The 57,671-nt window shown below is 57.7% G+C and carries 47 protein-coding genes and 1 tRNA gene (2 of these 48 cut by a window edge); 36 read left to right on the forward strand and 12 right to left on the reverse strand.

The genetic code is table 11. The features are described 5' to 3' along the window. Window positions 1-543: the beginning of an ABC transporter ATP-binding protein gene (locus tag QP995_RS00525; protein WP_284852801.1), read on the reverse strand. Its footprint begins 3,294 nt before the window's first position; 543 of the gene's 3,837 nt are visible here — the first part of the coding sequence; its start codon is at window positions 541-543; its stop codon lies beyond the left edge, outside the window. Between the two features lie 105 nt (window positions 544-648). Further along, window positions 649-1,515 (reverse strand): hypothetical protein, encoded by an 867-nt coding sequence (locus tag QP995_RS00530; protein ID WP_049171995.1) that lies wholly within the window; start codon window positions 1,513-1,515, stop codon window positions 649-651. Between the two features lie 129 nt (window positions 1,516-1,644). Here QP995_RS00530 and QP995_RS00535 point away from each other — a divergent pair, with 129 nt between their 5' ends. Both QP995_RS00535 and QP995_RS00540 read left to right on the forward strand, forming a co-directional pair. Continuing rightward, window positions 1,645-2,466, forward strand: a complete 822-nt coding sequence (locus QP995_RS00535) for a (2Fe-2S)-binding protein (RefSeq protein WP_284852802.1) — start codon at window positions 1,645-1,647, stop codon at window positions 2,464-2,466. A gap of 198 nt (window positions 2,467-2,664) precedes the next feature. Beyond that, on the forward strand, window positions 2,665-3,507 hold the full coding sequence (locus tag QP995_RS00540) for a hypothetical protein (protein WP_284852803.1): 843 nt from the start codon (window positions 2,665-2,667) through the stop codon (window positions 3,505-3,507). A 28-nt stretch (window positions 3,508-3,535) separates the two neighbouring features. Here the strand turns inward: QP995_RS00540 and QP995_RS00545 are convergent, their stop codons facing one another. After that, window positions 3,536-4,090 (reverse strand): hypothetical protein, encoded by a 555-nt coding sequence (locus QP995_RS00545; RefSeq protein WP_284852804.1) that lies wholly within the window; start codon window positions 4,088-4,090, stop codon window positions 3,536-3,538. 277 nt (window positions 4,091-4,367) lie between these two features. On the opposite strand from QP995_RS00545, the gene QP995_RS00550 reads away from it, so the two are divergent. From QP995_RS00550 to QP995_RS00570, 5 genes are all read left to right on the forward strand, one after another. Further along, entirely contained in the window at window positions 4,368-5,450 is a 1,083-nt protein-coding gene (locus QP995_RS00550) for a chymotrypsin family serine protease (RefSeq protein ID WP_284852805.1), read from the forward strand. A 255-nt stretch (window positions 5,451-5,705) separates the two neighbouring features. Further along, on the forward strand, window positions 5,706-6,845 hold the full coding sequence (locus tag QP995_RS00555; protein WP_224433197.1) for a trypsin-like serine protease: 1,140 nt from the start codon (window positions 5,706-5,708) through the stop codon (window positions 6,843-6,845). Window positions 6,846-7,029: 184 nt separating this feature from the next. Further along, window positions 7,030-8,382 (forward strand): Sau3AI family type II restriction endonuclease, encoded by a 1,353-nt coding sequence (locus QP995_RS00560; RefSeq protein WP_256881429.1) that lies wholly within the window; start codon window positions 7,030-7,032, stop codon window positions 8,380-8,382. 123 nt (window positions 8,383-8,505) lie between these two features. Further along, window positions 8,506-9,789 carry a DNA (cytosine-5-)-methyltransferase gene (gene dcm, locus QP995_RS00565; RefSeq protein WP_284852806.1) on the forward strand — a complete coding sequence of 428 codons (1,284 nt, stop codon included), beginning with the start codon at window positions 8,506-8,508 and terminating at the stop codon, window positions 9,787-9,789. Window positions 9,790-9,812: 23 nt separating this feature from the next. Beyond that, entirely contained in the window at window positions 9,813-11,195 is a 1,383-nt protein-coding gene (locus QP995_RS00570; RefSeq protein WP_284852807.1) for an MFS transporter, read from the forward strand. On the opposite strand, the gene QP995_RS00575 is transcribed toward QP995_RS00570, so the two are convergent. Then, entirely contained in the window at window positions 11,192-12,124 is a 933-nt protein-coding gene (locus tag QP995_RS00575) for a bile acid:sodium symporter family protein (protein ID WP_070601564.1), read from the reverse strand. The genes QP995_RS00570 and QP995_RS00575 overlap by 4 nt on opposite strands. Window positions 12,125-12,836: 712 nt before the next feature. Between QP995_RS00575 and QP995_RS00580 the strand changes: the two genes are divergently transcribed. Continuing rightward, entirely contained in the window at window positions 12,837-15,005 is a 2,169-nt protein-coding gene (locus QP995_RS00580; RefSeq protein ID WP_049190075.1) for a DEAD/DEAH box helicase, read from the forward strand. A 175-nt stretch (window positions 15,006-15,180) separates the two neighbouring features. Here the strand turns inward: QP995_RS00580 and QP995_RS00585 are convergent, their stop codons facing one another. The 3 genes from QP995_RS00585 to putP all read right to left on the reverse strand — a co-directional run bounded on the left by QP995_RS00585 (window position 15,181) and on the right by putP (window position 18,052). Continuing rightward, window positions 15,181-15,681: a hypothetical protein gene (locus QP995_RS00585; protein WP_049172012.1), complete on the reverse strand. Its 501-nt coding sequence runs from the start codon at window positions 15,679-15,681 to the stop codon at window positions 15,181-15,183. Window positions 15,682-15,789: 108 nt separating this feature from the next. Next, window positions 15,790-16,431, reverse strand: a complete 642-nt coding sequence (locus QP995_RS00590; protein ID WP_049172013.1) for an HNH endonuclease family protein — start codon at window positions 16,429-16,431, stop codon at window positions 15,790-15,792. A 97-nt stretch (window positions 16,432-16,528) separates the two neighbouring features. Continuing rightward, window positions 16,529-18,052: a sodium/proline symporter PutP gene (gene putP, locus QP995_RS00595; protein WP_070546799.1), complete on the reverse strand. Its 1,524-nt coding sequence runs from the start codon at window positions 18,050-18,052 to the stop codon at window positions 16,529-16,531. 578 nt (window positions 18,053-18,630) lie between these two features. On the opposite strand from putP, the gene QP995_RS00600 reads away from it, so the two are divergent. The 10 genes from QP995_RS00600 (at window position 18,631) to QP995_RS00645 (ending at window position 31,332) form a co-directional block, all read left to right on the forward strand. After that, complete coding sequence (locus tag QP995_RS00600; RefSeq protein WP_070862732.1) at window positions 18,631-21,870, forward strand: DEAD/DEAH box helicase; 3,240 nt, start codon at window positions 18,631-18,633, stop codon at window positions 21,868-21,870. Beyond that, window positions 21,870-22,928 carry a hypothetical protein gene (locus QP995_RS00605; RefSeq protein WP_070429342.1) on the forward strand — a complete coding sequence of 353 codons (1,059 nt, stop codon included), beginning with the start codon at window positions 21,870-21,872 and terminating at the stop codon, window positions 22,926-22,928. Before QP995_RS00600 ends, QP995_RS00605 begins: the two co-directional genes overlap by 1 nt. Before the next feature lie 2 nt (window positions 22,929-22,930). Further along, window positions 22,931-24,106, forward strand: a complete 1,176-nt coding sequence (locus QP995_RS00610; protein WP_284852808.1) for a metallophosphoesterase family protein — start codon at window positions 22,931-22,933, stop codon at window positions 24,104-24,106. 3 nt (window positions 24,107-24,109) lie between these two features. Further along, window positions 24,110-26,767 (forward strand): ATP-binding protein, encoded by a 2,658-nt coding sequence (locus tag QP995_RS00615; protein ID WP_150963235.1) that lies wholly within the window; start codon window positions 24,110-24,112, stop codon window positions 26,765-26,767. 14 nt (window positions 26,768-26,781) lie between these two features. Beyond that, window positions 26,782-27,273: a MarR family winged helix-turn-helix transcriptional regulator gene (locus QP995_RS00620; protein WP_049194116.1), complete on the forward strand. Its 492-nt coding sequence runs from the start codon at window positions 26,782-26,784 to the stop codon at window positions 27,271-27,273. A gap of 71 nt (window positions 27,274-27,344) precedes the next feature. After that, window positions 27,345-27,797, forward strand: coding sequence for a MarR family winged helix-turn-helix transcriptional regulator (locus QP995_RS00625; RefSeq protein ID WP_070437896.1), 453 nt, complete (start codon window positions 27,345-27,347; stop codon window positions 27,795-27,797). A 169-nt stretch (window positions 27,798-27,966) separates the two neighbouring features. Then, window positions 27,967-29,169: an ABC transporter substrate-binding protein gene (locus tag QP995_RS00630; RefSeq protein ID WP_070429338.1), complete on the forward strand. Its 1,203-nt coding sequence runs from the start codon at window positions 27,967-27,969 to the stop codon at window positions 29,167-29,169. Between the two features lie 30 nt (window positions 29,170-29,199). Further along, window positions 29,200-30,375 carry a FecCD family ABC transporter permease gene (locus QP995_RS00635; RefSeq protein WP_070546782.1) on the forward strand — a complete coding sequence of 392 codons (1,176 nt, stop codon included), beginning with the start codon at window positions 29,200-29,202 and terminating at the stop codon, window positions 30,373-30,375. Further along, window positions 30,375-31,166, forward strand: coding sequence for an ABC transporter ATP-binding protein (locus tag QP995_RS00640; protein ID WP_070546779.1), 792 nt, complete (start codon window positions 30,375-30,377; stop codon window positions 31,164-31,166). Before QP995_RS00635 ends, QP995_RS00640 begins: the two co-directional genes overlap by 1 nt. A 93-nt stretch (window positions 31,167-31,259) precedes the next feature. After that, a tRNA-Arg gene (locus tag QP995_RS00645) sits at window positions 31,260-31,332 on the forward strand. A gap of 195 nt (window positions 31,333-31,527) precedes the next feature. Here the strand turns inward: QP995_RS00645 and QP995_RS00650 are convergent. From QP995_RS00650 to QP995_RS00665, 4 genes are all read right to left on the reverse strand, one after another. Beyond that, window positions 31,528-32,550 carry a pirin family protein gene (locus tag QP995_RS00650; protein ID WP_049190085.1) on the reverse strand — a complete coding sequence of 341 codons (1,023 nt, stop codon included), beginning with the start codon at window positions 32,548-32,550 and terminating at the stop codon, window positions 31,528-31,530. Between the two features lie 91 nt (window positions 32,551-32,641). Beyond that, window positions 32,642-33,370, reverse strand: coding sequence for a LutC/YkgG family protein (locus QP995_RS00655; RefSeq protein ID WP_076771929.1), 729 nt, complete (start codon window positions 33,368-33,370; stop codon window positions 32,642-32,644). Between the two features lie 2 nt (window positions 33,371-33,372). Further along, complete coding sequence (locus QP995_RS00660; protein WP_070866731.1) at window positions 33,373-34,971, reverse strand: LutB/LldF family L-lactate oxidation iron-sulfur protein; 1,599 nt, start codon at window positions 34,969-34,971, stop codon at window positions 33,373-33,375. Next, complete coding sequence (locus tag QP995_RS00665) at window positions 34,971-35,759, reverse strand: (Fe-S)-binding protein (protein WP_070595721.1); 789 nt, start codon at window positions 35,757-35,759, stop codon at window positions 34,971-34,973. Before QP995_RS00665 ends, QP995_RS00660 begins: the two co-directional genes overlap by 1 nt. A 213-nt stretch (window positions 35,760-35,972) precedes the next feature. Between QP995_RS00665 and argS the strand changes: the two genes are divergently transcribed. The 4 genes from argS (at window position 35,973) to thrB (ending at window position 41,367) form a co-directional block, all read left to right on the forward strand. Further along, complete coding sequence (argS, locus tag QP995_RS00670; RefSeq protein WP_284852809.1) at window positions 35,973-37,625, forward strand: arginine--tRNA ligase; 1,653 nt, start codon at window positions 35,973-35,975, stop codon at window positions 37,623-37,625. Between the two features lie 65 nt (window positions 37,626-37,690). Then, a complete protein-coding gene (lysA, locus tag QP995_RS00675; RefSeq protein WP_049194100.1) occupies window positions 37,691-39,109 on the forward strand; it encodes a diaminopimelate decarboxylase in 1,419 nt (472 codons plus the stop codon). Continuing rightward, on the forward strand, window positions 39,106-40,440 hold the full coding sequence (locus QP995_RS00680; RefSeq protein ID WP_016422448.1) for a homoserine dehydrogenase: 1,335 nt from the start codon (window positions 39,106-39,108) through the stop codon (window positions 40,438-40,440). Before lysA ends, QP995_RS00680 begins: the two co-directional genes overlap by 4 nt. Next, window positions 40,441-41,367 (forward strand): homoserine kinase, encoded by a 927-nt coding sequence (gene thrB / locus QP995_RS00685; protein ID WP_005509404.1) that lies wholly within the window; start codon window positions 40,441-40,443, stop codon window positions 41,365-41,367. 45 nt (window positions 41,368-41,412) lie between these two features. Here thrB and QP995_RS00690 read toward each other — a convergent pair whose 3' ends face one another. Further along, window positions 41,413-43,131, reverse strand: a complete 1,719-nt coding sequence (locus QP995_RS00690; RefSeq protein ID WP_049172045.1) for a long-chain fatty-acid--CoA ligase — start codon at window positions 43,129-43,131, stop codon at window positions 41,413-41,415. A 515-nt stretch (window positions 43,132-43,646) separates the two neighbouring features. Between QP995_RS00690 and rho the strand changes: the two genes are divergently transcribed. The 14 genes from rho to QP995_RS00760 form a co-directional block, all read left to right on the forward strand. Beyond that, window positions 43,647-45,599: a transcription termination factor Rho gene (rho, locus tag QP995_RS00695; protein WP_069358826.1), complete on the forward strand. Its 1,953-nt coding sequence runs from the start codon at window positions 43,647-43,649 to the stop codon at window positions 45,597-45,599. 66 nt (window positions 45,600-45,665) lie between these two features. Continuing rightward, window positions 45,666-46,739 carry a peptide chain release factor 1 gene (prfA, locus tag QP995_RS00700; protein ID WP_005509382.1) on the forward strand — a complete coding sequence of 358 codons (1,074 nt, stop codon included), beginning with the start codon at window positions 45,666-45,668 and terminating at the stop codon, window positions 46,737-46,739. Then, complete coding sequence (prmC, locus tag QP995_RS00705) at window positions 46,726-47,670, forward strand: peptide chain release factor N(5)-glutamine methyltransferase (protein ID WP_070652908.1); 945 nt, start codon at window positions 46,726-46,728, stop codon at window positions 47,668-47,670. The genes prfA and prmC overlap by 14 nt, the downstream gene beginning before the upstream one ends. A 37-nt stretch (window positions 47,671-47,707) precedes the next feature. Beyond that, window positions 47,708-48,364, forward strand: coding sequence for an L-threonylcarbamoyladenylate synthase (locus QP995_RS00710; RefSeq protein ID WP_005509411.1), 657 nt, complete (start codon window positions 47,708-47,710; stop codon window positions 48,362-48,364). A gap of 82 nt (window positions 48,365-48,446) precedes the next feature. Next, on the forward strand, window positions 48,447-49,679 hold the full coding sequence (locus tag QP995_RS00715) for an MraY family glycosyltransferase (protein ID WP_224784249.1): 1,233 nt from the start codon (window positions 48,447-48,449) through the stop codon (window positions 49,677-49,679). Further along, window positions 49,676-50,125, forward strand: coding sequence for a Cg1360 family ATP-synthase-associated protein (locus tag QP995_RS00720; protein ID WP_005509564.1), 450 nt, complete (start codon window positions 49,676-49,678; stop codon window positions 50,123-50,125). The genes QP995_RS00715 and QP995_RS00720 overlap by 4 nt, the downstream gene beginning before the upstream one ends. Before the next feature lie 390 nt (window positions 50,126-50,515). Further along, window positions 50,516-51,310, forward strand: coding sequence for a F0F1 ATP synthase subunit A (gene atpB, locus QP995_RS00725; RefSeq protein WP_016422455.1), 795 nt, complete (start codon window positions 50,516-50,518; stop codon window positions 51,308-51,310). A gap of 141 nt (window positions 51,311-51,451) precedes the next feature. Beyond that, on the forward strand, window positions 51,452-51,703 hold the full coding sequence (locus QP995_RS00730) for an ATP synthase F0 subunit C (RefSeq protein ID WP_016422456.1): 252 nt from the start codon (window positions 51,452-51,454) through the stop codon (window positions 51,701-51,703). 32 nt (window positions 51,704-51,735) lie between these two features. After that, window positions 51,736-52,299 carry a F0F1 ATP synthase subunit B gene (locus QP995_RS00735; protein WP_005509352.1) on the forward strand — a complete coding sequence of 188 codons (564 nt, stop codon included), beginning with the start codon at window positions 51,736-51,738 and terminating at the stop codon, window positions 52,297-52,299. A 5-nt stretch (window positions 52,300-52,304) separates the two neighbouring features. Next, window positions 52,305-53,123 carry a F0F1 ATP synthase subunit delta gene (locus tag QP995_RS00740; RefSeq protein ID WP_070429330.1) on the forward strand — a complete coding sequence of 273 codons (819 nt, stop codon included), beginning with the start codon at window positions 52,305-52,307 and terminating at the stop codon, window positions 53,121-53,123. 54 nt (window positions 53,124-53,177) lie between these two features. Next, window positions 53,178-54,821 (forward strand): F0F1 ATP synthase subunit alpha, encoded by a 1,644-nt coding sequence (gene atpA, locus QP995_RS00745; protein WP_005509387.1) that lies wholly within the window; start codon window positions 53,178-53,180, stop codon window positions 54,819-54,821. Between the two features lie 53 nt (window positions 54,822-54,874). After that, window positions 54,875-55,855, forward strand: coding sequence for a F0F1 ATP synthase subunit gamma (locus QP995_RS00750; RefSeq protein WP_005509705.1), 981 nt, complete (start codon window positions 54,875-54,877; stop codon window positions 55,853-55,855). Between the two features lie 2 nt (window positions 55,856-55,857). After that, a complete protein-coding gene (gene atpD / locus QP995_RS00755; RefSeq protein ID WP_005509621.1) occupies window positions 55,858-57,297 on the forward strand; it encodes a F0F1 ATP synthase subunit beta in 1,440 nt (479 codons plus the stop codon). 11 nt (window positions 57,298-57,308) lie between these two features. Further along, on the forward strand, window positions 57,309-57,671 hold the 5' portion of the coding sequence (locus tag QP995_RS00760; protein WP_049172054.1) for a F0F1 ATP synthase subunit epsilon. The gene runs 9 nt beyond the window's last position; only the first 363 of its 372 coding nucleotides appear in the window; it begins with the start codon at window positions 57,309-57,311; its stop codon lies beyond the right edge, outside the window.

The raw sequence follows: 57,671 nt of genomic DNA on the forward strand, positions 1-57,671 counted from the left end.
ATTCACTGCAATGTAGACAATCGCTGGCACCACGGCGAGGCCGACCAGTGTCAGGGGCAGCGAGAGGGCGAGCATGATGCCGATTGTGATGAACAGCTTGACGACGGATCCCAGCGTCAACGGCAACATCGCCAGTAGTCCGGACACTGCCTGGAGGTCAGAAATTGACCGTGACACAACCTGGCCGGTGTTGACTCGGTCTTGTGCTGGACCATCGAGGTTTTGTAGGGAGCGAAGGATCTTTAGTCGCAGGTCGTGCTGAACATCAATGGAGAGTTTGCCGGAGAAGAATCTGCGCCCCATCTGGGCGACGAAGCGTACTAACGCGATGGTCAGAAATACAGAAATGACTGCCTGCAGGGGAGTTAGGGAAGGCAGTAGGCGTGCGGGGACACCGCCATCGGAAGTGCCCGTTGCCACATCAATGGCATCTCTAGTGAGAAGTGGAAGTACGGACTCCAGCCCGACAACGATTAGCGCTGCGACAACGACACCATAGAGCGGTAGTGGCCTGTGAAGAGACTGTTTCCACAAGAACTTCATGGGAGAGGTTCTGAGGGGTTTGCTCTGGGCCATGGTGGGTACCGCTCTTCCATTGAAAAACGTCGCTGAAGGGTAAGTCGCTGAAGGGTAATCGGGTAAGAGGAACTACTTATTCTTCTTTTTCTTCGGCCACTTCAGCGCCGAGGGAATAGAGAACCTCGATGACCTTGAGCCCTTCTTCGAGTCCTCAGAGGTGTTGGATTTAGCCGGTAGCTTTCGTTCAAAGTCCGACCAATCCTGGGGAAGCGGGCCCAGAGATGCGCGAGTGGAGCTGATAAGAATGCCACCGAGCTTGCGATTGGCGGAGGCCCCAACCACGGCGCCAATTCCAAATGGCAAAATCTTACCGATGATGGCCAGACGAGCGTTCTTCATCAAGCGCTTGCGTGCCTCGCGAATCAGCAGGCGGTTTGCTGCACCCAGCTGCGGAACGCCAAGCCGTGGCAGTAGAGAATTCACGGAAGTTTTGGTCTGCTTCCGCAGCGATTCCTCGCCAAGAAGAGAGGCCATAATAGCTGTCCCCTCAGAACCACTCATGGCCGCAAGAATCAGCGTGCGACGGCGTTGCGGATCGGTGATGTCAATATTGCGCAGGGTCGCTGAGGCCAGTGTGTACCAGGCTGATGCTTCCAGAAACAGCAGAGATTCACCGGTAACCGCAGCCAAGCCCGTAATCATGCCGACGCCGGGGAGAACCGCGCTGCCGCCGGCGGCACCACCGGTGCCGGTGACCAGGTTGAGGTAGTGGGAATCAATACGTTCCTGTACCTGCGCCGGAGTTTCATCTTTTTTGCGCTTGTGTAGGGAACTGACGTACCCGGTGATGGCAGACGACTGCCAGCTCATGGTCTTATCCAGGGTTTGGATAAGAAGGGTTCCCAGTTTTCCGGCATCACGTTCGATCGCTTCGGGGGTTGAGTTCACCGCATCAGTTACTGTGCGAGTTGAATCCTTCTTCGTCTTTTGGAACAAAGTAGTAGACCTCCTAAACGGGTCCGTTGAGAGCCATATGCCCATATAAACACTACTGAGCTGTGGGGAAATTCCGTAGTCGGTGGAAAAATAGACAGGTGTACGGCGATTAACACAGTCGATAGAAGGATGAGACTGGTGAACGATGTCACGCGGGGTGCCGCATTGCCTCCCGAGTACTCCCAGCTTTTGGCGGACTTTCCTCGGTTTTCCGCAGATGTTATGCCTCACGACGGCGCTGCCGAGTGGCACCTTTCTACCGAAGCTGTAGCCGCCGGAATTGAGGCTGGGAGAAAGCTGTTTCCCATGCCCGAGGTTGCGGGGGATACCCGTTTCCAGGCTCAATTGTGGTGGTGGTCCATGTGCGGAGTATTGGTGGGGCCATCGCTGGCATGCGTGTTGGTTTCCGATCGAGTTCCGGTGTGGCAGTGGTCTTCTTGGTTCGCCTTTCTCCGAGATGACTATTGGGTTGGGTTCCAAGCTCAACAGTTTGAAAGCATTTCCGCTGAGGATGCGGATGAGCTGAAGGATTCCGGCGAAGCACTGGCTCATTTCTTGGATCCGTTGGCTCAGGTTGTTGGAGAAGTCGGGGAAATCAAGCCTGCCCCTCTTTGGGCCGTGGCTGCCGATGCCGTAGCTAACGCCGCAATATCCGCCGGTAATGAGCTGATGGAGCCCTGGCGCGGAGCGCTTATTGGCAAACATGTCGTTGAGGGAATACAGCGAGTACATCGGGTCCCTCATCCTCGTTTCATGGATTCCTGCGGAGGCGAGGTGCGCCCCTGGGATGAAGCCGCTGCTGAATCGGGAGAAGAACCGGACTTCGATGTAGTTACTCACCTGGAGAGAGCTACTTGCTGCATGATTTATCACAGCCCAGATGCCGATCTGTGTGTCTCCTGTCCAAAACGTTCGCGTGAGGAACGCCATCAACTCTGGGCACGCTACTGAGCGCTCTGTTTTCGAGAATCGACAGCTGGCGGCCTGCCCCTCAACCGACCGCGTTGACGGCTTTGCAGCAGCACGCACGCTGCCGGCGCGATCTTTCGCAGCAATTGCCGGGGGCATGAGCCACCCCATGATTGCGCGTTTGTCGCTACGATTGGCTGCGGGTAGAGGCCAATTATCTTTCAAGGGAGGATTCCACCCATGAGCTTTTTCGAGCAGATTGCTGCGGCACTGGACCGCGAGGGCATTGAAAGCCGTGTCAACGATGACACCCTCTTCGTTCCCATTACCTCTGACCTGGAGGTTCAGTTCGTCACCATTGATGAGGACATCCCGGCTGCCGAAGTTTACGTAGCCGCTGCCGATGTGGATGATGAGGACGACGAGTTCGAAGCTGTTCTGGTCTCCGCTGTATTCTCCGTCGAAGACGCCGTCGCGGCAGTCGCCCACCATGTAGCTACTGACCAGGTTGTTGGCCTGCTGCGCACTCTGCTCGATGGCGATGATGACCGCATTGCTGACCTGGAGTTTGAACAGGACCCCGAAGAGGCAACCTTGGTCACCTCCGAAGTTGGTACCTCCTCGTTGGTTCAGGTTTTGGTAACTGCCCACAACAACGAGCCCAGCGCACACGTCCGCTTCATCTCTCAGGACGCGAACTTGGACGACATTGTCGACCAGGCCATCGCAGAGTTCTGGGACTCGGACACCGAAACGGTTCTCACCGATGATGACCGTCGCAAGATGTTTGCCGACCTCTACTCTGACATCCAGACCTTGCGCAATGAGGTTCTGACACTGGGCACATTCAAGGACTTTGACAAGCTGATGGATGTCCTTGCGCTCGTGGTAGACCGCGCAGAGGAATGGGAAGAACAGCTGGCGCCCGTCGATGACGGGTATGCGGAGTACATCTACTCTGATCACGTTGCCTCCTTGGACGAGGATGATGACGATGACGACGACGATGATGACCTCTACGACGATGGCGACTATGACGATGAGGACGACGAGGACGACGAAGAAGGCGACGACAGCGAGTAGCCGTACTGTGGCAGCACTGTGACCAGTGCTAAGCCGCTGATGGGCGAGAAGAAAAGAGCTCGTTAGGACACGGCAGTGGCCGCGCGTCCCTGGTGGCAATCCAGCTATAACGGCGCCCGGGGAGCGCGAGGTCAGTGCCGTTTTCGTGTATCTTGCTGCAGTCTTGCGCACGATGGAGTGCCTCAGCCACAGCCCGAGTACGTCGGCGGTTTTCTTCCCGCGTCCGATTCGAACCGCCAATTCCGCGGAGGACTACCTCCGATGAGGATTCCACCTTGACGGAAACGGAGTACATGAACATGGGCTCATCCTTCAGGATGAAGTATTCCGCGTGTACGTCGGCAAGCTGAGAGACCAGTGCGCGAGGAAGCGCTATCCGCGACGCGCGGACGGTGACCACAGGCCCGTCGGGAAGCGAGAAGGTGTGATCTAGCGCGCCGGGCGAATGCCTACGGGCGATGGTGGGGTGGCAGAGGATTGTGCGGATGAGGTCGAGGTCTTCGAAACATTCTGCACGGTAGGTAGCGGATAGTGGGGGAAGAGTTAGGCGGCGATGAATGGGAAACTCGTCTGCTGTGTTCATGGCTCACAAGTTATCGAACACCCCGGACTCACATTTTCGAACATATAGAACTATTGTTCGAGATATGTTTAGCATCAATTGGCTACCCAAGTGGGGGTAGTCAATTGGCTAGGTGCCTGGCGTTATTGCAGGGACATGTGGGGTTGTGGAAACGATTCGATAACGACTTTTGTAAAAGTCCAAGAGTCTGAGAAAACGCTATTTCTGGGGGTGGGGTGGTGGATTAGTGTGGGGGATGGTCCTAAAGGAAAACTAAAAATTTGAAAGATTCGTCTCAATGAAGCACGCAAGAAGTCGAATAGCGGTATCGGCTTTCGCAGCACTTTTGTCCTTGGCAGCCCCGGTCGCGGCACATGCTGTCGTGGTTGGTCCGGGTGACCCGATTCGAACTCCCATGGAGGGAAGCCCGTGGGATGGGCACCGAAATGTCAACTCGCCGATGTGTTCGGCGGGTGTTCCTGGGACGGTGACGGACCGCAATGGGGAAAAGCATCGGGTCATGTTGACCGCAGGGCACTGTGTGAATGATGCTCCGGATGTGGGTCTGCCAATCGTTACCGGTGAGGTGTATGTGCCAACCACCGAAGGCGATAAGCGCATTGGTACGACAGGTGCTCACCGTTGGGAAGTGCCGCAGGAAGATGTCGGACTGGAGTCGTTGCCGGCGGCCTTTAATGGTGCAGACTATGGAGTAATCAACCTTGATCCGGACGTAGAAACTACCGGCGCAAGTTACTCCATCGATGAAAATGGTCAGAGCTACGGGGAGCCTGTAGCGATGACTGGCATTCAAGACAATGAAGATCTGCCGCGTGGCGAGGTCTCCTTCGATAATTTTGGCAAACCTATCTGTAAGGACGGCATGCGTACTGGACGTGCCTGTGGCTATCAGGTATTTCGGGCTCGAAACGGCATTTGGACGGTTGGTATTGGCGTTGACCATGGTGACTCCGGCGGAAATGCCTATGATCCGACCACTAACGAAGTTATTGGCGTAAATTCGATGACCTTCGGTCCGGTCTCGCGTGTGATGCCCGCGGATATTGCCATTCAGGAGGCCTACGGCATTCCCGATGGTCAGGTAAATGACCACTTCGAGGTATCGGATTCCACGGCTCAGCGCGACTCCTCCTACCGCACCCTCAATGAGGATATGGCGGCGGATCAGGAGTATGCCCGGGCGCAGGATTCGCAGGCTTCGCAGGAAGCTTCTGTACCGCAGTTAGCTGATCTTGTGGACCAGCTGCCGCAGTCACCGCAGCTCCCTGAACTGCCACAATCGCCCCAATTGCCACAATCGTCACAGCCGTTTGAGCTGCCTCAATTGGCAGAAATTCAGCTTCCAAGCTTTGAGGGCTAGCACCAGTCTGAGAATCTGACAAAAATCACCCCCGAACCGTTAAGAGAGCCAGAATCATCCAAGGCGGATGGTTCTGGCTCTTGCATTGCTGTTGAACAAACCTTTTGATGTGTAATGCGCGTGCCGTGAAGGCGAATGAACGGTTCCTCGACTGAGAATTTCACCCTAGGTTCCATTTTTGGAGAGCTTTGTAAAGGTGTCCCTAATACACTGAGTGGGACAAGTTTTCTGTACAGAAATGGAGTATCGCACACTATGGCCAGTTCAAAGAAGGTCGCCACACTCACGGCTGCACTGTCGGTAGCTGCGGGTGGCTTTGTGCCCGGAATCGCGGTAGCTGAGGCTGCACCGGCAAACTCGGATGTTGTCATCGGCCCGGGCTCGCCGTTGCGAATGCCGTTCCCGAGCAGTAAGAACATCGACGGACGGCATGTTCAGTCCCCGATGTGCTCTCTGGGAGTTCCCGGCACCGTTGTGGATCAGAATGGCGTTTCGCATCGTGTCATCATGACTGCCGGTCACTGTGTTGTGGCGAAGGATACTGAAACCGGCGAAGAGGTCACCGGCCAGTTCTTCATCCCAACCAAGGACGGCGACAAGCTGGTCAACAAGGACTACATGGGCACCGATATCATGCCGGAAGAGGGTGACTTCGACGAAAACACCACTATGCCGGAGTTCTTCAACGACCTCTTCAATAGCGGTGACTACGGCATCATTGAGGTTCAGGACGACATCAAGACCACCTCTATGTCCCACTCTGTTGATGAGTTCGGCAACGTCCACGGCGAGCCGGTTCAGATCGTCGGTATCGAGGACAAGCGCACTCTCGAGCCGATGGAGATTTCTGTCGACAACTTCGGTGAGCCTGTGTGCACCGACGGTTCCCGTACCGGCCGTGGCTGCGGCTTCCAGGTCTTCCGAGTCCGCAATGGTGTCTGGGCTATCGCTCCGATTGACCACGGCGATTCGGGCGGAAACGCTTTCAACCCGGAGACTCGCGAGGCCATTGGCGTTAACTCCATGGGCATCGGCCCGCTGAGTCGCTTCCAGCCGATTGACGTTGCTCTTGAAGAGCAGTACGACATCCCGGACGGCCAGGTCAACGAGCGCTTCAAGGTAGAGACCTCCACTGAACCGCAGTCCGAGTTCCGCACGATTGACGAGGACTCCCAGTACACCAAGCAGCACGTCCCACAGGAAGAGCCGGAGCTGGGCCCGATTGGCGAGCTGCTCCCAGAGGGCGTCGAGGTCCCGCCGGAGATTGCCGACATCATCTCGGAGAGCCCGTCTCTCCCGGAGCTGCCGATTCCGGAGCTGTCGGGTGCGACCGCTCAGGCAACGCAGGCAGCCAGCAACATTTCCTCGCAGGCGAACCTGCCGAGCCTGTTCTAATCAGGTCACCGCAGTCTCGTAGATAGGGCGTTCGCTTTACGACGCTCCGTCCAACCCCCTATTCCGCCACAGTGGCGGGGTAGGGGGTTTTGCTTTAGTATTTTGGCCGCAAAATTATATAAGCTAAACGCACCAGCATACGAAAAGAGATATGCAGGAATAGAGTGATAGGAAATTTTTTGCTATGAAGAGCTTTTCGCCTGAGTTAGGCTATGACGATTCTGATGTGGAGTCAGTTGTAAACTACGCCGAAAAGATAGTCGGAAAATCTCTTCGAGAGGCACTTGGCGTCGAGGATTTGGATGATCCGAGGGTAAAGCGAGGGGCATTCGGTTCCGCGCTAGAGACGCTCTATTTCAAGATTCCGGCTAACAGTAATGCAGAAGCAGACTTTACAAAAATAGGCGTCGAATTAAAAAGTACGCCGATGAAATTGACTAAAAAAGGTGACTATTCCGCAAAGGAACGTCTTGTGCTTTCGATGATTGACTACTTTTCACTCCCTGAGGAACAGTGGGCTGAGTCGCATCTGCTGGCCAAGATCCGCCGCATGCTATTAGTGGCATACCTTTTTGAAAAGGATAAGAATCCTGTCGATTATCAGGTTCTTCTCGCGAAACTTTGGGAACTGTCGCAGGGTGATATTGTCCAGCTTCGCAGTGACTGGGAATTGATTCAGGAGAAGGTCCGACGAGGACAAGCGCACACCATTTCATCTGGTGACACTATGTATCTGGAAGCCTGTACTAAGGCGGCGAATAGCGCGATTACGCGAAAGCAGCCATTCTCGGATGAGCCGGCGAAGCCACGGGCATGGGCCTTTAAGCGGAGTTATATTGATGTCATTCTCAACGGCATGCTTAATGCTCAAGAGATTGAACGAAAGCAATCAGAAGCAGATATGGATTTGCTTGGGCTGGTAAAGAAGCGATTCGCGCCGTATATGAATCGTACCCTTACTAGCTTGGCTGAAGGCTTGGGGTACAGTAACACCCGCCTTCCTAAGCACATTGGCAGTCTTATTGTTAAGAGTATTCTCGGTGTGGACAAGGAATCTGAAATTGCTGAGTTTGTGAAAGCTGGGATCGTTCCTAAGGTTATCCGTTTGAAGAGAAATGGAAAGCCCAAGGAGTCCCTATCTTTTCCAAGGTTTTCCTACCATGATTTGGTGGAGCAGGATTTCGAGCAAAGCGAATTCAGTGAGCAATTGGCGCAGAAATACCTTTTTGTTGTCTTCTGTGAAGATGAGTCGAATCTTGGAGAGTTTCGACTAGCTGACGTACTGTTTTGGCAGATGCCTGACTCTGACTTGGTGGAAGCACGTGCATGTTACGACCTGATGCGGGAGCGTGTAATCGACGGGCGCGCTAGCGAGTCAGTTAAGAGTACGGAGAACCGTTGCTGTCACGTTCGACCGAAGGCGCGAAACGCGGCAGATACAGCTGTTACTCCGCGGGGTGAAACTGTGGTCAAAAAGTCCTTTTGGTTGAACGCGGGGTACGTAGGTGACGAGATTAGCCGGGTTTTGAATTCCTAGATATTTAGAAATAATGTTAGAAAAGGAAGCGGTTTTGGTTGATTATCGGCCAGTTTGATCCGGCCTCTGTGTCATGGTTAGAATCACTCTGACGTATCAGAACACAGTAGCGATTGGAGAAACGTGTCTGATCAAACCATCCGCGTAGCCGAATTGTTCGCTGGAGTAGGTGGCTTTCGCCTCGGCTTAGACGGCTATCAGAATCAGAGCGACGGTATAGCACCGCTTCCGGCGGCAGGACCATTTGAGACTGTGTGGGCTAACCAGTGGGAACCACCAGGGACTCCAGCTCGCCAGTTTGCATGGCGCTGTTATGTAAACAGGTTCGGGGAAAACAGCTGTGTGAATGAAGACATCAACGTTGTTCTCGACAATGCGGAAGCTGGGCTGTTCGAAATTCCTGATGTAGACATGGTCGTGGGAGGGTTCCCGTGTCAGGACTACTCAGTTGCAAAACCGCTGTCGCAAGCAGGTGGGATAGAAGGAAAGAAAGGTGTCCTCTGGTGGGATATCTACAGGTTCCTTAAGCTGAAGAGCCCCAAGTATGTCTTGTTGGAAAACGTAGATCGATTGCTGAAGAGCCCTGCTACTCAGCGAGGTCGCGACTTTGCAATTATGTTGTCGTGCTTCGGTGACCTCGGCTACTCCGTCGAGTGGAGAGTGATTAATAGTGCTGAGTATGGTTTTCCGCAGCGACGTAAGCGGGTCTACATCTATGCAGTTAAGAATCCCGGCACCTGGGATTTAGAGCAGCGCGCTAAGGATGGCATCATGGCCGCGGCTTTACCAATTGAGGAACCTCTGCATTTCGCAGAAGTTGTGATTCCAGAGGATCCATATGAAGCGACAAAGACGTTTTCACTAGATGCCAAGAAGTCTCCATTCGAAACTGGAGGCATAATGCAGAACTTCAAGGCGCTGACATTTTCTGTGGTTGAGTCCTATGATGGGCCTCGACAAGTTCTTGGGGATGTCCTTGTTGAGGAATCTGCTGTTCCAGATTCTTTCGTCATTCACCCGGATGAAGTTCATAAGTGGGAGTATCTGAAGGGGTCAAAGCGCGAAGAACGAGTCAATAAAAAGACTGGTTTTACGTATTTGTACAGCGAGGGGAGCATGTCCTTCCCAGACTCGTCGGAAAAGCCCTCTCGAACGATTTTGACTGGTGAAGGCGGAAAATCAGCCTCACGTTTCAAGCATGTGGTTAAGGTGGATGGAAGACTGCGCCGTCTAGTTCCAGATGAATTGGATGCTCTGCAAGGATTCCCTAAAGGATGGACGGACACAGGAATGACCGACGGCCACCGTGCCTTCTGCATGGGTAATGCGCTAGTAGTCGGAATTCCTCATTTGATTGGCAAAGAGTTGGCTCGGCGAATTGAAAGTGAATCGGGCGACTCTGACTAGAGGTTTTAGAAAGGACCGTTACCTTGTCAGCTTCCCGTTCGCGCGACCTGCTTCGTCGTAAAGCAAAGTGCGAATCTCAGCCAGCTATTGCATCGGAGGTGGGAAGCGAGTCACAAGGTCTGGGTCCTCAGTCGAGTGAATTAGACCGAACTAAACAGCCGATTCCGCGAGAGATTTGGATTCTGGTCAGCGCTGCGTTCATCATCGCGCTGGGCTTCGGTCTGATTGCACCGATCTTGCCGCAGTACGCGCGCAGCTTCGATGTGGGGGTGTTCGCGGCCAGCTTCGTGGTCAGTTCGTTCTCCATTTTCCGGCTTATCTTCGCACCGGCATCGGGCTCACTGGTAGAGAAGCTCGGATATCGGCGCACGTACCTAACCGGCATCAGCATCGTCGCGCTCTCGACTTTGCTTGTCGGTGTTGCGCAGACATATTGGCAACTGCTGGCGTTTCGTGCGCTCGGAGGCATCGGTTCGACGATGTTTACGGTCTCGGCAATGGGGCTGATTGTGCGGATTTCACCGCCGGAGATCCGCGGTAAGAGCTCGGCCGCCTACGGCACAGCCTTCCTGTTGGGCAATGTCTTTGGCCCAATTATTGGTGCTGCGATGGGCGCATGGGGCATGCGGGTGCCGTTTTTCATCTACGGTGGCGCGCTGATTGTGGCAACGATTGTGGTCGGCATGTCACTGAGCGCGGAGCATCTTCGCCACGTAGTGCCAAAGCGCACGACTCCAGTGCTGAAGTTCTCCGAGGCAATCCGGGACTCGGCATACCGAAGCGCACTAGTCGGAGCCTTCGCCAACGGTTGGTCGAACTTCGGCGTGCGCGTCGCGATTGTCCCGCTGTTCGCTGCGGCAACGTTTTCCCATGTCGGCGCCCCAGAACCGGGCAGCGATGGGGCAGTAGCTGCCACTGCCACAGCTGGTTTCGCGCTGACGGCCTTCGCACTCGGCAATGTTACCGCGCTGCAGTTTTCCGGTCGTTTGTCCGACCGCATCGGCCGTCGCCCTCTGCTCATCACGGGGTTATTTATCAACGGCGTGTTCACGGGCGCTATCGGATTTAGCAGCGGCGCCATTCCGCTACTGATTCTCTCCGTCCTTGCGGGCTTTGGCGCTGGCATGATTAATCCATCGCAGCAGGCCGTGCTTGCCGACGTCATCGGCGCCAACCGCCAAGGTGGAAAGGTGCTCGCCAATTTCCAAATGGCTCAGGACTTCGGAGCAATCTCCGGCCCGCTGATTGTCGGCGCAATCGTGGATGCCGCAGGATTCAAGGCCGGTTTCTTTGTTTGCGGTGTCATTTCTCTGGTCGCAATGGTGGGCTGGGTCTTCGGGCGCGAGACTCTACCAGCCCACTCATCGAACAGCGGAGCCAAAGAAGCCGAAGCGAAAACAGCTTAAGCAGAAGCGGATTTGCTAGCTTCCTTTTCTTCATCCAACTTTCGGCAAATAGCCACATAGATAGCGCCAGTAATGTTGTGCACCACCGCGGCCACCGCACCCGGAAGCGCGGCCTCTGGGGTAAAGAACTTCGCCGCCATACCGGAGGACAGACCCGCGGATTGCGTGCCGACCTCCACGGCCACCGTGCGCTTGCCCGAAGTCGGCATCCCCACCAGCTGGCCTGCAAAGAAGCCGAGTACGTAACCCAAGACGTTGTGGATAATCACAGCCACAAACACAATCAGGCCAATGTTCGCCAGGCTCTCTGCGTTCTTGGCCACGGCACCGAAGACCACGCCGCCGATACCGAGGATGGAAATCCATGGCAGAATCGGCAGGATTTTATTGATAAACGAGTCGGCCACAAAGCGAATGATCAGGCCACCAACCACAGGCAGGAGGACTGTCTGGCAGAGGCTCCACGCCATCCCGAGGCCGTCGACCTCCGTGTGCGCGTCGGCAAGCACGAGCATGAGAAACGGCGTCATAATCGGCGAGACCAGCGTCGACACGCTGGTCATAGCGACGGACAGCGCGACATCACCGCGTGCCAGGTAAGCGATAACGTTCGATGAGGTGCCGCCTGGGACGGAGCCCAGCATCAGCAGGCCGACGGCGAGTGCCGGATTGAGTCCGAGAGCTTTAGCCACGGCAATTGCTAGCAGCGGCATGATGACAAACTGCGCAATGACGCCGAAGAGAATCGCCAACGGGCGCTTAGCGACCTGCTTAAAGTCCGGAATGGTCAGGGTGAGGCCCATCGCGAACATGATGATCATCAGGAAATATGTGATGTAGTCCGTCAGCGGAGTAAACGGGGCGGGGAAGAAGAATGCCAGCGCCGAACCCGCCAAAATAAAGCCCGGAAATCCGAGAACCTCAATCATCGCCGAGAGCTTCGACGGTGCCTTATTTTCCTGCTCGCCATTCCCAGAAATCTCCTTGGGAGAATGTGGTTTTAGTGGGGACTGCCGGGGCGAAGACGGCTGCGTTTCTGGTGCGTTGTTATTGCTGGACATTCTCTAGCGACCTTGGGTTTATACGTTGCGAAATTGCAAAAATCCGCCGAACGGTGGGTGTTCCACGGCGGAAAATAGCTGATATGTGTACAAACGTGTAGGGAAAATGTTAACTACCTCACCCCATGCAATTGCAAAATAGGTACCCCGAAGTGGGTGCAATGTGCTCGCTTGACGACGGCCCCAGCGCCGGGCCTCATCCAAGAAATCGACCACCTTGTGTTGTGACCTTGCTGACGGGAAATGGTTTTTTGACCGACGGTGGCGTAGTCTGGGCAGTCGGTGTGAAATCCTGACGACAATGTCGCAGAGAATCTGGCAGCGGTATAAATTCGCTGGTGAAACGCTTGAGAGTGCATAGTGCATGATGGGCGCCCCCTCCTCGGAAGTAAAAGCTGAATTGGGTTTGGGCGCAATTTTTCGAAGTATGTGCAAGAGAAGCGATGTCATCGCAATTCCGACGTGAGAGCACTGAAAACAAGAACGTAAATTGGGCGGGTCATGTATGTGCGACCCAACTGTGAGTAATCAACTGTTGAATATTGAGTGTGCGGGCGAAAAGGCCCAGGAAGAGCCCCAAATGGCTAATAATGAAATGAATGGCAGCGTCGAGGAAAACCGCGAGGATCAGCGCGAAAACCGCGAGGACGCAATTGTGAAGGCCGAGGATGTAGTGGCCGAGGAAGCACCGGTGGTCGAAGAGAAGGCCGCTGAGGAAAAGACCGAAAAGGCTGAGGTCAAGGAAAAGGCCGAGAAGAAGGCCGAAAAGAACAAAGACGACAACGGCGACGACACCGTCGGCTTCGATGAGCTTGAGCTGCCGGATGACATTGTCAATGCAGTTCGCAAGGTTGGGTTTGAGACTCCGTCCCCAATTCAGGCTGCAACTATCCCGACTCTGATGAGCGGCCGCGACGTCGTCGGCCTGGCTCAGACTGGTACCGGTAAGACCGCGGCGTTTGCGCTGCCGATTCTGGCTCGCATTGATCGCTCCGTCCGTGCACCACAGGCTCTGGTGCTTGCTCCGACCCGTGAGCTGGCGCTGCAGGTTGCGGACTCCTTCCAGTCGTTTGCTGATCACCTGGGCAAGATTCAGGTCCTGCCAATCTACGGTGGTCAGTCCTATGGAGTGCAGCTGTCGGGTCTGCGCCGAGGTGCGCAGATTATCGTCGGCACGCCTGGTCGTGTCATCGACCACCTGGAGAAGGGCTCGCTGGACATTTCCGACCTGCGTTTCCTGGTGCTGGACGAGGCCGATGAGATGCTGCAGATGGGCTTCCAGGAGGATGTCGAGCGCATTCTTGCCGACACCCCGGATGACAAGCAGGTCGCGCTGTTCTCGGCTACCATGCCGGCTGCGATTCGTCGCCTGTCCAAGCAGTACCTGACGGAGCCGGAAGAGATTACCGTCAAGTCCCAGACTCGCACTGCGGACAACATTCGCCAGCGCTTCCTGATGGTCAGCCACCGCAACAAGCTGGACGCGCTGACCCGCATCCTCGAAGTCGAGGAATTCGAAGCGATGATCATGTTCGTGCGCACCAAGCACGAGACCGAGGAGCTCGCCGAGAAGCTGCGTGCCCGCGGATTCTCCGCTGCTGCCATCAACGGCGACATCCCGCAGACTCTCCGTGAGCGCACGATTGATCAGCTCAAGGACGGCCGCCTGGACATCCTGGTGGCAACCGATGTGGCTGCTCGTGGCCTGGACGTTGACCGCATTTCCCACGTGGTCAACTACGACATTCCGCACGACACCGAGTCCTACGTCCACCGCATCGGTCGTACCGGCCGCGCTGGCCGCTCCGGCGAGGCGCTGCTCTTTGTCACCCCGCGTGAGGGACGCCTGCTGCGCTCGATTGAGCGTGCAACCAAGTCGCAGCTGCACGAGATGAAGCTGCCGACCGTCGATGAGGTCAACGACTCTCGCAAGCAGAAGTTCGCTGATGACTTGACCGAGGCGCTTGCTGATTCGCAGGTTCCGGTCTTCCGTGAGCTCATCGAGGAGTACGCAGAAGAGCACGACACCCCACTGGTTGATATCGCCGCCGCTATCGCTGCGCAGGCACAGTCGGGCGACTTCCTAATGAAGGAACCGCCGCGTGGCCGTCGTAACGACCGTGACCGTGATCGTTTCGACCGCGACCGCAACCGTGGCCGCGATGGTCGCTCCCGCGGTGAGCGCGGTCAGGGCAAGCGCGCTGACCTGGTCGAATTCGACCGCGAGGGCACCGCAACCTACCGCATCAGCGTCGGTCGTCGCCAGCACGTCCGCCCGGGTGCCATCGTCGGCGCCATCGCCAACGAGGGTGGCCTGTCCTCCAAGGACTTCGGACACATCGACATCCGTGGCGACCACACACTGGTCGAACTGCCGGCCAACCTGCCGCAAGAAGTCATCAACAACCTCTCCGATACTCGCATCTCCGGCCAGCTCATTGGGCTGAAGCTTGACGACGGCACCTCGGTCGACGACAGCGATGACTACCGCGGTGGCCGTGGTGGCTACCGTGGCGATCGTCGTGATGGCGGCCGCGGTCGCGGAGGATACCGTGGTGGTCGCGGTCGCGATGACCGTCGTGGTGGTGGCCGTGGCCGTGGTGGCTACCGTGGAAACTTCGATGACGGTGACGATTTCGGTGGCCGTGGTCGCGGTCGCGATGACCGTCGTGGTGGCGGTCGCGGTCGCGGTGGCTACCGTGGTGGCCGTGATGACCGTCGCGGTGGTTACCGAGGCGGACGCCGCTAAACCTGCTAGGTGAGGTGAGCTGGGGGGGGAGCGTCGTCAGGCGACAACCGACGACCGCCCTTGGCGCTGACCTAGAAAATAAAAAAACTGCCGGTGCGCATGTACTTCCAAGCCCTAAAAGTCGGGCCGAAACGTACAGGCGCACCGGCAGTTTTATTGTGTCTGAGCGTGAGCTCTAGATGAAGAACATCAGGATGCCGGCGACAACCCACAGCAGGGAGAAGATGCCGGAGAACATAGCCAGCTGGCCCTTCTGCTTGTCCCAGTCGAGCTCTTCAGCCTTCTTGCGACGCTCGATGAACTCCGGATCGTCAGCATCCTCGTCTTCGTCAGCGATGCCGAGGCCGGCCATCATCAGACGCTGACGCGGAATGACCAGGAAGAACAACAGTGCCCAGGCGATGATAGCCAGCAGAATTGCGGCGTGCATTGCCCCGGACTTCATGTAGGTCGACACATCGGTGAACATGACACCGAAGCCGAGCAGCGGCACGAGCAGCGACCACATGCCGTAGGTGCGCGAAATGGCGTGCATGGTGCGCGCGGCGCCGACCGTTCCAGCCTCTCCGCCGCGGGCTGCAAGCGCGAGCTTCGGGAACATCGAAATTGCGACAGTCACCGGTCCAAGCAGCAGAATTGCCGCCAGGACGTGAACCATAAGAACTACGTTTTGCACGTATTACCTTTCCACGACTGAATGTAGGCCTCGCGTTCAAGCGAGGAGTGGCCTGGATATTTCTTTATTAAGACCAGTCCTTAACTTAACGTGCTCGCACTATTTTCTCTATTTCGTGCCTTTCCTCGCGCGGATTCCACACGCAGTGGCCATCGCCTTCCAGTCTGCCGACGATACGGGCAGGTCCCATTTAATGGCCACCGCTAAGTAACGATGCGAGTAGTCACACGCCTTCGCATCCTCGGGAAGCCATTCCGCCGGGCTGGCATCTCCTTTATCCCGGTTGACCGCGCTTCGCGTGGGCACGAGGTTGGTCTCGATATCGTTGGCAAATTGCCGACGCCTCTCGGGATCCCAGGCGTAGGCTCCGAAATCCCACGCCGCTGCCAACGGATAAATGTGGTCGATATCGACCTCATGCGCACCAACCGGGTCACCCGTGTAAGGGTCAGGGATTTCGCGCGGGGAGCCGTCGTCAAGCGAACACGCAGAGCCCCCGAACCACGCCGCCAACACTTTATGGCGTGTATTGCAATCGGCAGAACCTGCCCAGACGTCGAAGCGCTCGCGCTTGTATCCGGTGACGGTGGGGCGGTCGGCGACGACGCGTACGGTGCGCAGTTGCTTGACGACGGCTTCCGTCTCCGAGCCCGCGGGGGAGGAGGTGACGAGAACTCGCGTAAGCGCAAAGGATGAGACAAAGGCGGCAGTCAGGGAGGCGGCCAGGATGGCAAATAAAAAAGGGCGCATACCTAGTTGGGCGCGAAAAATACTTTTTCGGTTCCCTTGTAGGTATGCGCCGGGGCTAGCCTGCGGGGCTAGCGGAGGCCAAGCCTAGATCAAAGCGTTAGACCAGAGCCTGCTTTGCTGCGTGGTCGAACTCTTCCTTGATTTTCTCGTTCGGCTCCTTGGTAAGCAGCGTGACAATGATCATCACGACAGTTGCAGCGGCGAAGCCCGGGACGATCTCGTAGAGAGTGTCGCTGAGCGAGCTCATGCCCCATGCGAAGGAGACAACCGCACCGGTGATCATGCCGGCAGCAGCACCTGGCGTGTTCAGGCGCGACCAGTAGAGGGCGGCCAGCAGCACCGGGCCGAATGCCGAGCCGAAGCCAGCCCACGCGAAGCCAACCAGATCCAGAATGGAGCTGTTCGGGTTAGCAGCGATGATTGCGGCGATGATGGCGATCAGCGCGACGGCGACGCGGGAGAGAGCCATGTAGGTCTTCGGACGCAGGGACTTGTTGACCGTTGCCTTGAACAGGTCCTCGATTAGCGCGGAGGAAGACACCAGCAGCTGCGAGGAAATGGTGGACATGATTGCTGCCAGTACTGCAGTCAGAATCAGGCCTGCAATTAGCGGGTGGAACAGGATGCGGGTCATGTCCAGGAAGATGGTCTCGTAGGAAGACGCATCAGTGACCGAAGCATCTGGGTTCGTAGCGAAGAAAACAGTTGCGGTCAGCGCCACGAGGACGGAGCCGAGCATGCACAGTGCCTGCCAGCCAACGCCCCAGCGGCGGCCCTCGGTTGCGTCCTTTGCACTACGCAGAGCCATGAAGCGAACGATAATGTGCGGCTGGCCGAAGTAGCCCAGACCCCAGCCGAGCAGACCGATAATCGTGATTAGCGGAATGCCAGCGAACGGATCGAAGAAGGCCTCAACCGGCTGTCCCTCGCTGCCCGGGTAGGGGTTGTTAGCAGCAAAGCTGAAGATGTCCGAGGCGGAGTTGCCATTGTTGATTAGGTAGATGATGCCGACAGTCGGAACCGCCAGCAGTGCGATGAACATAATGATGCCCTGCACCGTGTCTGTGTAAGACACCGCCAGGAAGCCACCGAACAGGGTGTACGCGACAGTGATAGCCGCTACCAACAGCATGCCGACGAGGTAGTTGCCACCGAACGTCGACTCCCAGTAACGGCCACCTGCCACCATGCCCGAGGAGACGTAGAAGGTGAAGAACAGCAAAATAATCAGGCCTGCGGCAACGCGCAGCACCTTCGACGTATCGTGCAGACGATTCTCCAGGAACGACGGCACGGTAATCGAGTTACGAGCAATCTTGGTGTAACTACGCAGGCGTGGTGCGGTGAACTTCCAGTTCAGCCATGCGCCTGCGACCAGGCCGATTGCAATCCAGGTCTGGTTCAGACCCGAAAGGTAAATCGCGCCGGGCAGACCCATCAGCAGCCAGCCGGACATGTCCGATGCACCCGCTGACAGTGCCGCGACGAACGGATGTAGGCCGCGGCCGCCAATCATGTATTCGTCATACTCTGCAGTCTTTTTCCATCCGGTCCAACCGATGTAGACCATCAACAGCAGATAAATGACTAGTGCGATGATGAACCATGTGTGTTGGTCCACAGGGCAACTCCTCATTATTTATTAGTCGTACAGTCGGACTCGCGCACTACCTAGCGCACCAAAAAGCATTTTCGGCGCACAACTCAGTTTCGCTTAATCAAGTCTGCTTGACGACGTTCACAGCGCCGCGGCAGCATCGAGCCAAAAAGTGGCCGACGTCCACGGTGGAACCTGCGGTTCGCGATTCAGCACAGCTTCAGCTTCCGGACTATCTTCGACAGTCAGCGGAGCCTACTGGCACATGCGAACCATGGCAGAACTATTGCACGAGTCACACATTTTTAATTCTTGTGGCCTATACGACGTTTTCATGTGATGCGCTGCATTGCAAGATAAGAAGCGTTGAAAAAGCTTTTAAAAATCGGTTAAGTGCGACAAATTACCTGGGAAAAGGGGTATTTGGGTAGAGGAGGAGTAATTTTTGCAAGATACATAATTCGAACATGCGTGCTAATGTTGTGGTGTGGTGGAAAAGCTGATCCGGGGTGCGTGGCAGAATCTTCATTGAACAAATATCTGGTGGCGAAGTCGCCGGGTGATTAGACGGTGATGACTGAGCAAGCAGTGGGGAGGAAGTAATGGACCAAGTTGCTAAGTCAGCGGTGCCGTTGCTGCTGCACGCGGTCTGGAAAGATGATTCGGGTCTTCACCTATGGGTGGAGCGGCCAGAGGGGCACCGGATTATTGCGGACGTGGATTTGCTGGAAGTCCCGGCGCATCAGCGTCGGCTTTTTGCAGTGCTGGACCAGGGGAGTCGAGCGCAACTGACGCTAAAACTGCGCACACCGAAGGGGCGGGCAGTAGAGAAAGCGGTACCCACATGGGTGTTCCCGCCATGGGCTGCGGTGACGGCACTGGTGCAATTGCAGGAGGAAGTTTCCTCGGCGGCGATGGCACCGGATCTTCGGTTCTTTGTGGATGTTGTACAGGGATTGGATGCTTTCGCACGCTCTGGGCGGGCATTGGTGGCGCTGACGTGGGAAGACAATGAGTGGTGGCCGACGTGGCGGATGTCGGAGGGGCTGAGTGAGATTGCTTGGCAGAGTCAGGTCATTTCTCGTACACCACCGGTATTGATTGATAACGGAGGCGCCACGGTGGCTGAGGATTTCATCAATCGGATGTTTCATTGGGTCACCAACGCGCTTCTGGCCGATCTGGATGAACCGGCAGAACAGCGGCAGAGTTTCGTGCGGTCGTTGTTGCAGTCTCAGTCCCTGGGGCGTGCGACGCCGGGGGTGGCGCAGTCACTGGCAAAGTGGAGGCTGTCGGCCGATGGTGAGGATGTTCGTCTGCAGCTAATGGTGCAGGAACCTGTTGGTTTTGAAGGCCAGCTGGAAGACTTGCCGGATGTGGATCTTCCGCAGCTGTTGGAGTTGCGGAATCGAGCGGATGAAGAAGGCGGCTCAGTAACTCGCTTCAATCCTCGTTCAGCTGCGGTGGAACATGAGACTCTATGGCCATTGCGGATGTACTACCGCATCGGCGTCGCAGCTCCGGAGCGCCTGAATCCAGAAATGTGTCGCCGGTCCGTGCTGTCGCTGCTTCGCCCGCAGCTATTGGCGGCACAGGAGGCATTCCCAACGCTCAAATATGCGAAAGCAGCGGGACACCCGGGCTTGGATCTGCTGCTGACCTCAGAGCAGCTGATAGAGCTTATGACTGATGGCATCTCGCAGCTGGCAAAGGTTGATATCGATGTGATGCTGCCGCCGAACTGGAAGTCAGTGGAGACCACCCTGCAGTTGCACACTGAAGTCGTCCAGTTAGATCCGACGGGGCCTGCTGGGCGCCGTTCGGAACCGAAACTCGGATTTGACCAACTGGTTGATTACGAGTGGAAGCTGGCCGTGGGGGATGCCGTACTGACGGAAGCGGAAATGCGTGAGCTCGCTGCATCGAGTACGGGGCTAGTGCATCTGCGAGACCATTGGGTGCACGCGAACCCAGAGGTAGCTAGGGAAGCCCTGAAGTTTTTGGTGGAGCAGACCAAGGCCGGGGAGGAAACCGGTAAGGGGCAAGCCACCCTGAAAGAGCTGGTCTTCGACGGTGGCTTAGAGTCGCAAGCTCCAGCAGCAGTGCCAGTCGCCCCCAGGGACCCCTCTTGGCTCAAGGCGTTGGTGTCGAAGTACTCAGACGGTTCCACGGCCCTCGCAGAGTCGGTCGAGGTGCCACCGAGTTTTGTCGGTGAGCTGCGGGAGTATCAACAGCGCGGTGTGGAGTGGCTGGCGGATATGTCCAACCGCGGCTTTGGTGTCATTCTCGCGGATGACATGGGGCTCGGTAAGACTGTGCAAATTCTGGCGCTGTTGGAGTATGAGCGCTGCCGTCGGAAAGCAGATGCTACGGCTCAAGGGCACAAGACTTCGCTGCTGGTGGTTCCGACAGGTGTGTTGCGCAACTGGGCAGCAGAAGCGGCAAAGTTCACTCCAGAGCTTAAGGTTGGGCTGCTGCATGGTTCAAACCGCCCTCATGGTGGGGAACTACAAGAATTTATCGGAAAACACGATGTTGTTGTGACGACCTATGGTGTTGCTACCCGCGATGTGAACGAACTCGCCCAAGTGCAGTGGGATCATGTGATTGCTGACGAAGCACAGGCAATTAAGAACCCCAACGCCCAGGTATCCAGAGCGCTGCGGAGCCTGGGCTCGCGGCACAACATCGCCATGACTGGTACTCCGGTGGAAAACGACTTGGGCGAGCTGCGCACCATCATGGATTTCTGTAATCCAGGCATGCTGGGGTCGGCGAATGCATTTCGCAACAAGTTTGCGATTCCCATCGAGCGTGATGGGAATGCGGAAATGCTACTGCAATTGCAGTCGATTACAGCACCTTTTATTCTGCGCCGACTCAAGTCGGATCCAGCTATTGCGCCGGACCTGCCCAAGAAGAATGAGCAGGTGGAGATGGTTCCTCTCACGACGGAGCAGGCTTTCTTGTATCAGGAAGCTGTGAAGGACATCGAGGACAAGCTCAAGCGCTCGAAGCGGAATCGCTCTGGCAACTTCGGGCGAAAGAGCATCATCCTCGGCGGCATCATGAAGTTGAAGCAGATTTGCAACCACCCAGCGCACTACCAGCACGACGGCTCAGGGCTGCTTAATCATGGGCAGCATCGCTCGGGCAAGGTTGCACGGCTGGAAGAGCTCGTCGATGAGATTGTCCAAAACGGTGAACGCGCGCTTGTGTTCACGCAGTTCGTGGAGTTCGGCAAGATGCTCGCCCCTCATTTCAGCAAGCGCCTGGGCGTGGACATTCCGTTTATCCAAGGGGCAATGACTCCGGCACAGCGCGAGAAAGTAGTGGCAGAGTTTAATGCCCCGGACGGCCCACCAATCATTTTGCTGTCTACTCTCGCGGCAGGTGTTGGCATCAACCTGGTTGCCGCCAACCACGTCATTCACATTGACAGGTGGTGGAATCCAGCAGTTGAAAACCAGGCCACGGACCGCTCTTACCGCATCGGTCAGCGTAAAGACGTACACGTGCACAAGCTGGTCAGTGTGGGAACGCTTGAAGAGCGTATCGACGAGCTGATTTTCGAGAAGGCAGAATTGGCGGATGCGGTTGTGCGCGCTGGTGAAACCAAGCTGACGGAGATGGACTTTCACCGTTTGCGGTCTCTGTGGCAATTGGACAAGGACAAGATTCAGTCACTGCGTGAATCGATGGACGCAGCGGAGTCAAAGTCCGGTGGGACGGTGACCGATGGGGTGAACCCGGAGGGCACGGCATCGGACTCCACAATCTCGGATGACGATTCGATTCCCAACAATGTGACCCCGTTTAGGGTCCAGAAGAGGTGGTACTGATGGCCGGTGACGGAGACGTGACATGGGGCGACAATGTCATCTTTGCCGAGTTTGGCAAGGGGCCCTCTGGAAAGCGTGGTCGTAAAAGGACTACGGCGCGAAGCGCGCCAGCAACCAGCTCGACGATTGAAAAGCTCCTGGCCACCCAGGACTGGGCTGGTGCATTTACCGGACAGCAGCGACGTGGAACCGCAGCGCGCGTGGCGGTCGAGCCACGTACTACTTTTGCCCGGTGGGTGTGGGAGTTCATCATCCGTGGCGCTGATTCGGGTCGTGTTCACAGAGGTGAGAAGTACAGGTTCGACGGCAATGTGCTGGGGCTTCGAATCGCGGATGGCTACATCATCGGTGAAGTGCAGGGCAGCCAGCCGGAACCATTTTCAGTCTTTATTCGGTTCCCACGGCGGGAGCAGAAACAAACTGACGACGTACTGCGGTGGTTGGTGAACAATCCGTCGGCCTTCACAGAGTTTGAGCACGGCGAGTTGCCGTATGAGCAGATGGAAATGCTGTTGTGCGATGGCGAAGAGCACATTTACAGCGAATGCACCTGCCCGGACCCGGCACCTGTGTGTAAGCACACCGTTGCAGTTGCCGCTCAACTTGTCGCTGATATCGACCGCGATCCGCTGTCGCTACTACAGCTGCGCGATTATCCGCAGCGCGAATTGCAACGCCGGCTTCAGGAACTAACACAGCTGCGAAACCGGACTGCGCCGAAGCGCCTCGGGCTTGGTGGCGCGGTTCGGGAGAATCCCAATAAAACCGCCCAGAAGTCGAATGACGCTGGTGGAAAAGATAGCGGTGACAACGAGCAGAAGAAGGTTGCCGAACTTTTCGCTGTCGAAGCCGACTACTGGGGCAATGATTTGGAACGAGTCAGTGTTCCTTCGCTCGAGGTTATTGACCCACTAACAGTTACCGACCGCAGTTTGCTGCATGAAGCATTGCAGCCAACCTGCGTAATTTCGAGAGAGACCATTCGTGCAGTCGCTGATTTGGAAGATTGTTGGCAACATCTGCAGGAATCGCTGAGCCTGGGACAAAAGGAGCGCTAGTCATGAAATTCATTCACACCTCAGATTGGCAACTGGGAATGACTCGGTGGTTCCTAGAGCTCGACGGCGGTGAAGCCCAAGCTAGGTTCCACGAAAGTCGACTCAACGCCATCGATCGCATCGGCGAGTTGGCGATTAGCGAAGGCGCTGAGTTCATTGTCGTCGCTGGAGACGTGTTCGATTCCAACACATTGCCGGACAAGGTGTTTTTGCGGGCTCTTGAGCGAATCGCCAAGCTACCCGTGCCGGTGTATTTCCTACCCGGCAACCATGATGCGCTTGATGCTTCTTCCATTTATCGACGTAGTGCTTTCGAATCTTTGGAAGACCGAGGAGTTTACGTAATTCGCGACAGCGCGCCCATTGCAATCCGTGACGGGGTGGAACTCATCGGTGTGCCAGTGCGCGGCAAGTATTCGGCAGACGACATCGTGGCGGAAATAGCCACGGAGCTTGAGCCCGCCGATGGAATCCGAGTGATGGTCGCACACGGCCAAGTAGAAGGCTTTGGTGCTGATGCAGGAGCCACCATTGATCTGACCAGCTTGGAACAAGCTATTGACCGCGGGGCGTTGCACTATGTTGCGCTGGGGGATTCCCACTCCACGAGCCAACTCGATCATGCTGGCAGAGTTTATTTCTCCGGCGCACACGAAACCACAGCGTACGACGACAAAGAACGGGATTCCGGCAATGCACTCGTCGTCGACATTGTAGAGAGCGGCCCCGAAAAGGACTCAGTTACCGTGGCCTCCCACCGAGTGGGGCAGTGGGCTTTTCATGCCATCGACATGGATATCACTGGTGCGGAAGACCTCGATGAGTTCTTTGCTGAACTGGACGGTATCGAGGCGAAGACAGACACAGCGGTGAAGTATTCATTGCGAGGAACCGTGACACTGTCGGAGTCGACTACCTTTGAAAATCGACTTGAGCAGTATCAACAGCTTTTCGCTGCACTTTATCGCCGGGAAAGTGGCTCCGATTTGACGGTGGTTCCGTCCGAGGGGGATATCTCTAATCTCAATCTCACCGGTTATCCGCTCATAGCTGCAGAAAAACTAACGGTCTTGAGCAAAGGGGGAACCGAGAGCGGCAGCCCGCTATCAGAATCTGAAACCACCGCAGCAGCCGATGCGCTTCGCTTGCTGGCGCGCCTGGCCGGAGAGAAGGAATAAATCATGCGTTTTCACGACATCGAATTACACAATGTACGTGCGATTGATTCACTCTCAATCACAGGGCTAGCCGAGCGGGGCGTGGTAGTGATTTCCGGTGAAAACGAGTCGGGTAAGACGACAATCGCCAAAGCTATTCACGTTGCGCTGACGACAAAATGGAAGTCCAGGTCAAGCGAAGCGCTTAGTCTGAACAGTCACTCCAGCCAGGAAAAGCCGCAGGTTAAGCTCCGGCTGGAGCTTGACGGCTACGAATTTACGCTGGACAAGATCTTTGGTAGCACCAAGGACACTGGCACAATCGTCACCGTCCACTCTCCGACAGCCGAGGTTCTTAAAGATGACCAGGCGGAAGAGTGGCTGGCCGCACGAATGCACAACGCGGACACCAAGAACCTGTGGCAGGTTTTCGTTGCTGAACAGGGGCAAGCGCAAAAGACACTCTCCTTGGGCGGTTATGCGCAGGTCACAAGCGCACTGCAGTCGGCATCGGGGCAGCGCGCGGAAACCGCAGAAGAGGTAGGTCTGTTTGAAGCCGTTGAAGCTGAATACGGCAACTATTTCCAAAAAAATGGCAAAGAGCGCAAGCAGCTTACCGACGTAGACAAGGAGCTGGCGGAAGCCCAGCAGGTGCGCGACGAAGCGGCGAAAAAGGTCCGAGAATTCGAAGCGCTCAATGAGGAAGCTGCTCGTAATGAAGAAAGCCAACACACGCAGCGGGCATCGTTGCCAGAAGCCAAAAACGAAGTCGAGCATTGGGCGCAGGCACTCGAAGAACTCGAAAAGTTCAGGGTTGCCGTGTCCCAGGCACAGGAGGTCTCTGCAGCGGCGAAGCAGCAGCTGGACTTAGCTAAACAGGCTCAGCAAGAGCGGGAAACCTTCATTCAGCAGGCACAAGATGCCAAGGACCAGCATTCCGTCGCAGAGAAGAGAGTTGCTGAACTTAAGGAAGCGTTCGATAAGGAGGTCGCAGCTTTAAAGAAGGCGCAGGAGGATCGCGATGCGGTTGTGACCGCGTACCGCGAAGCTCGAAAAGCAGAAGAGCTGGCTGCAGCTGAAGTCGCATTGGGGGAGAAGCGCGGCTTGGTTGAAGCCTTGTCGAAGCGAGTGGAGAAGCTCGATGCGCTCCGCGCGCAATTGGCAGAGCAAAAGGAGGTAATTGCTCGGAATTCCGTTACCGAGGAGGTAATGGAAAAACTGTTGACCTGCGAACGCGAAGTTGCAACAGCCACCGCTGTGCTGGAGGCGTCGAGCCCGAGTGTGCAGCTCTCGGCTAGTAGCGCGCAGGAGGTCACAGTCGACGGCGAGAAAGTGGGGCTAGCTCCGGAGGCTGAGACAGTTCAACGTGCGGTAACTAAGCCATTGGCCATCGAAGTTGGCGACGTCACGGTTGCTATCCAGCCCGGAGACGGCTCAGATTCGCAGCAGCGCAAGCTAGAAAAAGCAGAGATATCGCTCAAGGAACAGCTTGAGGCGGCAGGCGCTGATTCCGTCGCGGAAGCACAAGAGGCACACACACGACGTCGTGAAGCGGAAAAAGCAAGATTCCAGGTGGAGACATCCATAACTGCGGTGTCCGACGGTGTGGAGTATCACCAGCTCACCGCAGAGTTGGACGATGCGAAGGAAGAAGCACGAGTACAGGGCGAGCGGTATCGGGCACTTGCGGGCGAGGATGCGCCGACGGAGATTGACTTGGTAGCGGCAAAGTCCCGGCTGGAAGAAGCTGCAGTGGGGCGTAGGGATGCCGAGTCGGAGCGCGACAGTGCTGATATGCGCTTGTCGAAGCTGGAGAAGCGTCCTGCATACGCCAACTATACGAAGGCCAGCAGCGAGCTTGAAGGGGCTCGGTCCGTTCTGAAGGTCCGCGAAGATTCGCTCACGGCGACGCGAGAAAAAGCCTCGGACGCCGAGATCTTTGCTGCGGTGGAAAACCGAGGCAAGGACTATGAGGCGGCAGAAGAGCAACTGGCTGCGGCTCAGAAAGAGCTGGCGCAGCGGGATGCCGACGACGTGGAAGCATCGCTCGCGGGCGCTAAGCAGCGACGGGATGCAGTTGAGAATCGCCTGGCTGAGCTGGAAAAGCGCCGGCAAGAGATTCGGGTGCACTTGGACTATTTCGACAGCGCGAATGAGAAGCTGGCAGCTGCTGAGGGGGTAGTGGAGCGAACACAGCGAGATCGGGACTCGATGCGTCGCCGTGCAGCCGCCGCCAAGACTCTTATGGAGGTAATGACACAGGCACGTGCGGCATCGCGGAATGCGCTGGCTGACCCCTTGCTCCGCAAGCTCGAAGAGTACGGCGGCGGTGTGTTCGGTGCGGGAACCCAGTTCACGATGAATGAGGACTTGCAGATTGAGTCACGGTCTAATGCCGATGGCAAGTTCGATGTCGATGAACTATCTGGTGGAGCGCAAGAGCAGCTGGACATTCTGCTGCGCTTGGCCGTTGCCGGTGTCATGGAGGGCGGCCAAGGCGCCCCGGTGATTATTGATGATGCGTTAGGTTATTCAGACGAACACCGTTTGCGGCGGATGAATAATGCTCTTGCCAAAGCGGGGCGCGATATGCAGGTATTAGTCCTGACGTGCGATGAAGCTCGGTTTGATCGTGTGACAGGAGCGGAGTTTATGAAAATTCAGGATTTGGTTTCAAGATAGTAGGCTCTGTACATATGCAAGATGTTCCGTGGTTAAGTGATGAAGAGCAGCGGTTATGGCGCTCAATTCTGAACGCTAAACGGGCCGTTGACAGGTCAATCGACCTTCAGCTGCAAGATTCTCTCGATATTTCCACTGCAGATTTTTCGGTTCTGGTTGCTCTCTCCGAGGCTGAAGACAATGTTGTCCGCATGCGCACCCTGTGTGAGTCCCTGGAATGGGACCGCAGCCGAATGTCGCACCAAATTACTCGCATGGAGCGACGCGGACTAGTAACTAAGGAACGCTGCGCCTGCGATAACCGTGGTATCGATGTCACGCTTACTGAACACGGTCGAACCGTGATTGAGAAGGCGGCGCCGAACCATGTGAAGCTTGTACGTCATGTCGTGTTTGACGTGCTCGGTGAAAATATCGACTATCAGGGGATTTCCGCTGTGCTCGATAAGATTGCAGCGACCGCCAATGCTGCGGTCACCGATTCCGTCGACGGAAAAGCAGAGTAGTCAAAAGTTTTTCTGTGAGTGTTTTCTCATTTGTCTCCGCTTCGAGGCTCTCACCATTAGCCTAGAGCAGTATGAACTCATTTGAATGGCTGAGTGATGATGAACAGCTCTTTTGGCAGTCGATGGTAGCTGCTTTTCGCGAGGTAGAGCGCAATATTGAGCGGAGCCTACGCACTCGCACCGGGCTGACGTTCGCTGACTTTACCCTGCTCATCGCTTTGCATGAGGTGGAGGATGGGATTCTGCATGTTGACAAGATTTGTGATCGACTGAAGTGGAACCATCCCCGCGCGCTGCTGCATACCAACAGGTTGGAAAAGCGCGGATTTATTCACACCGAAGACCACGGCGAAGACCCGGACTCGGATTATGTCGTCGTCTTAACAGGCGTTGGTCGGCACGTGTTTGCCGAGGCGGCGCCGGATTATGTAGACACTGTTCGCCAGGAAGTTATTTCACCACTTGCTAATGAAGACCGCGAAGTGATGCTGAGGTGCTTCCAGTCGGTTCTCGAAAGGAAGTAAGACTTCCACGCCCTGCTAGTAAAACAACCACTAGCAGGGCGCTTTTTTCTCTACGTTTCAAGCTGTAAGGTAAGGCGTGCCTAAAGCAAAGGGGTGACTGTTCACTTCTCTTTGTGCACCCTAAGTACCAAAAATTACGCAGAAATAAACAAGGCAGAAACTGAAACGCATGAGAGTCAATATTTTCGCCAAGGCTAAAACCGCGCCAAAGACCAAAACTCTGGCCGCAATCGGGTGTGCAGCGCTGAGCTTCGTCGCTACAGCATGCGGTGCGGACGCAGAGTCGAACGAGGCTGCCGACAACAAAGGAGAACTCACTGTCACTGATGTCGCAGGTCGCACTGTGACCTTCGACAAGCAGCCAGAACGAGTCGTGCTCGGTGAAGGCCGCGCCATGTTTGTCACCGCGATGCTTGACCAAGAAAACCCGGGTGACCACGTTGTCGCCATGGGCAGCGATTTGCATTCGGGCGCACCGTCGTTTGAAACCAAGCTTTTCGAGACGAACCCCGAGCTGAAAGACATGCCGACCATCGGCAATATCGCCAAGGGCGATGTCACAGTTGAAAACCTCATCTCCCACGACCCAGACGTGGTCGTCATGACCCTTGACCACAAGAAGGCCGCGGAGCAGTCCGGTTTCCTCACCAAGCTCGATCAGGCAGGTCTGAAGTACGTATTCACCGACTTCCGGCAAAAGCCCCTGGAGAATACCGCCAAGTCCGTCGAGCTCCTCGGCCAGATCGTCGATGAGCAGGACAATGCCAAGAAGTTCACCGACTTCTACACAAAGCGCGTCAACGAGATCACCGAACGTGCCGCCAAGCTCGAAGACAAGCCAAAGACCTTCGTCTGGCGAGCAGCCGGTCTCAAGGATTGCTGCTCGACCGTCAACAAGTCCAACCTCGGTGACCTTGTCACAGCAGCCGGCGGTGAGAACCTCGGAGACAGCCTCCTCGACACCGAATCGGGCGACGTGACCGCAGAGAAGGTCCTGTCCGTCCAGCCGGAGAAGATCATCGCCACCGGTGGTTCTTGGGCGCTCGATCCGAAGAAGCCGGAAGTGCTGCCACACGTCGAACTCGGCTACACCGCCACCCCAGAGACCGCACAGCGCACTCTGGAAGGCCTGCTGAAGACTCCGGGTTTTGACACCCTGACCGCGCCGAAGAAGGGTGATCTGTACGCCGCCTTCCACCAGTTCTACGACTCGCCGTACAACGTCTTCGCGCTCGAGCAATTCGCCAAGTGGATTCACCCAGAGGAGTTCGCTGACCTCGACCCGGTCGCTGACTTCGCCAAGTTCCACAAGGACTACCTGCCCTTCGAACTCAGCGGCACCTTCTTCACCGCGCTGGAGCCGACCAAGTAACCCATCTTCCACCATCGAAGAAGGAATCCGATGACTTACACCAATCTGCACGCTCCCGCGTCAGGGCTTGACGACGAACCCCGCGAGCCCACCTCCACCAACGACAGTGGCGGTCAAGAGTCGCAGCCCGCCACCGAACAGCACGAGTGTCCGTCGTCAAGCACGACCTACGACTCTGCGCGACAGTACCGACGACGCTCCGCCCGGAAGATTGCCGTTATTGCGGTGCTGGTGGGGCTGGCCGTGTGCGCGTTTGTAGTAGCGACGATCGTGGGGCCGATGTCACTGAGTGTGGGGGATGTCGTCCGGGGCATCGTGAGCCCGAATGATGTTGACGAAACCACTCGTACGGTGCTGTGGAAGCTGCGCCTGCCTGCATCAGTGATGGCAGTGCTGATTGGTGCAGCGCTGTCGCTTGCCGGTGCACAGATGCAGACAATCCTCGACAACCCACTGGCGGAGCCGTTTACCCTCGGTATTTCGGCTGCAGCGGCGTTCGGTGGGGCGGCATCGATTGTGCTGGGCTGGGTGATCATTCCGCATGCGCAGTTCAACCTGGCGGCCGTGGCCTGGGTATCATCCGTCATCGCGGTGGCGATTGTGGCGGCGGCGTCGGTATGGCGCGGCTCGGGTAAGGAATCGATGATTCTGCTGGGTATTGGTCTGGTGTTTCTATTCCAAGCGCTGTTGTCGCTGTTGCAATACCGCGCGACTACCGAGGCGCTCCAGCAGATTGTGTTCTGGACGATGGGCTCGCTCCAGCGCGCGAACTGGGTGGCCAACGGCATTATTGCGGCGGCACTGCTGATCGCCATTCCGTTCACCATTCGCTATGCGTGGGCGCTGACGGTGCTGCGACTTGGCGATGCCCGCGCAAAAGCCGTGGGCATCAATGTGGATAGGCTGCGCATTGCGACGCTGATTGTAGCCTCGCTGCTGGCGGCAACCGCAGTGGCCTTTGCCGGCATCATCGGCTTCATCGGACTGGTCGGTCCACACATTGCGCGCATGCTGGTCGGTGAAGAACAGCGCTTCTTTGCCCCGGCATCGATGGCGGCAGGCGCGGCGCTGCTGGCGGCAGCTCATGCGGTATCCATCACGGTGGTGCCGGGTGTGGCAGTGCCGATTGGCATCATTACCGCAATCGTCGGTGTCCCATTTTTTGTTGGCTTGGTTTTCCTGCGTAAGAGGACGGTGTGGAACTAATGGGCGTATTTCTCGATGTCAACGAAGTAGCTGCAGGCTATGGCAAGCGGAAGGTGCTGCGCGGGGCCTCAGTACGCACGCTGAAGCCCGGTACGGTGACGGGTTTGCTCGGGCCAAACGCTGCGGGCAAATCCACACTGATGACCACTCTGGCGGGGATTCGAAAGCCCATGTCCGGGGAGATTGCACTGACCCGTGACAATGAGCGGGTCATCGGCTCCGAACTGCGCGATGTGGTGGGCTACGTGCCGCAGGATCTGCCGGCTAGCGCCTCGCTGACCGCATTCGAATCGGTACTGGTCTCTGGTCGGCGCGCCGGGCGTCTGCGCGTGCGCGGCTCCGAGATTGAGCACACGGCGGAGGTTCTCCGGAAGGTTGGTATTGAGCACCTTGCCGACCGCTTCGTCGGCGAGCTCTCCGGCGGTCAGCGTCAGCTCGTCGCCGTCGCGCAGATGTTTGTCCGCGATCCCGAGGTCATGCTTCTCGACGAACCCACCTCCGCCCTCGACCTGCGCCACCAGGTGGAACTCCTAAAACTCGTCCGCGCGGAAGTCTCCTCACGGAGCTCCTTGGCGCTCGTCGCAATCCACGATCTCAATCTCGCAGCCCGCTACTGCGATGAGCTTGTCATGCTTCACGACGGCCACGTGGTTGCCCAGGGGAGTCCTGCTGACGTTCTCACACCGGATCTTTTGGCCCGCGTCTATGGAATTCGAGCCCGCGTGCTTAATGATGGAGGCGTTCCTGTGGTGTGTCCTATTGAGGAAGACCAGGTTTCTGAGGCCGCATAGTGCGGATTTGGCTGGGGTGCGGGGCATTTCGCTAATCGCCCCAGCCAAGTGGTAACATCTTTTCTCGTTGCACTTGTTGTGCTTGTGCCACACGCCCCCGTAGCTCAGTGGATAGAGCGCCGGTTTCCGGTACCGAAGGTCGGAGGTTCGACTCCTCTCGGGGGCACGTCTTATCCCTTAAGCGGTTAGGTTCGATTAGATTCGCCTGGTTGCTTGAGGGATTTTTGTTTCGGGTGTACCTGGCGGAAACGGGCCAATCCGAGTTACTGACTGCGTTTATGACAAAAATGACCCACAAAATGGCCTGAAAGTGTCATAAACTCACACAGTTTCACATGTGCAGCCCGTCGGGGGATCCCGGTTAATTGACCGGGCGACGAACCGTACCGTCCGGATAGCGGGCAAAGCGCCCCTCTTCAAAGGGTGCAACCGGATCGTTGGAATCAAACCGCCATGCGCCGAACTCGCCACGCTGGTAGGCATCGAATGCCTCAACGAGCTCTTCGCGGCTATTCGCGACAAACGGGCCATGCTGATACACGGGAGCGCCAATTGGTCGGCCTTGGAGGATGAGCGCGAAGGCCCCCTCGTCACCTGCAGAAATGTCCAGTGCCTCGGTTGAGCGCAGCACTGCGCCCTCTTGCACCAGCGTTTCGCCCTCGATAGTGAGCCTGCCGCGTAGAGAGTAGAGAGTCCGAATTGTCTCGGCATAATTGGTTGGTGGCAACGTTAGCTGTGCGCCCGGTTGCAGGCGCAGCACCCACACGGCTACATCGGAATCTGGTGCAGCGGCCCAGGATTCCGGTGGTGGAGCAAGCGGCTGAGTATCGCCGAATGCGCCCGCGATGACCTTTACGTCGTAGCCGTGGCCATTGTCATCAGTGCCGGTGACGTGCGGAGTGTCTTCTGTCCAGAACATCTGGAAGTGCGGCTTTGCCTCCTTGCCTTCGGGCGGCAGGTTCAGCCAAATCTGAAACATGTGGTGAGGATTGGGGCCGTCGTTATGCAGAAGCGGGAACATTTCAGCATGCGCAGTGCCTGCGCCGGTGGTCAGCCACTGAGTGTCGCCGTCGCCGTAACGAGCCTGTGCACCTTCGGAGTCGGTGTGGTCGACGTAACCTTCCTCGACAATCGAGATAGTTTCAAAGCCGCGGTGTGGGTGGGAGGGGAAGCCGGGGACGGTTGTGCCGTGGTACATGGACCAGCCGTCCTTGCCGGAAAAGTCCATGCCGATATTACGGCCGAGCAGCGAGGCATCTGGTGTCATGGTTGTGCCCTTGGCCTGCGGGTATAGGTCGTAATGGTGGACCGCGAACAGGAAGGGATCCATGCCGGGGAGCTGTGGGTTGTCGGCTACTGAGAACTTTTGAATGATTGCGCTCATGACAGGCTCCTTTGGCTAGCTAAATTCATCATCCACAACAAAATGTTGGCGTGTCAATCAAAATGCTAGCCAAGAACCGACCCGACTGTCTCTACTCAGCAATAATCACAATCAGCGTGCGCGGCCCGTGGACACCTTCGACTCGGGCAAGCTCGATGTCCGAGGTCGCAGAAGGCCCCGAAATCATAGTGATTGGAGCAGTGGGATCACTCTCGCGTAGACGGGAAAATGCCTCCGGAATGCCGTAGACGACCGTGGAAGCGGGCACAACGCAGATGTGAATATCCGGCACCAAGGTCAGCGCGCGGCGGCCAGAAGTGGCCGAACCGTCCAGGAAAATGGTGCCGGTCTCGGCGCAGGTGACAGCAGAGCTGGTGACAATCGCGTCGAGCTCGTCCAGCTCTTCGGCGGTGAAACCGGTGTCGACGCGAATCTCGGTGGTGGCCTTACCTCCACCAGACTCCAACCCCGCAACCCACTCGCGGTCCAGACCTTCGGGAATACCAATCAACGAGGCCCCGACATCAGCAATTGCCTTCTTCACAGCCTCATTGATGTCGGTTGCCGAGCTGCCACAGCGGCGCACGTCGGCTTTGTAATCGGCGATGCGCTCGTCGGCAAGCGAAATGATCTCTTTGGCCGTCAGGTCGGAGGAGCGCTCGTAGTCGCGGGGGATGTCGAAATGCGCGCCGGGCTCGCCAGGGATGATGCCCACGTCAGAGGCCAAGTCACGGCCTTCGAAGGCGATTTTCTGAGCATTACGGATACGCTCGAGGATTTCGCTCTTGGCAATGTTCGCGGATGCTGAGGAGTGGGACATAGCTAGGCCTCCTTGTTGGTCGCGTCAGACTTGCCGGATGTGTCGGACGAGTCAGATTGATCAGAACCCGATAGCCCATTAATCTTCGTCGGAACCTGATTGGCCGATTCGCGGGTCAGCTGCGCCGAGAAATCCTTCGAACCCCACAGTGAGCGGAACGGCTTCTTCGGCGGAACCGGGGTATCACGCGCATCCGACCACCCGCTGAGGAAGAGCGGCAGGGCGTGAATCTCGCCGTCCTTCAAACCGAGTACGCGGGCGAGGGAGGCCATCTTTGCGCTCATATTCCAGAGCTTCTGATTGCCCATGATGACCCCGAGCGTGGCAAACAGCTTGCCCTCCACCGGCGGGCGGTGTTCCGTGACCTTACGGTGGCGCAGCTCCAGCAGTGCCGCAGGGATGTCAATTCGCACCGGGCAGACCTCAAAGCAAGCCCCGCACAGCGAAGACGCATAGGGCAGCGAAGCATTCGGATCATCGTAGGAATCCATGCCAGTGAGCTGCGGAGACAAAATCGCACCAATCGGACCCGGGTAGACCGAACCGTAAGCGTGACCGCCCACGTGCTCATAAACAGGGCAGATATTCAGGCATGCCGAGCAGCGAATGCACTTCAGCGCTTCACGCCCAATCGGATCTGCAAGAGTGGCCGAGCGCCCATTGTCCAGCAACACAATGTGGAAATTCTTCGGGCCGTCGCCGTCGGTCGTTCCCGTCCACAGAGAGGTGTAGGGATTCATACGCTCGCCTGTCGACGACCGTGGCAGTAGCTGCAAGAAGACTTCCAGATCCTGGAAGGTGGGAAGCAGCTTCTCAATACCCATCACCGAAATCAGTGTTTCCGGCAGCGTGAGACACATACGGCCGTTGCCCTCTGACTCGACGACGGCCACAGTACCGGTTTCGGCCACACCGAAGTTGGCGCCAGAAATCGCAACCTTGGCCTTCATAAATTGCTCGCGCAGGAACTTACGGGATGCCTCGGCCAGATCGGCCGGATTGGCTTTCAGGTCCGGGTCGACTCCGGGGATTCCATTGAGGAAGATCTCGCGGATATCTTCGCGATTGCGGTGGATAGCAGGAACCAGGATGTGGCTCGGCATGTCGTCGGCAAGCTGAACGATGAGTTCCGCCAGGTCGGTTTCGCGGGCGGTGATGCCGGCGTCGGCAAGCGCTTCGTTCAAGCCGATTTCCTGTGTGGCCATCGACTTAATCTTGACGACCTTTTCTTCGCCGGTCTCTTTCACCAAGTCCGTGATGATGCGGTTTGCCTCGGCGGCATCGCGCGCCCAGTGGACGTGACCACCGGCGTTCGTAACCGACTCTTCGAACTGCTCCAGCAGTTCCGGCAGACGCGCCATAACATCGCGCTTGATGTGGCTGCCCGCGAGCCGCAGCTGCTCCCAGTCATTCTTCTCGGCTACGACATGCGCGCGCTTCTGACGAATCGAACGCGTGGCATGACCGACATTTTCGCGCATGCGAGTGTTCTTGAGCTCCTCGTGCGCTGCGGCCGTGAACCCGCGCGTACCGCGCAGATGCCCGACGTTGTGCGGCGCGCGGGGAGGAAGGGCTGGCATGCCGACGTTAATTGCGACCATTACTGTTCACCTCGCAGGGAAGCTTCTTGGCGGTTGTGCACATCAAACGGGGTCTCCTTGGTGGAGGCCAGAATCTCGGCCATATGGATGGCGTGCACGCCAGAGTCCTGGCGACGCAGCGCGCCACCGATATTGAGCAAGCAGGAAGCATCGCCAGCGGTGACGAACTCCGCTTCCGTAGCGCGGATATTTGCTGTCTTGTCGGCAACCATTGCAGCGGAAGTCTCCGCATTTTTCACCGCGAAGGTGCCGCCGAAACCGCAGCACTCCGCCGCGCCGGGTAGCTCGCGCAGATCGATTCCATCGACTGCGCTGAGCAGTCGCCACGGACGGTCACCCACCTTGAGTACCCGCAAGCTGTGGCAGGTGGAGTGGTAGGTCACTGAGTGGGGGAAGTAAGCACCGACGTCAGTCACACCAGCGACATCGGTGATGAACTCGGAGAGATCCAGCGTCTTGTTCGCGCAGGCCTGTGCCGCGTGGACTTGGGCACGGGTACCGTAGCGGCCCGCAATCATCGGATGCTGGTGGCGAACGGCGCCGGCGCAGGAACCGGACGGGGCGACAACGTAATCAATCGAGGAATCTGCAAAAGCATCAGCGTAGGTGTCCAGCTGAGGAAGGACTTCCTTCTGGTACCCGGTGTTGACGTGCATTTGGCCGCAGCAGGTTTGTTGTGGTGGAAAGACCACATCGCATCCTAGGCGCGTGAGAACTCTGGCGGTCGCACTCACTGCATCTGGAAACATCATGTCCCCGATGCAGGTCGCGAAAAGTGCTACTTTCACGGTCGCTCCAAAATGGGTTGAGGGGTAAGGCAATAATTTCCTACCTGAATGCTACGCCTAGACCCGGATTAAATCTGTTCTCAACCTGAATTCGGCTGGATCGTGAAAGCGGTGTAGGACAGCCGGAGGCGGTGGCCTGCAGATACCCCTCAAATCAATCTTTTGGTGGCTGATGTTTCCACGACCGCGATTGACCTAATAGGATAGGCAATCGTGAATCCTGCTGATCTTGCTGTACTAGTCCGAAAAGTCACCGTCGAGGTTTTGACTGCCCACGATGCCGATGTCTCTATCGTGCCGGAAAACCCGACCGTCGAGCGTCCGCGTAACCCTGAGCACGGCGACTACGCAACCAATATCGCCATGCAGCTGGGCAAGCGCGTCGGCATGGTGCCGCGTGACTTGGCAACTGAAATTGCCACAGCGCTCGGCGCTTCTGAGGGCATCGATGAAGCAACCATCGCAGGCCCGGGCTTTATTAACATCCGCCTGGCCTCCGATGCCCAGGGCAAGATCGTCGAGGACGTCCTGGCAGCGGGGGAGAAGTGGGGTCATGCCGACTTCAACTCCAACCTCGACGTGAACCTGGAGTTCGTCTCCGCAAATCCGACCGGGCCGATCCACCTGGGCGGTACTCGCTGGGCAGCAGTCGGTGACGCTCTCGGTCGTGTCCTGTCCGCCACCGGTGCCAAGGTCACCCGCGAGTACTACTTCAATGACCACGGTCGCCAGATTGACCGCTTCTCCGACTCCTTGGTTGCAGCCGCTCGCAACGAGCCGACTCCGGAAGATGGCTACGGCGGAGAGTACATCCGGGACATCGCCGCTGCTGTGCTGGAGAAGATCCCGCAGGCACTCGAGGGCTCTGAGGAAGAGGTCCAGGAGCACTTCCGCGCCATCGGCGTGGACATGATGTTCGAGCACATCAAGAAGTCTCTGCACGAGTTCGGCACCGATTTCGACGTTTACTTCCACGAAAACTCGCTGTTCGAGTCCGGTCAGGTGGAAGCAGCTGTCAATTCCCTGAAGGAAAACGGCAAGCTCTACGAAGCTGACGGCGCATGGTGGCTGAAGTCCACCGATTACGGTGACGACAAGGACCGCGTGGTCATCAAGTCCGACGGCGACGCAGCCTACATCGCAGGTGACATCGCCTACGTTAAGAACAAGTTCGACCGCGGCCACAACCTGTGCATTTACATGCTGGGTGCCGATCACCACGGCTACATCGCACGTCTGCGTGCCGCCGCTGCAGCGCTCGGCTACAACGCCGATGGCGTCGAGGTGCTCATCGGTCAGATGGTCAACTTGCTTCGCGACGGCAAGGCTGTCCGGATGTCCAAGCGTGCGGGCACAGTGGTCACCTTGGACGACCTGGTTGAGGCAATCGGCGTCGATGCTGCTCGCTACTCGCTAATCCGTTCCTCCGTGGACTCCAGCCTGGATATTGACCTGGGGCTGTGGGCTTCGCAGTCCAGCGACAACCCGGTCTACTACGTCCAGTACGGTCACGCTCGTCTGTGCTCAATCGGTCGCCGTGCCGAAGAGGCCGGTGTGACCAGCGAAGGCGCTGACTTCTCCCTGCTGGTAGAGGACCGCGAAGGTGAGCTCATCCGCACTATCGGTGAGTTCCCGGCCATCATCAAGTCTGCTGCTGACCTGCGGGAACCACACCGCATTGCCCGTTACGCTGAGCAGCTTGCCGGTGTCTTCCACCGCTTCTACGACACCTGCCAGATCCTGCCAAAGGCAGGCGAAGAGGTATCCGAGCTGCACCGTGCTCGTCTCGGCCTGGCTGAGGCTACCCGCCAAACGCTGGCCAATGCTCTGCAGCTGCTCGGTGTTACCGCACCTGAGCGCATGTAGTCGAACGCGCCCGTAAAACTACACCCCGTTGCTCCGCCCGGGTAACGGAGAAAGAGAGCTGTTTCGTGCCTATCGACGGCAATGGTTTCGAACTGGGTGGCTACACCCGACCCGACTCCACCCAATTTAATGAACTACCAGCGCATGTCTGGCCAACTACCGCCCGTCGTCGGGGCGCTGACGAAGAGAATCCCGGCTCGGTGGAAATTGGTGGCGTGAGCCTGGTCGACATTGCCAAGGAGTTTGGCACTCCGGTTTTTGTCGTCGATGAGCAGGACTTCCGCTCTCGCTGCCGCTCGATGGCCAAGGCCTTCCGCGGCGCGGAGAATGTCCACTACGCATCCAAGGCTTTCCTGTCGAAGACCATCGCCCGCTGGGTAATGGAGGAGGGGCTGCATCTCGATGTCGCCTCGGGCAACGAGATGGCTATCGCTCTGGCGGCGGGTTTCCCAGCCAAGGACATGACCTTCCACGGCAACAACAAGTCCACCGCTGAGCTGCGTGATGCTATCTCCGCTGGCGTGGGCAAGATTGTGCTTGACTCCCGTTCGGAGCTGCGTCGCCTGTCCCAGGTGGCGGCTGAAGCAGGCGTGGTGCAGGACGTGCTCGTTCGCGTGAAGCCCGGTGTGGAAGCGCACACCCACGAGTTCATTGCTACTGCGCATGAAGATCAGAAGTTCGGCTTTTCCCTCGCGTCCGGTTCGGCGCTGGAAGCTGCCAACCTCGTAGAAGAGGACGACAATCTGCGCCTGGTTGGTCTGCACTGCCACATCGGCTCCCAGATTGTCGATTCCGACGGTTTCATTCTCGCCGCCGAGCGCGTGTTCTCACTGGTGGAAAAGCTGGTCGAACGCCACGGCACTGAAATCTCGGAACACTTCAACACCCTCGACCTCGGTGGCGGTTTCGGAATCGCCTACACCGCAGGCGAGCAGCCCCTCGACGTTGCTCCGCTTGCCGACGAGATCCTCACTGCTGTGGACAAGCTTGCGCAGCGTATCGGCATTGCGACTCCGACAGTGGCTGTTGAACCAGGTCGTGCCATCGTTGGCCCGTCCATGGTCACGGTGTACGAAGTGGGCACTTTGAAGGATGTGACCATCGATGACGGCATGACCCGTCGTTACGTATCGGTCGATGGCGGCATGAGCGACAATATTCGTCCGGCGCTTTACGGCTCGAACTATGATGGTCGCGTTGTTAATCGCGAGGTGTCCGGTTCCAGGATTCCCACCCGCGTCGTCGGAAAGCACTGTGAATCGGGAGACATTCTGATTAACGATGCGAACTACCCGAACGACATTGTCGAGGGTGATCTGTTCGCGCTCGCTGCTACTGGGGCATACTGTTACGCAATGGCCAGCCGCTACAACATGCTGACGCGACCACCAGTAGTGTCGGTATGCGATGGTCAAGTGACCCAAATATTAAGACGAGAAACCGTACAAGACTTACTAAGCCTGGAGTGTGAAACGCCACGATGACTGCCGCAACGAATAATCCTGGAAAGGGCGAGGGCCACAAAGTTGGTGTCGCTATTTTAGGTCTTGGCACAGTCGGTACTGAGGTTTACCGCCTGCTCAACGAGAAGGCTGAGGACTTCGAGCGCCGCATCGGCGGACCGGTCGAGGTCGTTGGTATTGCTGTGAGCGACAAGACCAAGCCGCGTCCGAATGTGGATCAGGATCTTCTTACCGACGATGCTTTTTCGCTGGTTCAGCGCGATGACGTTGACCTGGTAGTCGAGGTCATCGGCGGCATTGATTACCCACGTCGCGTTGTGCTGGAGGCACTGCGTGCCGGCAAGTCGGTCGTGACCGCCAACAAGGCACTCGTCGCCGCACACGGTGAGGAGCTCTCTGAGGCTGCCGATTCCTCGGGTGTCGACCTGTTCTTTGAGGCAGCTGTGGCGGCAGCTATCCCGGTCGTCGGTCCGCTCCGTCGTTCGCTGGCCGGTGACACTGTCAATAAGGTCATGGGCATTGTCAACGGCACTACCAACTTCATCCTTGATGCGATGGACTCCACCGGTGCGGACTACGACGAGATGCTGGCAGAGGCCACCCGCCTGGGTTACGCCGAGGCCGACCCGACTGCAGACGTCGAGGGCCACGATGCCGCTTCCAAGGCAGCTATTCTGGCCAGCCTGGCATTCCACACCCGCGTGACTGCTGATGACGTTCACTGTGAGGGTATTACCGAGATCACCGCTGACGACATTGCAGCCGCCAAGAGCGCCGACTGCACCATTAAGCTGCTGGCTACCTGTGAGCGAGTCACGGACGAAAATGGCAAGGAGTCCATTTCCGCCCGCGTGTACCCAGCGCTGATTCCACGTCGTCACCCGCTGGCAACTGTGCGTGAGTCTTTCAACGCTGTCTTCATTGAGGCCGAGGCCGCTGGTCGCCTGATGTTCTACGGCAACGGCGCTGGTGGTAATCCGACCGCCTCCGCAGTGCTCGGTGACCTTGTTGCAGCTGCTCGCAACATTGTCCACGGTGGTCGCGCACCGGGAGATTCTACCTACGCTAACCTGCCGATTCTCGACTTCGGTGACGTTCGCACCCGCTACCACATCGACCTGCACGTCGACGATCGTGTCGGAGTGCTTGCCGATGTCGCTCGTACCTTCTCTGATCACAACATCTCCCTGCGCACCGTCCGTCAGGAAGAGGGCGCCAACGGCGCTCGCCTGGTCATCGTGACCCACAAGGCACTGGAGAAGGATTTGGAAGCAACGGTTGACGAATTGCGCGCCAACGACGCGGTTTTGGCCGTCAACAACGTCATTCGTATCGAAGGAATGGATATCTAAATGGCACAGGAGCTTTTCCCGGGTCAGAAGGTCACCGTCACGGTTGCAGGTTCGTCAGCGAACTTGGGCCCGGGCTTCGACACCCTGGGGTTGGCAGTTGCGCTCTACGACATCGTCGAGGTCGAGGTCATCGAGTCCGGTGTCGTCGTTGAGATTCACGGCGAGGGCGAAGTTGACCTGCCGCGCAACGAATCTAATCTGGTTGTGCGCGCGATTCGCGCGGGCCTTCGCGCCGCAGGTGTCGAGGCACCGGGGCTGAAGGTTATTTGCCACAACACCATTCCGCAGTCGCGCGGTCTGGGCTCTTCCGCAGCCGCCGCCGTCGCCGGTGTCGCTGCCGCTAACGGTCTGGCGGGCTTCCCGCTTACCGACGACCAGGTAATCCAAGAATCTTCGGTCTTCGAGGGCCACCCGGATAACGCTGGCGCATCGGTTCTCGGCGGGGCAGTGGTCAGCTGGACTGACAAGCCTGTCGATGGTCGTACCGCTCCTCAATACCGAGCAGTGAGCATTCCGGTGCATGAGTCCATTCAGGCGACCGCACTTGTACCGGCATTCCACGCCTCCACGAATGCAGTCCGTCAGGTGCTGCCGAGCGATGTTTCGCATGTCGACGCTCGTTTCAATGTCTCCCGTACTGCGGTTATGACCGCAGCGCTGCAGTCCCACCCGGAACTGCTGTGGGAGGGAACGCGAGATCGCCTGCACCAGCCGTACCGCTCCGACGTGCTGCCGGTGACCGCAGAGTGGGTCAACCGCCTGCGCAACCGCGGCTACGCGGCATTCCTCTCGGGTGCTGGCCCGACCTGTATGGTTCTGGGAACTACTGCAGTAGATGAGAAGATCTTGGACGATGCCCGCGAGGCTGGCATCAAGGTCATGGAGCTGGGAATCGGTGAGCCGGTTAAGGTCGTGGTCGACGGCTAAGCCGCCGCTGCGGCCAGGTGCCGAGCCAGTGGCTTAGCCTGCCACCTACTTTTCGCCCGGCCCCTTCAGTTTCACGATGCTGTACTGACCTGCGCTCAAGTGCGAGCGCAGGTCTTTCTTGTCGAACTTGCCCACTGAGGTCTTATCGATTGAGTCCACGAAGGCCCAGTACTCCGGCAGCATCCACTTTGGCAGCTTTGGTCGCAGTTCATCGCGGAGCATTTCAGCGGTCTCCTTGCTCTGTTCAACTTCCGGCATCAGCACCGTAATGGCCAGTGGGCGCTCACCCCACTTTTTATCTGGCATGCCGATAATCGCGCACTCGAGTACCTGTGGGCTTTCCATTACGAAGTTTTCCAGCTGAGCGGAGTAGATCCACTCACCACCGGAACGAATGACATCGCGAGCACGGTCATGAATAGTCAGGTAGCCGTCGTGAGTAATCGAGCCGACATCGCCAGTGCGGAGCCACCCGTCCTCGGTGAACTGTTCGCTAGCCTCGTCGACCTCCGCACCGCGGAAGAAGTGCGCGGTGCCTCCATCTTGAGCCTCCGGAGAGCTGTAGTAGCCTCCGGTGACCGTGTTGCCGCGCACCTGCAGCTCACCCTGGTTGCGGTCATGCAGGTCGAGCACGCGGTCGTTGTCATCAACAATGCGGAACTGCATGATGTCCGGGAAACGCCCTTGGCTGACACGGTAGCGTTCGCGGGCCTCACCGGAGGCGCCGTACGGAGGTCGTGCGACGGTACCGATAGGCGAAGTCTCGGTCATGCCCCAGAAATGGATGACATCGACACCGTAGCGCTCTTCCCATAGCCGAATCAGTGCAGGTGGGACAGGAGAACCGCCCGAGAAAATCTCCTGCAGACTCATACGCTTCGGAGGATTGCTGAGGTAGTGTGCCATGAGGTTAATCCATAGCGTCGGCACGCCCTGAGCTACGCGCGGCATTGAGGTTTCGATGATTTCTGCCAGACGCGGTGCGGACAGGTCCGCGCCGGGGAAGATTAGCGACGCCCCGCACATGAAGGAGGCCAGCGGCACGCCCCAGGACAGGACGTGATAAATGGGCACACAGCAAAGCCACGGGTTTCCATGCGAGATGGCAAAGGAGTCAGTGGTGCGCATATTCAGGCTGTGCAAGTACAGCGAACGGTGGCTGTAGACGACACCTTTAGGTGCGCCCTCGGTGCCCGTCGAATAGCACATGGCTGCACCGGAGTTTTCATCGAGCTCAGGCCAGTCGAAGCGGCTGGGGCGTCCGTCGATGAGCGATTCGTAGGAGTACCACGGGATGCCATCTGGCAGTTGCTCAGCCACGTCGGACAGATCACCGATACCGATAATGATGACAGCGCGGACGCGCGGGCAGTGGGGAAGAACCTCGGCGAGCAGTTCGATCTCGGTCGGGTCCGCGATGATGACCTGGTCATCGGCGTGATTGATAATGTGCACAATCTGATCCGGCATGAGCTGCTTGTTCAGCGGCTGGAATACCGCGCCCATGGAGGCGACGCCGAGGAAGACCTCGAAGTGTTCGGCGCAGTTGTACATCAGGGTGGCGATGCGCTGATCCCCGTCGATGCCGAGCTCATCGCGAAGTGCATGTGCCAGCGCACTAGCGCGCGCGGCAATGGCGGCAAAAGTGGTGGTCTCGGGGCCGTCACTGTTCCAGGAGGTCACCGGAGTCCGACCGTGAATGGTGCGACCGTATTCCACAATCTGAGCGATATTGAGAGGAATATGAGGCATCGTACTGCGCATGAGCTCTACAGTACCGACTCGCAGCCCCGCGACCTAGCGAAACGCAGGTGAGAACTAGTGTTGCTACCTGACTATTTGGTGACTATCCTTGGGCAGTAGGTCGTTTTCAATACGCGGCTAGATACGTACTTCTTCATGTACTCCGCTTGCCGTTGACCTTCGCAGTTGTTCACACAACGCGACGGCGCAACGTGACATTGAAAACACATAAATCAGTAGTGCGACTACATAGTCTTGCGGTGCTGTGGACCTAAAATTTCCTAACCATCTTCAGCCCGGACGCTCGGGTTTGAGATGCGGAAATAACGTAGGCAAGATGCCTCGGTTTAGTTTCAACGTCGAGGTCTTTTGCCTGGCTTTTTCGATAATTTCCCGTCAGCTGCGGCTACTTTTCCGCCCGTGGTAAAGGTTCGACGACGGAGCACACGCGGTGGCGGGCAGTAAGAGCGAAAAAGTGTCAATGACATAGCCCCCTGCAGAGAGTGACTGCAGGGAAGGTCGATGAAAGGACATCCGTGACCGATACGGACACCACTGCCACGGCAGGCGGCCCAGAGAATCTTGCGGCCCTCCGAATGGCAGAACTGCGTGAAATCGCTTCCAGCAAGGGCATTCGCGGCATCTCCGCCATGCGCAAGCATGAGCTGATTGAGGCCATTAAGAATGGTGCCCCGGCTGCTGGTTCCGCTCCAGCTCGGAAATCCCGCGCGAAGAAGGCTGCGGCTGGGGCTGCGGATACCGGCTCCAAAGCGAAGGATGCCAAGGAATCGCCGTCGGAAAGCGCGGATAAGGGTTCCAGTAAGAGCGCCGACAAGAGCGACAAGGGCAACGACAAGCGAGACGACGCCAACGCGGATGGTCGCGAGGAGATGTCCCGTTCTCAGCAGCGTCGAAATCGTCGTAACCGTGCTCGTCAGCGCGAGCAGGAGAATCAGGACGATCGCAGCAACGATAGCCGCGATGATTCCGATAACGGCAACGACCGCAGTGAGCGTAACGACAATCGCAACGATCGTAATGATCGTAATGACCGCGGTGATCGCAACGACCGTAATAACCGCAACGATCGCAACAACCACGATCGAGACAACGACGATGAAGGCCGCGGCAACCGCAACAACCGCCGCGGTCGCAACAACAATCGCAATAACGACCGCAATAACCATGACGATGACGGTCGTGGCAACCGTAACCGCCGCAACCGTCGCAATCGCCGCGACCGTCGCGGACGCGATAACAACGGTGGGGGACACGGCGGTCAGGACGAGATCCGCGAGGATGACGTTCTCCAGCCGGTGGCTGGCATCGTCGATGTGCTAGATAACAAGACCGCATTCGTGCGCACGTCCGGATACCTGCCGGGCTCTAACGATGTGCTGGTGTCCGCGCAAATGGTTCGTAAGTACGGCCTGCGCAAGGGCGACGCCGTCACCGGTCAGGTCCGCATGCCGCGCGAGAATGGCTCGGGCCAGGTCACTCATGGCAACGGCCGTAATCGCCGCAAGTACAACCCGCTGGTCAAGGTTGAAACCGTAAACGGCATCGATCCGGAGCAGGCAAAGCAGCGCCCGAACTTCGCTAAGCTCACTCCGCTGTACCCGAACCGCCGCCTGCGCCTGGAGACCGAGCAGAAGATCCTCACCACTCGCGTCATCGACCTGATTATGCCGATTGGTAAGGGTCAGCGTGCGCTCATCGTTTCGCCGCCGAAGGCCGGTAAGACCACGATCCTGCAGAACATCGCGAACGCTATCGCGACGAACAACCCCGAGTGCTACATGATGGTCGTGCTTGTCGACGAGCGCCCGGAGGAAGTCACCGACATGCAGCGCAGTGTCCGTGGCGAGGTCATTGCCTCCACTTTCGACCGCCCGCCGTCAGATCACACGGCAGTGGCCGAGTTGGCTATTGAGCGTGCAAAGCGTCTGGTGGAACAGGGGCAGGACGTCGTCGTACTGCTGGACTCCATTACCCGCCTTGGCCGTGCGTACAACAACTCTTCGCCGGCATCGGGACGAATCCTCTCCGGTGGTGTGGACTCCAACGCTCTGTACCCACCGAAGCGCTTCTTGGGTGCTGCCCGAAACATCGAGGAAGGCGGCAGCCTCACCATCATCGCCACCGCGATGGTGGAGACCGGCTCCGCAGGCGATACCGTCATCTTCGAGGAGTTCAAGGGCACCGGTAACGCCGAGCTGAAGCTCGACCGTAAAATCTCCGAGCGCCGCGTGTTCCCGGCAGTGGATGTCAACCCGTCGGGTACTCGTAAGGATGAGCTGCTGCTCAGCACGGAGGAGGCTCGCATTATGCACAAGCTGCGCCGCATCCTCTCCGCGCTAGAGTCGCAGGCTGCTATTGACCTGTTGATTAAGCAGCTGAAGAAGACCCGGAACAATAAGGAATTCCTGATGCAGGTGGCTTCTTCTGCACCAATGGCCGCCGACGTTGATGTGGACGACATGCTTTAGCTGGGGTTAGCCGCAAACCACAGCACCAACCAGCATTTCACCCATCACAATCTGAAGGAATATTCAATGGCTAATCAGGTTTCCGCAGTTGACGACATCCTCTCCGAATACCACGGGCTCGAGGCGCAGCTGGCTGACCCCGAGCTGCACAACGACCCGAAGGCTGCCCGTAAGGTCGGCAAGCGCTTCAATGAGCTGCAGCCGGTCATTCAGACTCACAAGAAGCTGACTGAGGTCCAGGATGACCTGGAGGCAGCTCGCGAGATGGCATACGAGGACTCCGAGTTCGCAGCTGAGGCTGAGCGTCTCGCTGCCGAGGCAGAGGAACTCGAGGAGAAGCTCGCCGACCTGCTGGCTCCGCGCGATCCGCACGACAGCGATGACATCGTTATGGAGCTCAAGTCCGGTGCCGGCGGTGAGGAGGCTGCGCTCTTCGCAGGTGAGCTCGCTCGCATGTACCAGCGCTATGCAGAAAAGCACGGCTTTACCACCGAGATTCTCGGTCTGTCCGAGTCTGATCTCGGCGGCGTGAAGGACATGACTATGTCCATCCGAGCCAAGACTCCGTCCCGCGACGGTGCGTGGAGCGTGTTCAAGTTTGAAGGTGGCGTCCACCGCGTGCAGCGCGTGCCGGTTACCGAATCTCAGGGCCGTATTCAAACGTCCGCCGCTGGTGTGCTGGTCTACCCGGAGCCCGACGAGGTCGAAGACATCCAGATTGATGAAAAGGATCTGCGTGTCGACGTCTACCGCTCCTCCGGTAAGGGCGGTCAGGGTGTTAACACGACTGACTCCGCCGTTCGCCTGACGCACCTTCCGACTGGTCTCGTTGTTACCTGTCAGAAGGAACGCTCGCAGATTCAGAACAAGGCCCGCGCTATGCAGGTCCTTGCTGCTCGACTGCAGCAGATGAAGGAAGAGGAGATCGCCGAGGCTGCCTCTGACCAGCGTAAGTCTCAGGTGCGCAACATGGATCGCTCCGAGCGCATCCGCACTTACAACTTCCCGGAGAACCGCGTTTCCGATCACCGCATCGGTTACAAGGCTCACAACCTGGACTCGGTGCTGGGCGGCGACATGGATGATCTGCTCAAGGCCCTCCACGACGCGGAGCGCGCTGAGCGTCTTGAAGCCGAGTAGCCCCACGCCCGCAGAAAATAGCTCGCCGACGTTACCGGATTCCGTCCGTACTCTCGGCGAGCTGTTTCGCTATGCGCGTCGCACGCTTGACGACGCGGCGCTGGCTTCTCCGGATGCCGACGCACGGGCGCTATTTGCAGCCGCAGTCGATGCGGGATCGGCAGACATTATCTTCCGCGGAGACGAACCGTACACCGATGAGGACGGTCGCAAGTATCTGGCCGAGGTACTGGCCCGCAGAGTGGCTCGTGAGCCACTGCAGCACATCCTCGGTACGGCGCCGATGATGAGCCTGGAACTACAGGTTGGGCCCGGTGTTTTTGTACCCCGGCCGGAGACGGAACTGCTTGCGCAGTGGGCAATCGATCGAGCCCGTGAACTGGTCGCAAGTGGCGTCGTCAAGCCGAAAATCGTTGACTTGTGTACCGGATCTGGTGCGCTTGCGTTGGCGATTGCCGATGCCGTACCCGAAGCGGACGTGGTGGCTGTGGAGCTCTCTGAGCGGGCACGGGCGTGGGCTGCGAAGAATATCGAGACGTACGGCGATGGGCGTGTGCGTCTGATTGCTGGCGATGTCACGGATATACAGCTGATTGATGCTGGCGGTGAACTCGCAGATTGGGTAGATGAGACCGACATTGTTGTGTCCAACCCTCCATATGTGCCCGAAGACACCGAGGTTGCGCCCGAAGTGAGAGCTGATCCGCACTCTGCGGTCTTCGGCGGCGACGATGGGCTAGATGTCATTCGACCTATGATGAACCTAGTGGATGCGCTGGTGCGGCCGGGTGGAGTCATCGGCATCGAGCACGATGACTCTTCAGGAGACGATGTCAGTTCACTGCTGAAGGACACCTGGGATTACGCTGATGTAGAGATCCGCCGTGACTTTGCAGGCCGTGATCGTTTTACGGTGGGACGCAAAAATTAATCTTAAAAGCAAACTTTGAAGCAGGAGCAAATATCTGATGAGCAGGATTATGGACTGCAGCACAGATGAAAACCGCGAACGCGCAATTGCAGCAGCAGTAGATGCAGTGAAGGCAGGACGGCTGGTCGTTATGCCTACCGATACCGTCTACGGCCTTGGCTGCGATGCCTTTGATAACCAGGCCGTTGCCTCCTTGCTGCGTGCCAAGCACCGCGGCCCGGATATGCCGGTACCGGTGCTCGTGGGTTCCTGGAACACGATTGAGGGGCTCGTCCGCGAATACTCGCCAGCTGCTCGCACGCTGGTGGAGGCTTTCTGGCCGGGCGGACTGTCGCTGGTTGTGAACCAGGCGCCGAGCTTGCCATGGAACCTTGGTGATACTGCGGGTACGGTCATGCTGCGCATGCCGCTGCACCCAATTGCTATCGAGATTCTGCGCCGCACCGGTCCGATGGCCGTGTCCAGTGCGAACATCTCCGGCCAGGCACCGGCCACCAATGCCGTGCGTGCCAAGCAGATGTTGGGTGGGGAAGCGGCTGTCTACGTCGACGGCGGCGAAGCCACGATTGGCACCCCATCGACGATTGTCGATATCTCGACTCCAGTGCCGCGGATTCTGCGCGAAGGCGCTGTGTCAGCAGCGGCGGTTGCTGAGGTTTTGAGTACGACGCCCGAGCGACTGCTGGGGCAGTAGTCTTGGCTACCTAAGGTTTTTCCTGTTTAATATCTGCAGCGATTGTGTGGGTGAGTAGTACCTAGTGGCGGACATGAGCTTATTGGCAGCCCAGTCGGGTGGGGCAGGTGTGCCCATCCGCGAGCTCGCCATGCTCGTTTTAGTTTCCGCTGCTGTCAGTTATTTGCTCACTGGAGTAGTGCGTTTTGTGCTGGTTCGCTCGGGCTGGTTGGATGCGCCCCGCACGCGCGATGTCCACGATATTCCGAAGCCCAGGCTCGGAGGCGTGGCGATGTACTCTGGGGTGGTCGCAGCTATCGCCCTTGCCTCGGTTATGCCGGCCCTCAACCGTGGTTTTCCACCTATGACTCCAGATATGAGGGCAGTTGTGGCGGCCGCGTCGCTCTTGCTAATCGTCGGTATTTGGGATGACCTCTTTGACTTAGATGCCCTTACGAAGTTGGTGGGGCAGGTCGCGGCGGCACTTTTGATGTCATTTATGGGCGTCAATTGGTATCTGCTCTATATCCCGTTCAGTGGCGGCGCCACTCTCATTCTCGATCCAATCATGTCCACAGTCTTGACTGTCCTATTTACTGTGGCATTGATTAACGCCTTCAATTTTGTTGACGGAATTGATGGTCTCGCAGCTGGACTCGGCATGATTGCCGCAGCTGCAATCCTTGTCTATTCGATGGTCCTGCTTCACGACCAAGGCGGAACCGTGTCTGCCTATCCACCCGCGATGATCTCCGCGTGCCTCCTCGGCGCTTGCCTGGGCTTCTTGCCGCACAACTTCGAGCCCGCACGCATTTTCATGGGCGATTCCGGTGCCATGATGATCGGCTTGCTGCTCGCAGCGGCATCGGTGTCGGCGTCGGGACGCATCGCGCCCTCCATGTACGGCACCGCTGACGTCATCGCTCTAATCTCGCCGATTGTGGTCGTCATCGCAGCAATTAGCGTGCCAATGCTAGACCTACTTCTCGCTGTCGTTCGCCGCGTCAGTCAGGGCAAGTCACCTTTCTCACCCGACAAAATGCATATTCACCACCGCCTCTTGTCGATGGGGCACAGTCATCGCCGCGTGGTGCTAGTGCTTTACCTATGGGTGTCGGTCGTCGCGTACGCCGCCGTTGCCACCACCATTTTCCCCTTTGAATTCGTCGCTCTCACCTTCGGGGTCCTGCTTATCATCGCGGTTGTCTTCACCCTCCGTCGTCGCAATGCGCTTGCCGACGACCGTTCAAGGGGAGCGCGTCCCAGAAGTGGAAGTGGGGTCCGGCAGGTTATAAGACGTCGACGTGGACGCAGAAGGTACAATCTTCGACCGTGACTGAAAAAACAACTCCGGAGCCCGAGTCTAAATACGATGATTCGCGGCGACCGCTGCTGGCTGCTGCTCGCTCGGGCGCAATCGCGCTCGCTGTGATTACCGTGCTTTCGCTGCTGGTCTGGGGTGGCAAAAACGGTATGCCCGGTGTCTGGGGCGTACTCCTTGGAGCGGGCATTAGCGGAAGCTTCGTATTGCTTACCGTTCTAGGCATCCTCTTTACTGCTCGAACTTCGCCGTCCGTTACGCTTGCCGTTGTACTGGGTGGTTGGTTGTTGAAGATTGTCGTACTAATCGGTGTCCTGGTTGTTATTAGAAATCTTGAGTTTTATGACAACATGACTTTCTTCGTCACTGTTGTACTCACTCTGATGGTGACACTCGGTGCAGAAGTGTGGGGAATGTCGCAATCTAACCTCACTTATGTGCAACCAATGAAGGACGAATAGCTCGTTAATAACTTGTTGACCTGCTGAGAGGCTGCAATACGCTTCTAAAACCGCAGGTAATAAGCATATTGTCCAGTTTGTGCAGAAGATGCCACAAATAGAGGCCGAAACCCACAGAGGGGGTCGGCCTCTTTGTTGGATTCGGGGTCGGAAACGCGGGGGTGTACCGGGTGGGGAAAATGAGTCAGAACTGTTATCCTGAGTTTCGGGTAAGACGGCCTGTAGCGAAATAACTATCATTTCCACAGGTACGGTCCCCGTGAGCGCCGTGCTGATGAGCGAATGGAATCCGCGGCGCGACACGTTAAATGACGTCCTTCGCACCGCTTGACAATAGTTCTAGCGGCCCAATCACGGGAGAGAACGCTGAGCGTTACAACACTTGCCGAGATGCGGGGTGAGTTTCACTCACCCAACTTGCAGGAGGAGTATTTCCCGGGTGAACAATTTGGCGACTTCATTCTAGGTGGCAGTGGCGACTGGTACGCCATGGACCGCCTGATGATTGTTCGTCTTTTGATGGCCGTGATCGTCGCCGTGTTCTTCGTCGTCGCAATGCGTCGTCCGAAGCTCGTGCCGACTGGTCTGCAGAACGTTGCGGAGTTGATGCTGGACTTCGTCCGCATCCACATCGCGGAGGAGATTCTGGGTAAGAAGGAGGGGCGTCGTTTCCTTCCGGTTCTGGCCACCATCTTCTTCCTTGTTATCTCGATGAATATTGCGGCTATTATTCCTGGCCTCAATATTTCGCCGAACGCCCGAATCGGTATGCCACTGGTTCTGGCCCTGTTCGCATACGTTGCCTTCATTTACGCGGGCTCGAAGAAGATGGGCTTCTTCAAGTTTGTGAAGTCGGCAGTCGTTATTCCGAACTTGCCACCGGTACTCCACCTCATCGTGGTGCCGATCGAGATTTTCTCCAACTTCGTTCTCCGCCCAGTTACGCTGACCATCCGTCTGATGGCCAACATGCTGGCGGGCCACATGGTTCTAGTCCTGCTTTTCGGTGCCACGAACTTCTTCTTCTGGCAGCTGAATGGTTGGACCGCCCTGTCCGGGTTGACCCTTGTCGCTGCGGTAGCATTCACGCTGTTCGAGATGCTGGTGATTTTCCTGCAGGCATACATCTTTGCCCTGCTGAGCGCCGTCTACATCGAACTGTCGCTGCACGCAGACGAGCACTAACCCATAACTAATGAGGCCGCAACTTCGGCAACAAGGCCTCGCAAATTTAATAGCAAGACCCACTTGACCCACAAAAGCCCCGGGCCTACTTAGAACAATCTTTAATCCGGGGCCATCCTTTAAGAAAGGGAACGGTTCATAATGAACGACGTCATCCTCTCCGCCCAGGACGCTGTCCAGGCTGTCGACACCAACGCTGGCCTGAAGACCATCGGTTACGGTCTGTCCACCCTGGGCCCGGGCCTCGGTATCGGCATCGTCGCCGGCAAGACCGTTGAGGGTATGGCACGCCAGCCTGAGATGGCCGGCCAGCTGCGTACCACCATGTTCCTGGGTATCGCCTTCACTGAGGCTCTCGCCCTGATCGGCCTGGTCGCAGGCTTCGTTTTCTAAGTCCGGACCTTCAAGCGGAGAACACGTAAACCATGACAGATTTCACCTTTTTGCTAGCGGCGGGTGACCTCCCGATGGGAGAGTCCATTAACCCGCTGCTGCCAAAGACCTATGACATCGTCTGGTCCGTTGTCCCGCTGGTAGTTATCCTGGTTCTCTTCTGGAAGCTCGTTCTTCCGAAGTTCCAGGAGGTCCTGACCGAGCGGGAGGACCGGATTGAGGGCGGCATTGAACGCGCTGAAGCTGCACAGGCTGAAGCCAAAGCCGCTCTGGAAAAGTACAACAGTCAGCTCGCAGAGGCCCGTACTGAAGCAGCAAAGATTCGCGACGAAGCCCGTGCACAGGGTCAGCGCATCATTGCAGACGCTACGACCAAGGCTAATGACGAGAGCGCACGAATCATCGAGTCCGGTGAGAAGCAGCTCGCTGCCCAGCGTGAGCAGGTAGTCGCAGAGCTGCGCAAGGAAATGGGCCAGAACTCCATCAATCTCGCTGAGCGCCTTCTGGGCGAGCAGCTTTCCGACGACGTTCGTAACTCGTCGACGATTGACAACTTCTTGTCCAACCTTGACACCGTGGCCCCGGCCGGAAAGTAGGCGACATGCACGCAGCAAGCCGCGAATCCCTGGCAGCCCTTAGCCAGCGACTGGACGCCGCTATCAGTGGCGACAATGTCGCTGTTGCTCAGGCTGCTCAGACTGGTTCCGAGCTTTTCGACATCGTCGAGGTCCTGGACTCCGACCGCGGCCTGCGTGTCGCTGTCGCCGACACCTCGGCGACTGCGGAACAGCGTTCCGGCCTTGTCCGGAGCCTGTTCGCGGGCAAGGTATCTGAGACGACTCTTAACCTCGTCGTGGATGCTGCCGCGCAGGTATGGTCCACCCCGCGTGAAATGCGTGAGGGTTTGGTAGAGCTGGGCCGTCGAGCCCTCCTTCGCTCTGCCGAAGGCCAGGGACAGCTTGAGACTGTTGAGTCTGAGCTGTTCCAACTGGGACACATCCTGGCTGAGCAGTCGCAGCTTGAACAGCTGCTGGCCGACAAGGCCGCAACCCCCGAAGCCAAGCGTGGGCTCCTCGCCTCTGTGCTGTACGGCAAGGTCACTTCCGTGACCGAAACCCTCGCACTGCAGGCTGTTGGCCGCCCATCCAAGCGCCCCGCGGACGACATTGACTCCCTGTCCCGGCTAGCCGCCGGCCTGCGGAACCACGTCGTCGCTCGCGTGACCAGTGCCACGGCCGTCTCTGACGAGCAAGAGCGAGCACTGGCGGACAAGCTCGGCCGAGTCTACGGCAAGGCGATGTCCATCCACACCGTGATCGATAAGTCGATTCTCGGTGGACTGGTCATCCGGGTTGGCGACGAGGTCATCGACGGTAGCCTTTCAACAAAGCTTGAGAAGCTGCGCGTCGGCCTCGGCTGACGGATGGTTTAGACGATTAATCACTGGAAGAATATTACCGAGAGCAGGAAGAACATGGCGGAGCTGACGATCTCCTCCGACGAGATCCGTAGCGCGATTGCGAACTACACCTCGAGCTACTCCCCGGAGGCCTCCCGCGAGGAGGTTGGCGTTGTTATCAGTGCAGCTGATGGTATCGCCCAGGTTTCGGGAATGCCGTCGGTCATGACGAATGAGCTTCTGGAGTTCCCGGGCGGCGTTATTGGCGTCGCTCAGAACCTCGACACCGACAAGGTCGGCGTTGTGGTGCTGGGTAACTTCGAGTCGCTTAAAGAGGGTGACGAGGTAAAGCGGACGGGTGACGTCCTTTCGATTCCGGTCGGGGACAAGTTCCTCGGTCGCGTAATTAACCCCCTGGGCCAGCCGATTGACGGCCTGGGCGACATTGAGGCTGAAGAGGACCGCGTCCTCGAGCTGCAGGCACCGACCGTGCTGCAGCGTCAGCCGGTTGAAGAGCCGATGGCTACTGGTATTAAGGCCATCGACGCAATGACCCCAATTGGTCGTGGTCAGCGTCAGTTGATCATTGGTGACCGTAAGACCGGTAAGACCGCGGTCTGCCTGGACACCATTTTGAACCAGAAGGCTAACTGGGAGTCCGGTGACCCGAGCAAGCAGGTGCGATGCATCTACGTTGCTATCGGTCAGAAGGGCTCCACCATTGCTGGTGTGCGCCAGACTCTCGAGGAGCAGGGCGCACTCGAGTACACCACCATCGTTGCTGCCCCGGCGTCGGATGCCGCAGGCTTCAAGTGGCTTGCACCATTCGCAGGCGCCGCACTGGGTCAGCACTGGATGTACCAGGGCAAGCACGTCCTGGTCATTTACGATGATCTGACTAAGCAGGCAGAGGCATACCGTGCCATCTCGCTGCTGCTGCGTCGCCCGCCGGGACGCGAAGCTTACCCGGGTGACGTCTTCTACCTCCACTCCCGTCTGCTGGAGCGTGCTGCGAAGCTCTCCGACGACATGGGTGCAGGCTCGCTGACCGCACTGCCGATCATCGAGACCAAGGCAAACGACGTGTCGGCCTTCATTCCGACCAACGTCATTTCCATTACCGACGGCCAGGTCTTCCTCGAGTCCGACCTGTTCAACCAGGGTGTCCGCCCGGCTATTAACGTCGGTGTGTCGGTTTCCCGTGTTGGTGGTGCCGCACAGACCAAGGGCATGAAGAAGGTTTCCGGTAACCTGCGTCTGGACCTCGCGTCCTACCGCGACCTGGAAGCATTCGCAATGTTCGCATCCGACCTGGACGATGCCTCCAAGCGTCAGCTGGAGCGCGGTCAGCGTCTGGTTGAGCTGCTGAAGCAGAAGGAAAACCACCCGCAGCCGGTCGAGTACCAGATGACCTCCATCTACCTCGCTGGCGAGGGCGAATTCGACGATGTCCCGGTTGAGGACGTCCGTCGCTTCGAGGCCGAGCTGCTTGAGCACCTGCAGGACACTCAGCCTGCAGTCTTCGAGCAGATTGACGGCGGCGTCGCCTTCTCTGACGAGTCCAAGGCTGCTCTGAAGTCCGCTACCGCTAACTTCAAGAAGTCCTTCCAGACTTCTGAGGGCGCACCGCTGGCTTCCGAGGCTCCGGTCGAGGCACTCGACGAGGGCGAGCTCAAGAAGCAGCAGATTACGGTCTCCCGCAAGACTGCCCAGAACTAGGCAGGTTGAGCTACTCAATGACCGTTTTCGCAATTGAAGGGAGGGAATAGGACATGGCGAATCTTCGTGAACTTCGAGCCCGAATCAAGTCGGTGAACTCGACCAAGAAGATCACCAAGGCCCAGGAGCTTATCGCAACCTCGCGCATTACTAAGGCGCAGCGTCGCGTAGCAGACTCCCAGCCGTACGCCGACGAAATCGAGAAGGTCATCGGACGTCTCGCATCGGCTTCGTCGTTGGATCACCCGATGCTCGTAAAGCGTGAGGGTAACCAGCGTGTTGCAGTCCTGGTTGTCACCAGTGACCGCGGCATGTGTGGCGGCTACAACCACAACGTCCTGAAGAAGGCTGCAGAACTGCGTACCGCTCTGGAAGAGCAGGGGCATGAGGTCGTTCTCTACGTGACTGGCCGTAAGGGCACCGACTACTACGACTTCCGTGGTGTCGAGCTCGCCGGTACGTGGGAGGGCTTCTCCCAGGATCCGGACTACGCCGCAACCCACGACGTGCGTCGTCACCTCATTGATGGTTTCAACGCTACGGCCGAGGGCACTGCCAAGTACCGCGAAGGCCTGCGTGGCACCAACGGCGAGGCCGTTCAGGGCTTCGACCAGGTCCACGTTGTCTACACGGAATTCGTGTCCATGCTTTCTCAGATTCCGCGTGCACACCAGATGCTCCCGATTGAGCCTGTGTACGAGGATGTCGAGATTGCTCAGGGCGAGGACATGCTGTCCGATGGATCAGATGACCTCAAGCCGGACTATGAATTCGAGCCTGATGCAGACACCCTGTTGGCAGAGCTTCTGCCGCAGTACGTGTCCCGCACTCTGTTCGCAGTGATGCTCGAGGCCGCTGCCTCTGAGTCCGCTGCCCGTCGTAACGCTATGAAGTCCGCGACGGACAACGCTACCGAGCTGGTCAAGGACCTCTCGCGTGTTGCTAACCAGGCACGTCAGGCACAGATTACCCAGGAAATCACAGAAATCGTCGGTGGCGCCGGTGCGCTCGACGACAGCGGAGAAAGTGACTAGATATGAGCACAGCTCTAAGTGAGCAGAACACCACCACGGCTGTGGGCCGTGTTGTGCGTGTCATCGGTGCCGTCGTCGACGTGGAGTTCCCGCGTAACGAACTGCCGGCACTTTACAACGCGCTGACCGTGGAAGTTACCCTTCCTTCGGTCGCCAAGACCATTGTCCTCGAGACTGCACAGCACCTCGGTGACAACATGGTTCGTACCATTGCTATGGCTCCGACCGACGGCCTGGTCCGCGGTGCAGAGGTCAAGGACACCGGTAAGCCGATTTCGGTTCCGGTTGGTGACGTCGTCAAGGGTCACGTCTTTAACGCAATGGGCGACTGCCTGGATGAGCCGGGCCTGGGTCGCGATGGTGAGCAGTGGGGCATCCACCGTGAGCCGCCGGCCTTCGACCAGCTCGAGGGCAAGACCGAGATTCTGGAAACCGGTATTAAGGTCATCGACCTGCTGACCCCGTACGTTAAGGGCGGCAAGATTGGTCTGTTCGGTGGTGCCGGTGTCGGTAAGACCGTTCTGATCCAGGAGATGATTACTCGTATTGCACGCGAGTTCTCCGGTACTTCGGTCTTCGCCGGTGTTGGTGAGCGTACCCGTGAGGGCACCGACCTCTTCCTGGAAATGGAAGAGATGGGCGTTCTCCAGGACACCGCCCTCGTCTTCGGCCAGATGGACGAGCCTCCGGGAGTCCGTATGCGCGTCGCGCTGTCGGGTCTGACCATGGCAGAGTACTTCCGCGATGTTCAGCACCAGGACGTGCTGCTCTTCATTGACAACATCTTCCGTTTCACCCAGGCCGGTTCTGAGGTTTCGACCCTGCTGGGTCGTATGCCTTCCGCCGTGGGTTACCAGCCGACCCTGGCTGACGAGATGGGTGTTCTGCAGGAGCGCATTACGTCCACCAAGGGCCGTTCGATTACCTCTCTGCAGGCCGTCTACGTGCCTGCCGATGACTACACCGACCCGGCTCCGGCAACGACCTTCGCCCACCTCGATGCAACCACCGAGCTCGACCGCTCGATTGCATCGAAGGGTATTTACCCGGCAGTGAACCCGCTGACTTCGACTTCTCGTATCCTCGAGCCGTCGATCGTCGGTGAGGAGCACTACCGCGTTGCTCAGCAGGTTATTAACATCCTGCAGAAGAACAAGGAACTCCAGGACATCATCGCCATCCTCGGTATGGACGAGCTGTCTGAGGAGGACAAGGTGACCGTGCAGCGTGCACGTCGTATCCAGCGATTCTTGGGTCAGAACTTCTTCGTTGCTGAGAAGTTCACGGGTCTGCCTGGTTCGTACGTCCCGCTGAAGGACACCATCGTTGCCTTCGACCGCATCTGCAAGGGCGACTTCGACAACTACCCGGAGATGGCCTTCGACGGCCTGGGTGGCCTCGACGATGTCGAGAAGAAGTACGCTGAAATGCAGAAGAAGTAAGGGGCATCCTCATGGCTGAAATCACCGCTGAACTGGTTGCCGTTGAGCGACCGCTCTGGAAGGGCAAGGCCACTTTGGTCTCTGCTCAGACCACCGAGGGTGAGATCGGCGTGCTGCCCGGACACCAGCCGTTGCTTGGCCAGCTGGTCAACAACGGTACGGTGACCATCAAGACCGCAGACGGCAAGGTTCTTGTCGCTTCGGTACAGGGTGGGTTCATTTCCGTGTCTACCTCGAAGGTTTCGATCCTCGCGGATAAGGCAGTCTGGGCTGACGAGGTTAACCTCTCCGAGGCCGAGTCCAACCTGACTTCGGATGACCCTGCAGTAAAGGCTCAGGCTGAGTCGGAGGTCCGCGCGGCTCGTCGCGCTTCC

Origin of the sequence: Corynebacterium sp. MSK032 (assembly GCF_030232065.1) — a bacterium.
GTDB classification, from domain to species: domain Bacteria; phylum Actinomycetota; class Actinomycetes; order Mycobacteriales; family Mycobacteriaceae; genus Corynebacterium; species Corynebacterium jeikeium_D.

Coding starts and splice junctions, on each gene's coding strand:
- QP995_RS00535 (WP_284852802.1), top strand. CDS start 1,645: ATGAGACTGGTGAACGATGTCACGCGGGGTGCCGCATTGCCTCCCGAG.
- QP995_RS00540 (WP_284852803.1), top strand. CDS start 2,665: ATGAGCTTTTTCGAGCAGATTGCTGCGGCACTGGACCGCGAGGGCATT.
- QP995_RS00545 (WP_284852804.1), bottom strand. CDS start 4,090: ATGAACACAGCAGACGAGTTTCCCATTCATCGCCGCCTAACTCTTCCC.
- QP995_RS00550 (WP_284852805.1), top strand. CDS start 4,368: ATGAAGCACGCAAGAAGTCGAATAGCGGTATCGGCTTTCGCAGCACTT.
- QP995_RS00555 (WP_224433197.1), top strand. CDS start 5,706: ATGGCCAGTTCAAAGAAGGTCGCCACACTCACGGCTGCACTGTCGGTA.
- QP995_RS00560 (WP_256881429.1), top strand. CDS start 7,030: ATGAAGAGCTTTTCGCCTGAGTTAGGCTATGACGATTCTGATGTGGAG.
- QP995_RS00575 (WP_070601564.1), bottom strand. CDS start 12,124: ATGATTGAGGTTCTCGGATTTCCGGGCTTTATTTTGGCGGGTTCGGCG.
- QP995_RS00580 (WP_049190075.1), top strand. CDS start 12,837: ATGGCTAATAATGAAATGAATGGCAGCGTCGAGGAAAACCGCGAGGAT.
- QP995_RS00590 (WP_049172013.1), bottom strand. CDS start 16,431: ATGCGCCCTTTTTTATTTGCCATCCTGGCCGCCTCCCTGACTGCCGCC.
- QP995_RS00600 (WP_070862732.1), top strand. CDS start 18,631: ATGGACCAAGTTGCTAAGTCAGCGGTGCCGTTGCTGCTGCACGCGGTC.
- QP995_RS00605 (WP_070429342.1), top strand. CDS start 21,870: ATGGCCGGTGACGGAGACGTGACATGGGGCGACAATGTCATCTTTGCC.
- QP995_RS00610 (WP_284852808.1), top strand. CDS start 22,931: ATGAAATTCATTCACACCTCAGATTGGCAACTGGGAATGACTCGGTGG.
- QP995_RS00615 (WP_150963235.1), top strand. CDS start 24,110: ATGCGTTTTCACGACATCGAATTACACAATGTACGTGCGATTGATTCA.
- QP995_RS00620 (WP_049194116.1), top strand. CDS start 26,782: ATGCAAGATGTTCCGTGGTTAAGTGATGAAGAGCAGCGGTTATGGCGC.
- QP995_RS00625 (WP_070437896.1), top strand. CDS start 27,345: ATGAACTCATTTGAATGGCTGAGTGATGATGAACAGCTCTTTTGGCAG.
- QP995_RS00630 (WP_070429338.1), top strand. CDS start 27,967: ATGAGAGTCAATATTTTCGCCAAGGCTAAAACCGCGCCAAAGACCAAA.
- QP995_RS00635 (WP_070546782.1), top strand. CDS start 29,200: ATGACTTACACCAATCTGCACGCTCCCGCGTCAGGGCTTGACGACGAA.
- QP995_RS00640 (WP_070546779.1), top strand. CDS start 30,375: ATGGGCGTATTTCTCGATGTCAACGAAGTAGCTGCAGGCTATGGCAAG.
- QP995_RS00650 (WP_049190085.1), bottom strand. CDS start 32,550: ATGAGCGCAATCATTCAAAAGTTCTCAGTAGCCGACAACCCACAGCTC.
- QP995_RS00655 (WP_076771929.1), bottom strand. CDS start 33,370: ATGTCCCACTCCTCAGCATCCGCGAACATTGCCAAGAGCGAAATCCTC.
- QP995_RS00660 (WP_070866731.1), bottom strand. CDS start 34,971: ATGGTCGCAATTAACGTCGGCATGCCAGCCCTTCCTCCCCGCGCGCCG.
- QP995_RS00680 (WP_016422448.1), top strand. CDS start 39,106: ATGACTGCCGCAACGAATAATCCTGGAAAGGGCGAGGGCCACAAAGTT.
- thrB (WP_005509404.1), top strand. CDS start 40,441: ATGGCACAGGAGCTTTTCCCGGGTCAGAAGGTCACCGTCACGGTTGCA.
- QP995_RS00690 (WP_049172045.1), bottom strand. CDS start 43,131: ATGCGCAGTACGATGCCTCATATTCCTCTCAATATCGCTCAGATTGTG.
- prfA (WP_005509382.1), top strand. CDS start 45,666: ATGGCTAATCAGGTTTCCGCAGTTGACGACATCCTCTCCGAATACCAC.
- QP995_RS00710 (WP_005509411.1), top strand. CDS start 47,708: ATGAGCAGGATTATGGACTGCAGCACAGATGAAAACCGCGAACGCGCA.
- atpB (WP_016422455.1), top strand. CDS start 50,516: ATGCGGGGTGAGTTTCACTCACCCAACTTGCAGGAGGAGTATTTCCCG.
- QP995_RS00730 (WP_016422456.1), top strand. CDS start 51,452: ATGAACGACGTCATCCTCTCCGCCCAGGACGCTGTCCAGGCTGTCGAC.
- QP995_RS00735 (WP_005509352.1), top strand. CDS start 51,736: ATGACAGATTTCACCTTTTTGCTAGCGGCGGGTGACCTCCCGATGGGA.
- QP995_RS00740 (WP_070429330.1), top strand. CDS start 52,305: ATGCACGCAGCAAGCCGCGAATCCCTGGCAGCCCTTAGCCAGCGACTG.
- atpA (WP_005509387.1), top strand. CDS start 53,178: ATGGCGGAGCTGACGATCTCCTCCGACGAGATCCGTAGCGCGATTGCG.
- QP995_RS00750 (WP_005509705.1), top strand. CDS start 54,875: ATGGCGAATCTTCGTGAACTTCGAGCCCGAATCAAGTCGGTGAACTCG.
- atpD (WP_005509621.1), top strand. CDS start 55,858: ATGAGCACAGCTCTAAGTGAGCAGAACACCACCACGGCTGTGGGCCGT.